44 protein-coding genes and 1 tRNA gene are annotated in these 47,980 nt (G+C 74.1%); 16 read left to right on the forward strand and 29 right to left on the reverse strand.

The window, feature by feature from the left end; genetic code table 11:
* Positions 1-55 precede the first annotated feature (55 nt).
* The gene (locus tag ABL57_RS02060) at positions 56-1,876 is read right to left on the reverse strand and encodes an immune inhibitor A domain-containing protein (RefSeq protein ID WP_053004690.1); all 1,821 of its coding nucleotides are present in this window, start codon (positions 1,874-1,876) and stop codon (positions 56-58) included.
* Positions 1,877-2,085: 209 nt separating this feature from the next.
* On the opposite strand from ABL57_RS02060, the gene ABL57_RS02065 reads away from it, so the two are divergent.
* Positions 2,086-2,352, forward strand: coding sequence for an exodeoxyribonuclease VII small subunit (locus tag ABL57_RS02065; RefSeq protein ID WP_047801819.1), 267 nt, complete (start codon positions 2,086-2,088; stop codon positions 2,350-2,352).
* A 75-nt stretch (positions 2,353-2,427) separates the two neighbouring features.
* Here the strand turns inward: ABL57_RS02065 and ABL57_RS02070 are convergent, their stop codons facing one another.
* The 4 genes from ABL57_RS02070 to ABL57_RS22150 are packed head-to-tail and all read right to left on the reverse strand — an operon-like array spanning position 2,428 to position 6,092.
* Positions 2,428-3,297 (reverse strand): PPK2 family polyphosphate kinase, encoded by an 870-nt coding sequence (locus ABL57_RS02070; RefSeq protein ID WP_047801785.1) that lies wholly within the window; start codon positions 3,295-3,297, stop codon positions 2,428-2,430.
* A gap of 34 nt (positions 3,298-3,331) precedes the next feature.
* The gene (locus ABL57_RS02075) at positions 3,332-4,549 is read right to left on the reverse strand and encodes a pyridoxal phosphate-dependent aminotransferase (protein WP_047801786.1); all 1,218 of its coding nucleotides are present in this window, start codon (positions 4,547-4,549) and stop codon (positions 3,332-3,334) included.
* 44 nt (positions 4,550-4,593) lie between these two features.
* Positions 4,594-5,622, reverse strand: coding sequence for a glycine betaine ABC transporter substrate-binding protein (locus ABL57_RS02080; protein WP_053004691.1), 1,029 nt, complete (start codon positions 5,620-5,622; stop codon positions 4,594-4,596).
* A complete protein-coding gene (locus ABL57_RS22150) occupies positions 5,619-6,092 on the reverse strand; it encodes an NUDIX hydrolase (protein ID WP_238985950.1) in 474 nt (157 codons plus the stop codon). Before ABL57_RS22150 ends, ABL57_RS02080 begins: the two co-directional genes overlap by 4 nt.
* 71 nt (positions 6,093-6,163) lie before the next feature.
* On the opposite strand from ABL57_RS22150, the gene ABL57_RS02090 reads away from it, so the two are divergent.
* Positions 6,164-7,198 carry a magnesium and cobalt transport protein CorA gene (locus ABL57_RS02090; RefSeq protein WP_047801821.1) on the forward strand — a complete coding sequence of 345 codons (1,035 nt, stop codon included), beginning with the start codon at positions 6,164-6,166 and terminating at the stop codon, positions 7,196-7,198.
* A 9-nt stretch (positions 7,199-7,207) separates the two neighbouring features.
* On the opposite strand, the gene ABL57_RS02095 is transcribed toward ABL57_RS02090, so the two are convergent.
* Positions 7,208-7,954, reverse strand: coding sequence for a DedA family protein (locus ABL57_RS02095; protein WP_053004692.1), 747 nt, complete (start codon positions 7,952-7,954; stop codon positions 7,208-7,210).
* Positions 7,955-8,083: 129 nt separating this feature from the next.
* Here ABL57_RS02095 and ABL57_RS02100 point away from each other — a divergent pair, with 129 nt between their 5' ends.
* Positions 8,084-9,076 carry a mechanosensitive ion channel family protein gene (locus ABL57_RS02100; protein WP_047801788.1) on the forward strand — a complete coding sequence of 331 codons (993 nt, stop codon included), beginning with the start codon at positions 8,084-8,086 and terminating at the stop codon, positions 9,074-9,076.
* Between the two features lie 56 nt (positions 9,077-9,132).
* On the opposite strand, the gene ABL57_RS02105 is transcribed toward ABL57_RS02100, so the two are convergent.
* Positions 9,133-10,014, reverse strand: coding sequence for a LysR family transcriptional regulator substrate-binding protein (locus ABL57_RS02105; protein WP_053004693.1), 882 nt, complete (start codon positions 10,012-10,014; stop codon positions 9,133-9,135).
* 120 nt (positions 10,015-10,134) lie between these two features.
* Between ABL57_RS02105 and ABL57_RS02110 the strand changes: the two genes are divergently transcribed.
* Positions 10,135-10,207: transfer RNA gene (locus ABL57_RS02110), tRNA-Ala, on the forward strand.
* A gap of 101 nt (positions 10,208-10,308) precedes the next feature.
* Here the strand turns inward: ABL57_RS02110 and ABL57_RS02115 are convergent.
* From ABL57_RS02115 to galU, 4 genes are all read right to left on the reverse strand, one after another.
* A complete protein-coding gene (locus ABL57_RS02115) occupies positions 10,309-12,054 on the reverse strand; it encodes a CYTH and CHAD domain-containing protein (RefSeq protein ID WP_047801789.1) in 1,746 nt (581 codons plus the stop codon).
* Between the two features lie 157 nt (positions 12,055-12,211).
* Positions 12,212-13,141 (reverse strand): hypothetical protein, encoded by a 930-nt coding sequence (locus tag ABL57_RS02120; RefSeq protein WP_203225540.1) that lies wholly within the window; start codon positions 13,139-13,141, stop codon positions 12,212-12,214.
* Positions 13,142-13,291: 150 nt separating this feature from the next.
* The gene (locus tag ABL57_RS02125; protein ID WP_047801790.1) at positions 13,292-13,924 is read right to left on the reverse strand and encodes a GNAT family N-acetyltransferase; all 633 of its coding nucleotides are present in this window, start codon (positions 13,922-13,924) and stop codon (positions 13,292-13,294) included.
* 14 nt (positions 13,925-13,938) lie between these two features.
* Positions 13,939-14,853: a UTP--glucose-1-phosphate uridylyltransferase GalU gene (gene galU / locus ABL57_RS02130; RefSeq protein ID WP_047801791.1), complete on the reverse strand. Its 915-nt coding sequence runs from the start codon at positions 14,851-14,853 to the stop codon at positions 13,939-13,941.
* Between the two features lie 139 nt (positions 14,854-14,992).
* On the opposite strand from galU, the gene ABL57_RS02135 reads away from it, so the two are divergent.
* From ABL57_RS02135 to ABL57_RS02145, 3 genes are all read left to right on the forward strand, one after another.
* Positions 14,993-15,628, forward strand: a complete 636-nt coding sequence (locus ABL57_RS02135) for a 5-formyltetrahydrofolate cyclo-ligase (RefSeq protein WP_047801792.1) — start codon at positions 14,993-14,995, stop codon at positions 15,626-15,628.
* A 63-nt stretch (positions 15,629-15,691) separates the two neighbouring features.
* Positions 15,692-16,021 carry an FmdB family zinc ribbon protein gene (locus tag ABL57_RS02140; RefSeq protein ID WP_047801793.1) on the forward strand — a complete coding sequence of 110 codons (330 nt, stop codon included), beginning with the start codon at positions 15,692-15,694 and terminating at the stop codon, positions 16,019-16,021.
* A 129-nt stretch (positions 16,022-16,150) separates the two neighbouring features.
* The gene (locus ABL57_RS02145; protein WP_047801794.1) at positions 16,151-16,870 is read left to right on the forward strand and encodes an SAF domain-containing protein; all 720 of its coding nucleotides are present in this window, start codon (positions 16,151-16,153) and stop codon (positions 16,868-16,870) included.
* Here the strand turns inward: ABL57_RS02145 and ABL57_RS02150 are convergent.
* From ABL57_RS02150 to groES, 11 genes are all read right to left on the reverse strand, one after another.
* A complete protein-coding gene (locus ABL57_RS02150; protein WP_047801795.1) occupies positions 16,839-17,114 on the reverse strand; it encodes a hypothetical protein in 276 nt (91 codons plus the stop codon). The genes ABL57_RS02145 and ABL57_RS02150 overlap by 32 nt on opposite strands.
* Positions 17,104-20,898: a hypothetical protein gene (locus ABL57_RS02155; RefSeq protein WP_047801796.1), complete on the reverse strand. Its 3,795-nt coding sequence runs from the start codon at positions 20,896-20,898 to the stop codon at positions 17,104-17,106. The genes ABL57_RS02150 and ABL57_RS02155 overlap by 11 nt, the downstream gene beginning before the upstream one ends.
* A 150-nt stretch (positions 20,899-21,048) precedes the next feature.
* Positions 21,049-22,656 carry a glutamine-hydrolyzing GMP synthase gene (gene guaA / locus ABL57_RS02160; protein WP_047801797.1) on the reverse strand — a complete coding sequence of 536 codons (1,608 nt, stop codon included), beginning with the start codon at positions 22,654-22,656 and terminating at the stop codon, positions 21,049-21,051.
* Between the two features lie 23 nt (positions 22,657-22,679).
* On the reverse strand, positions 22,680-23,258 hold the full coding sequence (locus tag ABL57_RS02165; protein WP_047801798.1) for a DUF3817 domain-containing protein: 579 nt from the start codon (positions 23,256-23,258) through the stop codon (positions 22,680-22,682).
* Positions 23,251-24,270 carry an SURF1 family protein gene (locus ABL57_RS23365; RefSeq protein ID WP_047801799.1) on the reverse strand — a complete coding sequence of 340 codons (1,020 nt, stop codon included), beginning with the start codon at positions 24,268-24,270 and terminating at the stop codon, positions 23,251-23,253. Before ABL57_RS23365 ends, ABL57_RS02165 begins: the two co-directional genes overlap by 8 nt.
* 112 nt (positions 24,271-24,382) lie before the next feature.
* Positions 24,383-25,504: a GuaB3 family IMP dehydrogenase-related protein gene (locus ABL57_RS02175; protein ID WP_047801800.1), complete on the reverse strand. Its 1,122-nt coding sequence runs from the start codon at positions 25,502-25,504 to the stop codon at positions 24,383-24,385.
* A gap of 34 nt (positions 25,505-25,538) precedes the next feature.
* A complete protein-coding gene (gene guaB / locus ABL57_RS02180) occupies positions 25,539-27,083 on the reverse strand; it encodes an IMP dehydrogenase (protein ID WP_047801801.1) in 1,545 nt (514 codons plus the stop codon).
* Positions 27,084-27,155: 72 nt separating this feature from the next.
* Entirely contained in the window at positions 27,156-27,422 is a 267-nt protein-coding gene (locus ABL57_RS02185) for a hypothetical protein (RefSeq protein WP_047801802.1), read from the reverse strand.
* Between the two features lie 320 nt (positions 27,423-27,742).
* Positions 27,743-29,821 (reverse strand): acyltransferase family protein, encoded by a 2,079-nt coding sequence (locus ABL57_RS02190; protein ID WP_047801803.1) that lies wholly within the window; start codon positions 29,819-29,821, stop codon positions 27,743-27,745.
* Between the two features lie 153 nt (positions 29,822-29,974).
* Positions 29,975-31,576 carry a chaperonin GroEL gene (gene groL, locus ABL57_RS02195; protein ID WP_047801804.1) on the reverse strand — a complete coding sequence of 534 codons (1,602 nt, stop codon included), beginning with the start codon at positions 31,574-31,576 and terminating at the stop codon, positions 29,975-29,977.
* Positions 31,577-31,723: 147 nt separating this feature from the next.
* Complete coding sequence (gene groES, locus ABL57_RS02200) at positions 31,724-32,020, reverse strand: co-chaperone GroES (protein WP_047801805.1); 297 nt, start codon at positions 32,018-32,020, stop codon at positions 31,724-31,726.
* Between the two features lie 439 nt (positions 32,021-32,459).
* On the opposite strand from groES, the gene ABL57_RS02205 reads away from it, so the two are divergent.
* From ABL57_RS02205 to ABL57_RS02235, 7 genes are all read left to right on the forward strand, one after another.
* Positions 32,460-33,449, forward strand: a complete 990-nt coding sequence (locus tag ABL57_RS02205) for a siderophore ABC transporter substrate-binding protein (RefSeq protein ID WP_047801806.1) — start codon at positions 32,460-32,462, stop codon at positions 33,447-33,449.
* 86 nt (positions 33,450-33,535) lie between these two features.
* Positions 33,536-34,534, forward strand: a complete 999-nt coding sequence (locus ABL57_RS02210; protein ID WP_047801807.1) for an ABC transporter permease — start codon at positions 33,536-33,538, stop codon at positions 34,532-34,534.
* A 10-nt stretch (positions 34,535-34,544) separates the two neighbouring features.
* Positions 34,545-35,594 (forward strand): iron chelate uptake ABC transporter family permease subunit, encoded by a 1,050-nt coding sequence (locus ABL57_RS02215; RefSeq protein WP_047801825.1) that lies wholly within the window; start codon positions 34,545-34,547, stop codon positions 35,592-35,594.
* A complete protein-coding gene (locus ABL57_RS02220; protein WP_047801808.1) occupies positions 35,591-36,346 on the forward strand; it encodes an ABC transporter ATP-binding protein in 756 nt (251 codons plus the stop codon). The genes ABL57_RS02215 and ABL57_RS02220 overlap by 4 nt, the downstream gene beginning before the upstream one ends.
* Before the next feature lie 52 nt (positions 36,347-36,398).
* Positions 36,399-37,670: a class I SAM-dependent methyltransferase gene (locus ABL57_RS02225; RefSeq protein ID WP_047801809.1), complete on the forward strand. Its 1,272-nt coding sequence runs from the start codon at positions 36,399-36,401 to the stop codon at positions 37,668-37,670.
* Positions 37,671-37,763: 93 nt separating this feature from the next.
* The gene (locus ABL57_RS02230) at positions 37,764-38,909 is read left to right on the forward strand and encodes a glutamate--cysteine ligase (RefSeq protein ID WP_047801810.1); all 1,146 of its coding nucleotides are present in this window, start codon (positions 37,764-37,766) and stop codon (positions 38,907-38,909) included.
* Between the two features lie 53 nt (positions 38,910-38,962).
* Complete coding sequence (locus ABL57_RS02235; RefSeq protein WP_047801811.1) at positions 38,963-39,940, forward strand: 2-hydroxyacid dehydrogenase; 978 nt, start codon at positions 38,963-38,965, stop codon at positions 39,938-39,940.
* Between the two features lie 15 nt (positions 39,941-39,955).
* Here ABL57_RS02235 and tsaD read toward each other — a convergent pair whose 3' ends face one another.
* The 6 genes from tsaD to ABL57_RS02265 all read right to left on the reverse strand — a co-directional run bounded on the left by tsaD (position 39,956) and on the right by ABL57_RS02265 (position 44,463).
* On the reverse strand, positions 39,956-41,053 hold the full coding sequence (gene tsaD / locus ABL57_RS02240; protein ID WP_047801812.1) for a tRNA (adenosine(37)-N6)-threonylcarbamoyltransferase complex transferase subunit TsaD: 1,098 nt from the start codon (positions 41,051-41,053) through the stop codon (positions 39,956-39,958).
* A complete protein-coding gene (gene rimI / locus ABL57_RS02245; RefSeq protein ID WP_047801826.1) occupies positions 41,050-41,541 on the reverse strand; it encodes a ribosomal protein S18-alanine N-acetyltransferase in 492 nt (163 codons plus the stop codon). Before rimI ends, tsaD begins: the two co-directional genes overlap by 4 nt.
* Before the next feature lie 38 nt (positions 41,542-41,579).
* On the reverse strand, positions 41,580-42,257 hold the full coding sequence (gene tsaB, locus ABL57_RS02250; RefSeq protein ID WP_047801813.1) for a tRNA (adenosine(37)-N6)-threonylcarbamoyltransferase complex dimerization subunit type 1 TsaB: 678 nt from the start codon (positions 42,255-42,257) through the stop codon (positions 41,580-41,582).
* Between the two features lie 9 nt (positions 42,258-42,266).
* Entirely contained in the window at positions 42,267-42,860 is a 594-nt protein-coding gene (gene tsaE / locus ABL57_RS02255) for a tRNA (adenosine(37)-N6)-threonylcarbamoyltransferase complex ATPase subunit type 1 TsaE (protein WP_047801814.1), read from the reverse strand.
* Positions 42,857-44,011 (reverse strand): alanine racemase, encoded by a 1,155-nt coding sequence (alr, locus tag ABL57_RS02260; RefSeq protein WP_047801827.1) that lies wholly within the window; start codon positions 44,009-44,011, stop codon positions 42,857-42,859. Before alr ends, tsaE begins: the two co-directional genes overlap by 4 nt.
* Positions 44,012-44,196: 185 nt before the next feature.
* Entirely contained in the window at positions 44,197-44,463 is a 267-nt protein-coding gene (locus ABL57_RS02265) for a DUF1905 domain-containing protein (protein ID WP_047801815.1), read from the reverse strand.
* Positions 44,464-44,526: 63 nt separating this feature from the next.
* Between ABL57_RS02265 and ABL57_RS02270 the strand changes: the two genes are divergently transcribed.
* Both ABL57_RS02270 and ABL57_RS02275 read left to right on the forward strand, forming a co-directional pair.
* The gene (locus tag ABL57_RS02270) at positions 44,527-45,813 is read left to right on the forward strand and encodes a glycosyltransferase (RefSeq protein WP_047801816.1); all 1,287 of its coding nucleotides are present in this window, start codon (positions 44,527-44,529) and stop codon (positions 45,811-45,813) included.
* A complete protein-coding gene (locus ABL57_RS02275; RefSeq protein ID WP_238985952.1) occupies positions 45,810-46,577 on the forward strand; it encodes a phosphatase in 768 nt (255 codons plus the stop codon). The genes ABL57_RS02270 and ABL57_RS02275 overlap by 4 nt, the downstream gene beginning before the upstream one ends.
* Positions 46,578-46,671: 94 nt before the next feature.
* Here ABL57_RS02275 and ABL57_RS02280 read toward each other — a convergent pair whose 3' ends face one another.
* Entirely contained in the window at positions 46,672-47,757 is a 1,086-nt protein-coding gene (locus tag ABL57_RS02280) for an inositol-3-phosphate synthase (RefSeq protein ID WP_047801817.1), read from the reverse strand.
* Between the last annotated feature and the right edge of the window lie 223 nt (positions 47,758-47,980).

The raw sequence follows: 47,980 nt of genomic DNA on the forward strand, positions 1-47,980 counted from the left end.
CGTGCCGCCCCGGCGGCTCCCCTTCGGGCGGGAGCGCCGGGCGGCGCGCGCCGGGTCAGCCGACGCGGACGGTCATCATGCCCTGGGAATTGCTCTGGACGACCTCGATCCGGGTCCCGGTGCCCGCCACGAGCACGCTGCCCTGCGGGTTGGCCGGGTCGTAGTAGGCCCCCGGGTCGGTGTCGTCGAAGACCGGCACCCCGGCACGCGCGGGCACCTCCAGGGTGGTCACGGCCCCGTTCGCCTCACGGTGCAGGCTGATCGGGTCCGTCGGCTCCTTCCCGAAGGTGGCGTCGAACCCCTGGATGCGGTTGCGCACCAGGGCGCCGTCCGACCAGACGAGGGCCTGCGGGTGGGCGTCCACCGGCAGGGCCAGCCCGGAGCCGGGGTGCTGGCGCGTGTTGTTGTTGCGCTGGGCCGTGTTCCAGTACGTGATGCTCAGCCCGTCCTGGTACGGGAAGTGCTCGACGGTGTCCGGCGCGGACTGCGCCCAGCCGAAGTTGTAGGGCCCGGTCCGCAGCGTCGCGTCGTAGCCGAGGTACTGGCGGTTCTCCGCGATGTAGTACCGGCCGTTGCCCTCGGCGTCCTCCGGCAGGGTCACGATCACCGCCTGCGGGGCCTTGGTGGCGTGGAAGGACGGGCCGATGCGGTGCGTCGAGCGCTCACCGGCGGTGGCCACCTCGTAGTCCAGCCAGCCCAGCTGCAGCTTCTCCCAGGCGCCCATGTGGTTCGGGGTGGTCCCGATGGTGCCGTCCCCGTGGCCCAGCCAGGACCCGGAGCTCATCAGCGTGGCGAACCCGGTGCCGTTCTCCCCGCCGCTGGTGTCGTAGAGGTCGGGCAGGCCGAGGTCGTGGGCGTACTCGTGAGCGAAGACGCCCAGTCCGCCGTTCTCCGGCTCGGTGGTGTAGTCGCGGATCCACAGCTCGGAGTCGCCGATCCGGACGCCGCCGAAGGGGTTGGCCTCCGGCCCGGTGGTCCCCCGGCCGGCCTGGCCGGCCGCCCAGCGGTGCGACCAGATGGCGGAGGAGTCGGCGCCGGCCTCCTCGCCCTCGCCGGCGTGGATGGCCTGGAAGTGGTCGATGTAGCCGTCCGCCTCGGCGAAGTCGCCGTCGCCGTCGTGGTCGTAGCGGTCCCACCGGTCGAAGCCGGACAGGTAGGCGTCGATCTCCTCGGCGGTCTTCCCCGCCTCGAGCTGCGCCGCGTACCAGGCGTCGGCGGTGTCCTGGATGAAGCGGGTCATGTCCGCCTGGCTCTCGGTCTCGCCGTAGCTGGCCGAGCTGTGGGGCACCGTGACCCAGTCGCTGACGTCGCCGTCGACCGTGTAGCGGCCGCTGGACATCTCCTCGTAGAGGGTCTTGAGGGACTCGCCCTCCCCGGCGAAGAACATGTCCAGGTAGTGCTCCCGGTCGAAGTCCTCCGTCCAGTAGGTGGAGTTGTCGGCGGCGCGGTCCGGCGCGGCGATGTCGTTGTGCACCGGCCCCGCGGGGGCGTCGGGGAAGCGCGGGTCGGCCTGGTCGCCGAACTCCACGAGGAAGGACAGGATCTGGTCGCTCTCCTGCAGGCCGTACTGGGCCCACTGGCCCGGCGCCACCTGCACCGAGCGGGAGCCCCCGCGGTCCTGGACGGGGGCCTTCTCGGAGACGACCAGCTCCACGGCCTGCTGGTTGCGCTCCCGGCGGGCCTCGGCGGCGCGGTCGGGGCGGTCGTCGGCCGCGGCGGCCGGTCCGTGCGCGCCCGGTGCGCCGCCCGCGAGGTGCGCGGAGGGGGCGCCGTCGGCCGGGGCGGCCGTCGCCGGGACGGGGGCGAGGACGACGGCGCCGGTGACGGCGAGTGCCGCGGCGCAGCGGGCGCCGCGGCGGGTGATGTCGAGTGTCAAGGGGGGCCTCGATTCATGTGCCACTGCAAATGCGAACGCTCCCGACGATAGGCCCGGACCGCCCGGTGGGATGCGCGACACACCCGCACGCCGGACGGGGACCGGTGCTCCGGGAGGACGCGGGCGCGGCCGGAGGTGGAAGAATGGGCGCAGCCGCGGACCGGACGAGGTCCGCCGCCCGCACCCACCCGCCGCAGAGAGGCCCCACCATGGCGAGCACCGACCGTCCCGCAGCAGCGCCCGACCTGTCCGACATCGCGGACATGGGCTACGAGCAGGCCCGTGAGGAGCTCGTGCAGGTGGTCTCCCGGCTCGAGGCCGGAGGGACCTCGCTCGAGGAGTCCCTGGCGCTGTGGGAGCGCGGGGAGGCCCTGGCCACGCGCTGCGAGCAGTGGCTGGACGGCGCCCGCGAGCGCCTCGACGCCGCCCGGGCCCGCCGCGCCGACGCCGAGGGCGACGACGACGCCCGCGGCTGACCCGTCCCGGCGCACCGGCCGGACAGGGCCGGCCGGCACACGCCGGGGCGGGGCCCCGGCGCAGCGGCGGGCTGCTCAGAGCTCGGCGAGCCGCCGGCGCATCTCCTCGACGTCGTACTGGGGCTCCGGCCAGTCCAGGCGCAGACCGGCCAGGGCGGAGATCAGCAGGTCCTGGACCACGGCCCGGGCGTACCACTTCCGGTCGGTGGGCACCACGTACCAGGGCGCGTGGTCGGCGTCGGTGGCGTCGATCGCCCGCTCGTAGGCCGCCATGTAGGTCTCCCACCGGCTGCGGGCCGCGAGGTCCGAGGGGTCGAACTTCCACTGCTTCGTCCGGTCGCCCAGACGGGCCGTGAGGTTGCGGCGCTGCTCGTCCCGGCCCAGGTGCAGGAAGACCTTGACGATGACGGTGCCGTCGTCGGCCAGTTCCTGCTCGAAGTTCCGGATCTCCGTGTAGCGCCGTTCCACCTGACGGTCCTCGAGGACGTCGTGGACCACGGGCACGAGCACGTCCTCGTAGTGGGAGCGGTCGAAGGCGCCGATCACCCCCGGGCGCGGCAGCTGCCGGCGGATGCGCTCGAGGAAGTGCTGGGACGCCTCCTCGGCCGTGGGCCGGCCGAAGCCGTGGGTGTGCACGCCGTGCGGGCTCAGCCGGCCGAGCACGTGCTGGATGACCCCGCCCTTGCCGGAGGTGTCCATGCCCTGGAGCACCAGCAGCACCCGGTGCCGGGCCCCGGTGGTGGCCTCGGCGTAGATCAGCCGCTGCAGTTCGGCGAGCTCGCCCTCGCGGGCGGCCCGCAGGGCCGTGCCCAGCTTCTTGGACCCGGAGAACCCGGGCGTGGAGCCGGTGTCCACGTCGGCCAGGGACAGTCCGGGCCGGGCGCGCAGCAGCGGCCGCACGTCCTGCTCGAAGCCGGTGCCGGTCCTGCGGTCGGCGACGCTCATGCTGGTCCTCCTGGGCTGCGGGGCGGACCGCCGTTCACTGGCGGTAGTTGCTGAGGAACTCCTCGATCCGGTCCAGGGCGGTGGCCAGCATCTCCACGGAGGGCAGGGTCACCAGCCGGAAGTGGTCGGGCTCGGGCCAGTTGAAGGCCCGGCCGTGGCTGACCAGGATCTTCTGCTCCTTGAGCAGGTCGAGGGCGAACTTCTCGTCGTCGACGATGTGGAACTTCTCCACGTCCAGCTTCGGGAACAGGTACAGCGCCCCGTCGGCCTGCCGGCAGGACACGCCGTCGATCTCGTTGAGCCGCCGGTGGGCGAGGTCGCGCTGGGCCTTCAGCCGGCCGCCGGGCAGGATCAGGTCGTTGATCGACTGGTAGCCGCCCAGGGCGGTCTGGATCGCGTGCTGGGCCGGGACGTTGGCGCACATCCGCATGTTGGCCAGCAGCTTGATGCCCTCGATGAAGCTCTCGGCCTTCCAGTTGGGGCCGGTGATCGCCAGCCACCCGGAGCGGTACCCGGCCACCCGGTAGGCCTTGGACAGCCCGGAGAACGTCAGGCAGAGGACGTCCTCCCCGGTGAGGCTCGCGGTGTTGATCATCTCCGCGTCCCCGTAGGTGATCTTCTCGTAGATCTCGTCGGCGAACAGGATCAGCTCGTGCTCGGCGGCGAGGTCCACGATCGACTGCAGCACCTCGCGCGAGTAGACCGCGCCGGTGGGGTTGTTGGGGTTGATCACCACGATGCCCCGGGTGTTCGGGGTGATCTTCGCCGCGAGGTCCTCCAGGTCGGGGTTCCAGTCGTTGTCCTCGTCGCAGCGGTAGTGCACCGGGGTGCCGCCGGACAGGGCCACGGAGGCGGTCCACAGCGGGTAGTCCGGGGACGGGATGAGGATCTCGTCGCCGGGGTTGCACAGCGCCTGCAGGGTCATGGTGATCAGCTCGGAGACGCCGTTGCCCAGGTACACGTCGTCGGTGTCCAGGTTCAGGATCCCGCGGGTCTGGTAGTACTGCACCACGGCGGTGCGCGCCGAGTAGATGCCGCGGGAGTCCGAGTAGCCCTGCGCGTTGGGCAGGTTCTTGATCATGTCCACGAGGATCGCGTCGGGTGCCTCGAAGCCGAAGGGCGCGGGGTTGCCGATGTTGAGCTTGAGGATCCGGTGGCCCTCCGCCTCCATGTGCTCCGCCTGCTCCAGCACGGGCCCGCGGATGTCGTAGAGGACGTTCTTGAGCTTGTCGGACTGCTTCACCACTGACATGCGGTCCACCTTACCCCCGGGCCGGTGGGCGCCCGGGGTGCCGCTCAGGTGTCGTCGCCGCCCTCGAGCCAGTACCGCGCGGCCTCCTCGGGGGTGTACGGATCGCGGGCGGTGGTCATCCGCGTCATCAGCACGAGGTCGTCGGTGTCGATCTGCGCGGAGACCTCGTCGACGACCTCCACGGCCGCGGCCGGCAGCTCCTCGTCTCCGACCGGGACCACGCGCTGGGGGACGAAGTTGTTGAGCGGGTCCGCGAGGACCACGAGGGCGTTGTCCTCGATCGCGGGCGAGGCCGTGAACAGGGCCGCGGCCTGGACCCGGTCGCCCAGCAGGGCGTCCACGAGCTCCTCCTGGTCGCCGAACGGCACGAAGCGCTCGGGGACGCACTCGTAGGCGTCCTCCAGTCCCTCCGGGCCGTAGGAGCGGCCCGCGAAGTCGAGGTCGGTGCCGATGGCGAGCTCGTCGCACACGGGCCCGAGGTCCTCGAGGTCTTCGAGCTCGTGCTCCACGGCGGTCGCCCGGGTGACCACGACCGCCACCGTGTTCTCCGCCGGCGCCGGCTCGAGGGCGCGCAGCCCCTTCGGCAGGACGTCGCGCACGCCGGAGAGCACGTCGTCGTCGTCCGCCCGCTCCTCGCCCAGGCCGAGCAGCTCGGAGAGGTCCTCGGCGAGCCCCCCGTCCTCGGGGGCGGGCGTGCGGCCGGGGCCGGCGGCGCCCGTGGGCGCCGGTGTCGCGGACCCGACCGGGGCCCGCCCGCGCAGATGCAGGTAGAGGTTGCCGGAGTAGTCGGCGACGAGGTCGGCGTCGCCGCGCTCCAGGGCCGCGAGATAGTCCGCGCGCTCGGTCCCCGTCTCGACCACGGTGGCGTCGAAGCCCGCCTCCCGCAGCCGCCCGGCGTAGACGTGGGCGAGCACGGCCGTCTGCCCGGTGGGTCCGGCCGCGATCCGGACGGGGCCCGCCGGGACGCCCGAGCCCGCGGCCGGGGAGACCGGCGCCGGGACCCCGGAGGTGCCGGCGCACCCGGTGAGGACGGTGAGGGCGAGCAGTCCGGCGGTCGTGCGGCGGCGCCTCACCGGTCCCGCCCCGCGGGCCTCGCGGCGGCCGGGGCGACGCCGGCCAGGTCCAGGCCCACCGTCACCAGGCTCACCAGCGGCAGCTGCGGGACCTCGGGCAGCGGGAACCAGCGCGCCTCGTCCGAGGAGCCGTCCACCTCGGCGGTGAGCGTCCCGCCCGTGATGTGCGCCCGGTAGATGACGCGCATCGCGTGGAAGGGGCGCCCGCGCCCGTCCAGGCGCTCCTCGGGCCCCATGTGCCGGCTGTGCACCCCGAGCAGCTCGTCGAGCTCCACGGTGTATCCCGTCTCCTCCGCGACCTCCCGCCGGGCGGTCTGCGCGGGCTGCTCCCCGATCTCCATGCCGCCTCCGGGCAGGCTCCACGCCCCCCGCAGCGTGGGGTGGCGGGGGTTCCAGTGGCTCAGCAGCACCGCCCCGTCCTCGACGATGACGGCGTAGGCACCCACCCGGGTGTCCATGGGGAAGCTCATGGACCCATTCTAGGAAGGCCCCACGGGAACCGACGACCGGCGGCGCGGCGGGCCCGGGGATAATGGGCCGCGTGAGCATCGTCGACAACGCCGTCTACCGGGACGGTCAGCGCGTCGCGTCGCCCGCGACGCTCGAGGAGACCTACCGGCTGCTCGCCCGGCTCCGGGCCGAGGACCCGAGGTGCGCGGACCCGGAGGGGCACTGCGTGCTGGCGTGGATCGGACTGCACAGCCCCTCGGAGGAGGAGCTCGACTCCCTCGCCCGGCACTTCGGGCTGCACGAGCTGGCCATGGAGGACGTGCGGCAGGCCGAGCAGCGGCCCAAGCTGGACCGCTACGGCCGCACCCTGTTCACGGTGCTGCGCCCGGCCGTCTACCAGGACGCCACCGAGACGGTCGACTTCGGGGAGATCCACGTCTTCACGGGCCCGGACTTCGTGATCACCGTCCGCCGGTCCGAGCACGGCCGGGTGGGACGGGTCCGCGCCCGGGTGGAGGCCGAGCCGCAGCTGCTCGCCACCGGCCCCGAGGCGGTGCTCTACGCCGTGCTCGACCAGACCGTGGACGACTACTACCCCGTCGTCCAGGGGCTGGAGAACGACATCGACGAGATCTCCGACGCCCTGTTCTCCGGCTCGGGCGACGGCCTGGTCTCCCAGCGGATCTACCAGCTCACCCGGGAGGTCAGCGCCTTCCACCGGGCGGTCGCCCCGCTGGAGACGGAGCTGCGGCAGTTCCTCGAGGAGCTCGACGGCGCGGACCTCGAGCTGCGGCACGGCCTGCGCGACGTCCTGGACCACCTGATCTACGTCAACAACAAGGTCGAGGGCTTCCAGTCCTCCCTCACCAACGCGCTGATGCTGGACTCCAGTCAGCTCGCCGCCCGGCAGAACGAGGCCGCGATCGAGCAGAACGAGCAGATGAAGCGCATCTCGTCGTGGGCGGCGATCCTCTTCGCGCCCTCGATCATCGGCTCCGTGTACGGGATGAACTTCCGGTTCATGCCCGAGCTGTCCTGGGTGTGGGGCTACCCCATGGCCCTGGCCCTGATGCTGGTGACCGGTGTGGTGCTCTACGTGGTGTTCAGGCTCAAGCGCTGGCTGTGAGCGCCGGGCTCAGGGCTCCCCGTGCTCACGCCGGGCGGCGTCGGACAGTCCCCGGCGGTTGCGCAGCACCCGCTTGACCACCCACCAGGCCACGAGCACGGCGACCGTCACGACCACCACGCGCGAGAAGATCCCGGCGTACTGCTCCGCGAGGTGCCAGTTCTCCCCCAGGTAGAACCCGGCGAGCACGAACACCGTGTTCCAGATCAGCGACCCCGCGGTGCTCAGCAGCACGAAGGCCAGGAAGGACATCCGTTCGACGCCGGCCGGGATGGAGATCAGCGACCGGAAGATCGGGATCATCCGTCCGAAGAACACCGCCGCCCGGCCGTGGCGCTCGAACCACGCCTCGGTGCGGTCCAGGTCGTGCAGGTCCACCAGCGGCATCCGGTCCACGATCACCCGCAGCCGCCGCCGGCCCAGGGCCGCGCCGATCCAGTACAGGGCGACCGCCCCGAGCACCGCGCCCAGGGTGGTCCAGAAGATCGCGCCGGCCAGCGAGAAGTTGCCCTGGCTGGCGGTGAACCCGGCCAGCGGGAGGATCACCTCCGAGGGCAGCGGCGGGAAGAGGTTCTCCAGCGCCACCAGCAGACCGGCGCCCGGGGCGCCGATGGTCTCCATCACCTGCACCGCCCAGTCCGCGACGCCCCCCAGTCCCTCGGCCGCGCCGCTCGCGGCGGCCAGGTCCGGAGCGGTGGGGAGCGCGGCAGCGGTGGGTGCGAGGGCGGCGGGCAGGACGGGGATGGCGGCAGTCATGGGTCCCCTCGGGGCTGGGCGGGGGCGGGCCGCGGTCGGCCCGCCGGATCGACCCCCATTGTGCCCGATGCTCCTCCGGGCCGGCTGGACGGCGCCCGGACCGGCGGGCGGGTTCGCTACGCTTCCCCCATGCTCCTCCCCATGTCGCCCTCCCTTCCCGACCTGAGCTGGCAGTTCTGGCTGGACAAGCCCCTGCGGATCCTGGTCGTCCTGCTCGGCGCGGCCCTGCTCGCCGCCGTGGCCCGGCTGCTCATCCGCCGGGTGTCCGGCGGCATCGCCCGCGGCACCCGTTCCAGGATCGTCCGCCGGCTCGACCGGGGCCGGCCGCGGTGGGTCGAGGACGCCGGGCTCGCGGGGGCCCGCCAGTCGCAGCGGGCCACGACCATCGGCTCCGTGCTCTCCTCCGTGGGCACCGTGCTGATCTGGGCGGTCGCGCTGCTGATGGTCCTCTCGGAGCTCGAGTACGACATCGGCCCCGTCCTGGCCAGCGCCGGGATCGCCGGCGTGGCCCTGAGCTTCGGGGCGCAGTCCCTGGTGAAGGACTACCTGTCCGGGATCTTCATCGTCGCCGAGGACCAGCTCGGGATCGGCGACGTCGTCGACCTCGGCGAGGCCAGCGGCACCGTGGAGTCCGTGGGGCTGCGGGTGACGCAGGTCCGGGACGTCAACGGCACCCTGTGGCACGTGCGCAACGGCGAGATCCTGCGCGTCGGCAACCAGTCCCAGGGCTGGGCGCGCTGCGTGCTGGACCTGCCGGTGCCCTACGACACGAACATCGAGCTGATGACCGAGCTCATCCTGCACGAGGCCACCCTGCTGCGGGACGACCCCAAGGTCGGGGAGTTCATCACCGAGGACCCGGAGGTGTGGGGGGTGGAGGCCGTCACCGGCGAGTCCGTGACCGTGCGCGTCGCCGTGCGCACCGTGCCCCTCAAGCAGTGGGACGTGGCCCGGGCGCTGCGGCTGCGGATGAAGAAGATGCTCGACCGCGAGGGCCTGCACGTGCCGCTGCTGAACCAGACGGTGATCCGGCAGGACGGGACGGCCCCCGGCCCGTCCGGAGCGCCCGAGACGGGACAGGTCCGGGCCGTCCGGCCCGGTGGGCCGGGATCGGGTGCCTGAGTTTCGTCACGACCAACGCGACCCCCGACCCGGCGGACACCGGGGTCCGCGCAGGGTCAGCGCCGACCCCGGCCGCCGGAGCGGCGCCCGCCCCTGACCTGCCCCTTGGCTCCTGCGGCGCGCCCGCCGCCGCCCCGGGCCGTGCCGCGCGACACCCGGCCGGCCCCGCGGGAGGACGTCGGCGTCCGCCCCTTGCCGCCCGCGGCCGCCCCGTCCTCACGGGCCGGCACCGCCGCCGCTCCGCGGGAGCTGTTGGGGCCGCGCCCGCGGACCACGCCCACGAAGTCCTGCACGAGCTCCTCCTGCTCCTCCGGCAGGTCCTGCGGCCACACGAGCAGCACGGGCACCGTGGCGGCGTCGGGCACCACACGGTGGACGAGGTCCTTGCGGTGGTGCAGCCGCGCCACCGACATCGGCACCACGACCAGGCCCAGCCCCGCGGCGACGAGCTCGATCGCGTCCCGGGCGTGGCGGATCGGCGGCAGCGGGGCGTCCGCGGCCGCCGCCTGCGGGGAGCGCAGCCGCTCCCGCTCGGGCAGGGTCGCCGGCTCCTGCAGCAGCACCTCGTCCACGAGCTCCGCGACGGGCACCTCGTCGAGCAGGGTCAGCTCGTGCTCGCGCGGGAGCACCACCACCTGCTGCTCGGCGTAGAGCTCCACGGCCCGGAACTGCCGGCGCAGGGTGGCGAGGTCCTCGGCCCCGGCCCTCGGGTGGGCGGGCAGCCGCACGAAGCAGGCGTGCGCGCGCCCCGTCGCGAGCTCCTCCCGCCACGCGTCCGTCTCCAGCGGGTGCTCGGCCAGGACCCGGCCGCGGTTGCGGTCCCGCCAGCGGAAGAACCACTTGCCCGGCATCACTCCGGGCACGAAGGCGACGGCGAGGTCGGCCGCCCTCCCGGCGTCGTCGTCGGTGGGGTGCAGGGGCCCGGGCGCGTCGTCCATGGCCGCCAATCTACCCACTGCCGTGCAGTCTCCCGACCACGGGGGCGGGAGGCCGGGCGGCACGCCGCTCCCCCGAGATGCGAAACCGGCGCCGGGTGTATAGGATGGAACGGTTGCTCCGGGGCTATAGCTCAGTTGGTAGAGCGTTTCGTTCGCAATGAAAAGGTCAGGGGTTCGATTCCCCTTAGCTCCACCGGATCAGGAGGCCCCCACCAGGCAGGACGCCAGGTGGGGGCCTCCGTCGTGTCCGGGCCGGCCGCGCCCCACGGGTGCCGCCGGCCCGGACCCCAGCCCTCAGGCGAGGTCCGCGCGCAGCTGCGACAGCAGCACTCCCACGACCTCGGAGCCGCCCTCCGCCCCGGCGTGCAGCCGGGACACCTCGGCGCCGTGCAGCAGGCCCACCGCGTAGCGGTCCTCCCCCGATCCCTGGAGGGCCTTCGCCCGGTCCGCGAGCCACCGCTCGACCACCGTGCTGTCCATCACCCGGCCGAGCGCGTCCTGGTAGTCCTCCGCGTCCCGGGCGGCCCGGCGCAGCGACTTCCCGGGGCGGAACCCGGCCCGGTCCAGGACGGCGTCCACGTAGCGCACCCGCTTCACGGCCTTGCGGACGTCGTGCAGGTGCTCGAGCCGCTGCTCCTGCGCCGTCTCCCCGGCCTCCTCCGCCGCGGCCCCCCGCTCGGCCACCCGGACCACCTTCCGCAGGGCCCGGTGCACCAGGGCGTCGGCGGCCTCCCGCGCCGAGAGCTCGGCGCACTCCTCGGTCAGCGGCGGCGCCGCCGCGAACTCCCCGACGTCCGCCAGCAGCTGCAGGTGCTCCCGGGAGGTGACGCGCCGGCGGACGGCGGCGGCGGCCCGCTGCGACTGCTCCTCCGCGGCGCGCTGCAGGACCTCCGCCGCGGCCGGGCCCACCCGGCCGTCCAGGGCCGCCACGCGCCCGGCGAGCAGCTCCGCGGTCACCTCGGCGTCCCGCGCGCCGGACAGCGCCCCGGCGAGCTCGCGCAGCCGCCCGTCCAGCTCCTGCGCGGTGTCCCCCGCGAAGAAGGGCCCGGCCGCGCGCAGCACGCTGCGCAGGGACCGCGAGGTCACCCGCATCTGGTGGACGGCGTCCGGGGCGTCCAGGCGGACCTTGAAGTCCCACAGCACCAGCTGCTCGGCCAGCCCGTCCAGCACCGTCCGGAGGACCTCCGGGCCCGTGCCCTTCGCCTTCCGCCCCTTCTTCCCTGTCTTCTTCCCTGTCTTCTTCCCTGTCTTATCGGTCTTCTTCTCGGTCTTCTGGCTTGCCTTCTGCCCGGTCTTCTGGCCCTTCTTGCCTTGCTTGCCCTTCTGGCCCGTGGCGTCCGTCCCCGTCGTCCGCCCGGGCCTCTCCCCCGGCGACGACGCCTCCTGCGCGGACCCGTCCGCCGCGGGTGCGCCGGCCCCGTCCTCGGCGCCGAGCGCCCGGGCGATCTTCGCCCGGGAGTTCGAGGGCCGGCCGCCCACTGCGAAGATCGCGGACTCAACCGCGTCGAAGATCTCCTGCTGCCGCTCCTCGGGGATCGACCCGTCGAGGAGCTCGACCTCCCACTCGGACCAGGAGCGCGCCGTGCCCGTGCGCTCGTCGACGGCCTCCACGACGTCGGCTGCGAGCTCGGCGACCTCGTCCCCACCGGCGTCGCTGACCGTCTGGACCTGCCGGACGGTGCGCAGGGTCGCGATCGGCCGCAGCGGCTCCCCGCCGGTGAGCCCGGCCAGCAGGTGGCGCACGGCCGCGGGCATCCGGTCCGGGGTCCGCAGCAGCGGGACCTGCCACTCCTGCCGGCCGGTGACCTCGGAGAACTTCACGTGCCACCCGTCGTCGGCGCCGCCCCGGCGGCGGCGCAGCGCCACGGACCGCCGGCCCAGTGCCATGTCCTCCGTGTCGTAGTAGACCGCCTCCATGCGGTGCTCCACGGCCTCGGCGGAGACCGTGTAGCCCGGCAGCCCGCTCCAGTCGACGCCGCTCTCGGCGCCCTCCGGCACCTCGTACTTGCGCTCGACCTCGCGGTGGGCGACGGCGGTCATGGGTCCTCCTCGGTCGGGGCGCCCGGCGGCCGGAGCCGGCGGGCGGCTGTTGTGACGATGATATCGGGACGACACGCACGGCCCACCGGACGGCTCCGCCGCCCGGTCGTCGACCGGGCGGCGGAGCGGGGTGCGGGCGGACAGCGGCGCGAGCGCCTCAGGCGCGGCGGCGCTTCAGGACGTCGTCGAGGTCGAGGGCGGCACGCCCGCGCTCCTCCCCCGTGCGCACCGCGTCCTTGAGGCTGCTGGAGCTGGAGGCGGGCTGCTCGGGCACCGGCAGCGGCTCCGGGGCGGGGCGCTCCACCACCGGCGCCTCCGCGTAGGTCGGCCGCGGCACCGGCACCGGCTCCCACGTCCGGCCGGGATCGGCGGACTCGCGCGCCACCCGCAGCGCCTCGGCCCGCAGCTCCTCCACGGTGAACGCCGGGGGGACCCGGGGCTGCTCGTGCTCGGCCGGGAGGTCGAGGTCCTCGGCGGGGTCGTCGTGGGCGGCGGGCAGCCGCTCACCGGGGAGCTGCTCGGCCGGGAACTGCTCGAGCGCCCCGTCCTCGTTGTCGAACAGGGCCACGTCCCCGCGGGGGGCGTGCGGGTCCACGGTCGCGGCCGGGACCGGGGCCGCCCCGCGGCGGGCGGCCCGGTCCTGCACGGCCAGGTAGCGCAGGGCGAGCACGGAGCCCACCGCGAGCAGGAGGAGGAACACGGGCCAGGGCCAGCTCACCGCGGCCGAGAAGGGCGCGACGACGGCGGTGAGCAGCGCGGCCAGGAGCGCGGTGCAGCCGGCCAGGAAGAGGCCGGCGCGGCCGCGCCGGACGCGCAGCGTCCCGGGGCGCCGGGCCGTGCCGGCCGACGGGGAGACGGTGTCGGTGGTCGCCATGGTGATCCTTCGTCGGCGGGACTCGGGGAAGGGAACCGCGGCCTGCGGAGGAGACTCTTCCGCGGCGGAGGCCGCACCGGCCGGGTCGGTGCCGGTGTCCTGGGCCTGCGCCGCGACGGATGCCCCGCGGCGGTGCTGCAGACGCGGCACGACCCAGTACAGGGAGAGCGCGCACACCACGGCCAGCACGGCCGAGCTGCTCACCCAGATCATGGTCGTGGTCCTGCCTCTGCGATCGCTCGGACGAGCGGGAAGGGAACCGCCGGCGCGCGGCGTGTCCCGGCCCGGGGGTCGGGCCGTGAGGCACAGCCTACTACCGGGGGGCGCCGCCTGTGGGTATCCCTGTGGACACGGCGGGCCCGGTCACTCCCACACGGCGGGCCGGTCCGAGGCGGTGAACCGCCGCACCAGCCCCTCGGGCACCTCCGGGGCGGTGATCGCGAAGCTGCGGTGGTCCGTCCACCGCCCGTCGATGTGCAGGAAGTCCTTGCGCAGGCCCTCGTCCCGGAACCCGAGCTTCTCGACCACCCGCAGGGACTTGGTGTTCTCCGGGCGGATGTTGATCTCCATCCGGTGCAGTCCCAGCCCCTGGAAGCAGTAGTCGGTGGCCATGGCCACCGCCATGGGCGCGACGCCGCGCCCCGCCTGCTCCCGGTCCACCCAGTAGCCCAGGCTCGCCGAGAGGAAGGATCCCCAGGAGATCCCGGAGACGGTGAGCTGGCCGACAAGGCCGAACTGCTCCGTCCCCGGGATCCGCTCCGTGATCACGAACGGGAGGGCCGTGCCCTGTCGCGCCTGCTGGTCGAGGGTCCGCACGAACTGCCCGAACGTGGGGGCGGCCCCGCCGGGGGCGGGGTTCGTCGCCTCCCAGGGATCGAGCCACTCGCGGTTGCGGGCGCGCACGACGTCCCACTCGCGGCGGTCCCCCCGGGCCAGGGGGCGCAGCCGGAGATCGCCCCAGGACACGACGACGGGCCACCGGAACTGTCCGGCCACGGCAGCGCGGCCTCTCAGCCGACCGGCAGCGACCGGGTGTAGTCCTTGAGCCACTCCCGCAGCTCCGGGCCCAGGTCCTCCCGCTCCGAAGCCAGGATGATGTTGGCCTTCAGGTAGCTGAGCTTGTCGCCGGTGTCGTAGCGGCGGCCCTTGAAGACCACCCCGTACACCCCGCCGCCGGCCCCGTCGCGCCCGGCCAGGGTCTGCAGCGCGTCGGTGAGCTGGATCTCCCCGCCGCGGCCCGGAGCGGTGTTCTCCAGCACCTCGAACACGTCCGGGTGCAGCACGTAGCGGCCGATGATGGCCAGGTTCGACGGCGCCTCCTCCGGGGCCGGCTTCTCCACCAGCCCGTTGATCCGCACGTACTCGTCGCCCTCCACCGCGCTCACGTCGGCGCAGCCGTAGGAGCTGATCTGCTCGGGCTCGACCTCCATCAGCGCCACCACGGAGCCGCCGGTGCGCTCCTGGACCTCGATCATCTGGGTCAGCAGGTCGTCGCGGGCGTCGATGAGGTCATCGCCCAGCAGCACCGCGAAGGGCTCGTCGCCCACGTGGATCTTGGCCCGCAGCACCGCGTGCCCCAGCCCCTTGGGATCGGCCTGGCGCAGGTAGTGGATCTCCCCCAGCTCCGAGGCGTGCTCGACCTCGCGCAGCAGGGCGGTCTTGCCGGACTCCTCCAGCTGGTGCTCCAGGGCCGGCACCCGGTCGAAGTGGTCCTCGAGAGCTCTCTTGGACCGGCCGGTGATCATCAGCACGTCCTGCAGACCGGCGTCCACGGCCTCCTGCACCACGTACTGGATGGCCGGGCGGTCCACGACCGGCAGCATCTCCTTGGGCATGGCCTTCGTCGCGGGCAGGAACCGGGTGCCGAGCCCGGCGGCGGGGATCACGGCCTTGCGGACCGCGCGGGGGTTGCTGTTTCCACTCATGGGCACAGGCTAACGGATCGACGACCGCAGCCGGTTGATCCCCACGCCGCCCGCGGCTACCCTCGCACCACCGGCCCGGACGGGCCGGTCGGTCCGGGACGCCGTCCCGGCCGGGCACCGGACAGGAGCGGACGCGACGATGACCGACCCGGGCACCCCGGCCGAGGCGAAGGCCCGTCTGCGCCGGGAGCTGCGCGCGACCCGCACCCGGCGGGCTCGCGCCGCACGCGAGCACGCCGCCGTGGGCTTCGAGCGGCACCTGGCCGAGCTGCTCGCCGGCAGCCCCCACCTCGACGTCGCGGCGTACCTGCCGATGCCGACCGAACCTCCCCTGGAGCCGGCCCTCGCCGCGGCGCACCGGCGCGGGCACCGGATCTGGGTGCCGGTGTGCGAGCCGGGCCGCCGGCTCGCCTGGGCGCACTGGACCCCGGACGCCCTGGTGCGCACCGGCGGCCTGGGCGGGCTGCGCGAACCCGTGGGCGCCCGCCACGGAGCCGAGGTGATGCGGTCGGTGGGCGTGCTGCTGGTGCCCGCGCTCGCGGTCGCCCACGACGGCGGACGGCTGGGCTTCGGCGGCGGCTACTACGACCGGTTCCTGGCGCAGCTGCCCCGCACGGCGCACCCCGAGCTGCGCACCGCGGTGTGCGTGTTCGCCGACGAGGTGCTGCCCGCCGGAGCGGTCCCCACGGAGCCGCTCGACGCCCCCGTGGGGCTCGCGCTCACGGAGGACGGGCCCGTGCGCCTGGGCGCCCGGACGGGTGCCGGCACACGGTAGAATCAGCACTCGACACCTTCGAGTGCCAGAGAGCGCACCCGGCGACCGTTTCCAGGAGGACCCATGCCCGTCTACGCCTACGCCTGCAAGGACTGCGGCCACGCGTTCGACATCCGCCAGTCGTTCAGCGAGGAGGCCCTGACCGCCTGCCCCGAGTGCGGCGGCGGCCTGCGCAAGAAGTTCAACACCGTGGGCGTGGTGTTCAAGGGCTCCGGCTTCTACCGCAACGACTCACGCTCGGACCGCTCCGGCACGAGCTCCTCGTCCGCCGCGTCCTCGCCGGCTCCCGCGGCGGCCGACGCCGCGCCCGCGGCCGCCGCCGCGTCCACCGCTTCCTCCGCCCCGGCCTCCACCGGGGCGTCCGCCTCCGGCACGGGCGGCTCCTCGGCCTGAGCCGACGCCCTCCCCCCTCCCGGCGTCCGCGCTCCACCGGCCGTACGGCCCCGCCCCGCCCCGCGGCCCCGTCCCCCGGCCCCCGTCCGGCCGTGCCCCGTGGACGGCCGGGACCGTAGCGTGCCGGCCATGAGTCCTCGTCCGCGCCCCGCCCGGCGCCGCTACCCGCTGTCCCTGCACCTGCGCTCGGCGCTGTCCCGGCGCCGCCGGCTCGCCGCGGCCGTCCTCGTCAGCCTCGCCCTGGGCCTGGTCGTCCTCCGGCTCGGCCCGCCCCGGGCCGGCACCGTGCCGGTCGTGACCGCCGCCGAGGCCCTGCCGGCGGGCACGGTGCTCGGACCGGAGCAGCTCGCGGTGGCCGCCTATCCGCGCGGACTGGTGCCCGAGGGCGCCGTCGCCGACCCGGCCGAGCTGGCCGGGCGCACCCTGGCGGGCGCCGCCGGCACGGGCCAGCCGCTGACCGGCTCCACCGTCGTCGGCCCCGGGCTGCTCACCGGCCGCCCGCCCGGGGCCACCGCGGTGACGCTGCGCATCGACGACCCGGCCGTCCTGCAGCACGTGCGCGCGGGGGACCACGTGGACGTCGTCGGCCTCTCCGACGACGCCCCCGCCGACGCCGACCTCCCCGACGAGCGACGGGTCCTGGGCCGGGCCCTGCCCGTGCTGTGGGTCCCCGACCCCGCGTCCGGTGCGGGCGGCGGACTGCTCGCCGCCTCGCCCGGTGAGGAGGCGGGCCTGCTGGTGGTGGGGGCCCCGCACGAGGACGCGGCCCGGCTGGCCGGTGCCGGGCCCAGCACCGTGGTGCTCGTGCCCGCGCCCGTCAGCCCCAGTGCGGAGGCCTCTGGGCCCTGAGCCAGTCCTCGTGCGCCTCGTCCGGGGATCCGTCCCCGGCCCCGGATGCCGGGTCGTCGAGGCCGGCCAGGCGCGGCTCCGGCCCGGAGGACGTGCCGCCGGTCGCCCGCCGGGACCGGCGCCGCACGGCGGGCCGGTCCGGGGCGGGCGACTCCTGGCCGGGCCGGTCCGGGGCGGGCGACTCCTGGCCGGGCCGGTCCGGGGCGGGATCGGCCGGGACCGGGGCCCCCGGCTCACCGGGCACGGGAGTCCCTCCCCGGACCGGTGGGCAGGCCGAGGTAGCGCCGGATCAGGTCGGCCACCGTGTCGGGATCGGTGAAGACCTCGAGCGTCCACAGGGTGAGGTAGTTCCAGCCGGTGCGCTCGAGCTGCTGCGGCCGCAGCCGCGAGCGCTCCCGCACGGACAGCGCCGCGGCCTCGGCGGAGCCGTCGGACTGCCCGGCCACGGGGATGCGCAGCGGACGGCCCTCGGCGCGGCTCCGGCCGTCGAGCACGGCGCCGGCCGACATCGACTCGGTGTCCGCCCAGGCCGCGAGGTCGACGACCCCGGCGTGGTGCAGCCGCACCGAGGCCCCGCCCTGCGCGAGCCGGCGGGCGAGGTCCACCACCAGGGCGTCCTCGTGGGTGCGGCGGGGGCTCTCCTCGGGCCCCGCGCCGGCGCCCAGGTGCATGGCGAGCACGCGGGCGAAGTCCCGGGCGCCGTGCTGGAGCCCCTTGGCCTCCACCTCCTCCGGGTGCAGCGAGGTCACGATCCGGGTGGTGTGCCGGGCCCGGGTCATGGCCAGCACGAACGCCTGCCTGCCGTGCCGCTCGGACAGCGCGCCGAGGTACGGCACGGTGCGGCCGTTGGCCGTCTTGCCGAAGCCCAGGGAGAAGATCACGGTGTCCCGGACGATCCCCGCCGCACGGTGCAGGTCGACCACCCGGAAGGACTCGGGGCCCGGGGCGAAGAACGCCGCGGTGCCCGGCTCCTCCCGCATCCGCCGCCGGACGGCCTCGGCGATCCGGGCGGCGTGCACCGCGCTGGCCGTCACCACGGCCAGCGAGCGGCGCGGGTGGCGGGCGGCGTGCTCGAACACCAGCTCGACGACCCGGCGGACCTCGGCGGCCGGCGCCTGGATGCCCTCGATCGCGGCGGTCAGGGCGCCCACGCCGTCGGGGACGTACTCCACGGAGAGCGCCGGTGCCGCGCCGGTGACGGATTCGCCGTGCGGCAGCCGGCGCAGCCGCCCGCCGTAGAACTGCTCGTCGAGGTAGCGGAAGACCCGCTCGTCCATCGACCGGTGCACGGTCCGCAGCGTCCGCTCCGGCACCACGCGGGAGAGGGCGTCGAAGGCGCTGTCCACCTCGACCACGGGGTGGGCACCCGGGACCGGCGCCGCGGTGGGCGCCACGGTGAAGGGCTGGGGCCGGCCCAGGTGCGGGTCGCCGAACGCGATCACCTGCCGGCAGCGGGTCAGCGCCGGCAGCACCGCCGCGAGCGGGGAGCTCTCGGCGTCGAGGACCACCACGGCGTCGAAGTCGTGCTCCTCGGGCAGCGCCGCCGAGAGGACGAGCGGGCTGGCCGTCCACACGGGCACCAGCGAGCCGATCAGCTCGCCGGCGGAGGCGCCGACCTCCTCCAGCGGCGCGGCGCCGGCGCGCAGCATCCGGCGCAGGGCGGCGCCGGCGCGCGGGGAGCGCCGCACGGTGCGCTGCCAGCGGTCGGCGAGCTCCCACAGCAGCCGGGCGGCGCCGGAGGCGATGTGCGCCGCGTCCGCGCGCCGGAACGTGGACTCCACGGTGCGCAGGGTGTGCCCCTCGGGCATCGCCAGGAAGTCGTCGGCGGTGATCATGGCCTCCAGGGTGGACTGCCACCAGGCCAGGTCGAACTCCCCGGGCACCTGCTCGGGCGCCACGGTGCGCCGCACCAGGTCGTCCACGAGCTCGCCGAGGCCCTGTGCGCGCAGCTCGTCGAGCAGGACCGTGCGCTCGGGCAGCATCTCGAGGTTGTCCTCGTCGTTGATGAGACCGTCCAGGGTCTCGCGCAGGCGGTCGATCGGCCGGGCGAGCAGGTCCTCGCCGGCCGGGGCGCCCTCGAGCGCGATCGCCAGGCCCTCCAGGTCCTCCACGAACCGGGCGTGCACGGCCGCGAGCTCCTCCACCCGCTCGGAGACCACGGGGTGCTTCGACGACGTGGCCCACTCCTGCCAGCGCTCCCGCTGCGACTGCACCCGCACGAGGGCGCTGTGCAGGTCGGACAGGTGGACGCCGTGCCGGATGTACTCCTTGGCGGCCTTGCGCAGCCGCGAGCGCTGCAGACCGGTCATCTCGATCCCGTGCTCGCGGCGCCAGGCGGAGCCGGCGGTGGCGGCGACCAGGTCCGTGACCGGCCGGTCGTAGATGTCCGGGGTGAACCGGGTCAGGGAGTCCTGGACCTCCTGGAGCAGCCGCAGCTGCCGCCCCCACTCCGGGACGGTCGTGCCGCCGCGCAGCCCGCTGGTGGCCAGGACGTGGCGCATCCCGGTCTCCAGCGTGGTCAGCTCGAGCAGCAGGGACTGGGCGAGGCGGTGGGCCTGGCGGGACTCGTCCTCGTTGACCAGCCGCGCCCCGCTCCACGGCCCGGCCAGGGTCCCGGTGTCGAAGGCCCCGAGCTCGGCGGCGCGCTCGAGGCGGGCCACCACGGCGTCCCGGTCCGCGACGGCGTCGAGCACCGAGCGCGGGAAGCGCACCGCGGTGGCCGGGGCCGGGCGGCGGGAGGTCAGCTCGGCGAGGGCCTGCACCGCCCGGTAGGGGGAGACGGACCAGCGCGGGCGCACGGTGTGCAGGGACCGCACGTGCTCGGCCAGCTGGTCGCGGCTGGTGCGCAGCGTCTCGTGCAGCTCGGCGAGGTCGGGGCGCTCGGCGCGCTCGTTGCGGGCGACCGCGCGGATGAGCTGCTGGGCCACGTCGGCGTCGCTGAGCTGGGAGGACAGCGGCAGCACCGCGGTGCCCAGACCGAGCCCGTCCATCCGGCGCCCGAAGGCGGCGAGGGTGGTGCGCCGCTCCCCCAGCACGAGGACGGTGCGCCCGGCGGCCACGAGGGTGCCCACGGCGTTCACGGCGGTGTCGAGCTGGCCCGTGCCGGGCGCGGCGGTGACCACGAAGGAGTGCCCCTGCGCCGCGAGGTCGAGGACCTCCTGCTGGGGGCCGTCGGCGTCGAGCAGCAGCAGCTCGCCGGCGGGGTCGCGCTCGTCCAGCGGGGGCGCGTCGTGGGAGATCTCCTGCACCTGGGGGATGCGCCCCACGGCGGCGGCCTTGAGCCGGGCGAGGTCCCGCACCACCGCGGTGCGCGCCACGACCGACAGGTCGGCGGGACGGTCGTGCAGGTCCGCGAACGTGGAGACGAGCAGCTTGTGCTCCACGTGCATCCCCGGCACCGCCCCGGCCAGGGTGCGCAGGGTCTCCAGTGCCGGGGCCGGGTCGAGCCGGCGGGTGCCGTAGGCGAGCCGGGCCAGTTCTCCCGAGGTGAGGTCCACGCCGTGGTCGGCCGCCAGCCGGCGGACCATGGCGGGGTTGAGCCGGGCGGGACCCACCAGCTGCAGCTCGAAGTCGTCGAGCTCGGGGCGCGGCCGGAGCGTGAGCGGGGCGAGCAGCACCGGGGCGATCCAGCGCCGCTGGCCCGCCCCGGTCGGGTCCGAGCCCTTGGGCCGGGCCAGCCAGGAGGCGGTGCCGGCGGCGAGGTACGCGGCGTCGAGCCCGTGGTTGACCGACAGCTCGTGGATCTTGGTGCGCAGGGAGCGCGCGGCCCGCACGGCCAGGCCGTAGGCCTGCGGGTCGTGCACGATCGTGGACAGGCGGGTGGGCCGGCCCATGAGCAGCTGCGCCTGGCCCGAGGAGTTCGCCTCGGTGAGGTCGATGCAGACGTTGTCGACCTGGTTGAAGTCCAGCAGGGTGTCCGGCCCGGTGTAGGCGTCCATCTGCCGGGTCCACGGCTGCAGCGAGACGCGCTCGGGCGGCGTCCCGGGGGTGTCCGACGTCCGGGGGGTGCGGTCGGATCCGATCGACATGGTTCTCCTCCTGCGCCGCGGCCCGCGGGCCCGGCGCGCACGGGCCGGGCGGTCCGCGCGGACCACCCGACCCCGGCTGCTCGTGTCTCGCCCGTGCGGGGGCCGGTCGTGCGGGCCTGCGCCCGTTCGACGGCTACTCCCGCTGGACGGCTACTCCCACTCGATGGTGCCCGGGGGCTTGGACGTGACGTCCAGCACCACCCGGTTGACGTCCTCGACCTCGTTGGTGATCCGGTTGGAGACGCGGGCCAGCAGGTCGTAGGGCAGGCGCGACCAGTCGGCGGTCATGGCGTCCTCGCTGGAGACCGGGCGCAGCACGATCGGGTGCCCGTAGGTGCGGCCGTCGCCCTGCACGCCCACCGAGCGGACGTCGGCCAGGAGCACGACCGGCATCTGCCAGACCTCGTCGTCGAGCCCGGCGCGGGTGAGCTCCTCGCGGGCGATGGCGTCCGCCCGGCGCAGCACCGCGAGATTGGCCTCGGTGACCTCCCCGATGATCCGGATGCCCAGGCCGGGGCCCGGGAAGGGCTGGCGGCCCACGATCTCGTGAGGCAGGCCCAGCTCCCGGCCCACGGCCCGCACCTCGTCCTTGAACAGGGTGCGCAGCGGCTCCACGAGCTCGAACTGCAGGTCCTCCGGCAGCCCGCCCACGTTGTGGTGGCTCTTGATGTTGGCGGCGCCCTCCCCGCCGCCGGACTCGACGACGTCGGGATAGAGGGTGCCCTGGACGAGGAAGCGCACGGGCTCGCCCTCCTGGGCGGCGGTGCGGGCGACGGCCTCCGCGGCGGCCTCGAAGGAGCGGATGAACTCCCGGCCGATGATCTTGCGCTTCTGCTCCGGGTCGGTGACGCCGGCCAGGGCGCCGAGGAAGCGCTCCTTCTCCTCGGCCACGTACAGGTTGACGCCCGTGGCGGCGACGAAGTCCTTCTCGACCTGCTCGGCCTCGCCCTCCCGGAGCAGGCCGTGGTCCACGAACACGCAGGTGAGCTGGTCGCCCACGGCGCGCTGGACCAGGGCGGCGGCCACGGCGGAGTCCACGCCGCCGGAGAGCCCGCAGATCACGGAGGCGGAGCCGACCTGCTCGCGGATCCGCTGGACGTGCTCCTCGATGATGTTGCCGGTGGACCAGGTCGGCTCCACGCGCGCGCCGTCGAACAGGAAGTGCTCCAGCACCTGCTGCCCGTGCACGGAGTGCTTGACCTCGGGGTGCCACTGCACCCCGTACAGCCGGCGGGTGTCGTCGGCGAACGCGGCCACCGGGGTGGTCTCGGTGGAGGCGAGGACCTCGAACCCGGCGGGCGCCTCGACCACGGAGTCGCCGTGGCTCATCCACACGGTCTGGGTGCCGGGCGAGCCCTCGAGGATGGAGGCACCGGGGCCGCCCACGGCGGTCGCGGTGGTCGCGCCGTACTCGCGGGCCCCGGTGTGCGCGACCGTGCCGCCGAGGGCCTGGGCCATGGCCTGGAAGCCGTAGCAGATGCCGAAGACGGGCACGCCGGCCTCGAAGAGGGCGGGGTCCTGCTGCGGGGCGTCCTCGGCGTAGACGGAGGACGGGCCGCCCGAGAGGATGATCGCCGCCGGCCGCTTGGCGAGGATCTGCTCGGTGGACCAGGTGTGCGGGACGATCTCGGAATAGACGTTGGCCTCGCGGACCCGGCGGGCGATCAGCTGCGCGTACTGCGCGCCGTAGTCGACCACCAGGACCGGGCGCTGCTCCAGCTCGGTACGGGTCTCAGGTGTTTCGGTCACGCCCTCCATCCTAGGCCAGGCGCAGGAGGGGCTCAGTACCGCTTGGCGGCCTTCGGGTTGGCGCGCAGCTCCGCGGTGGTCGAGGCGTGGATCTTGCGCTCCACCACGAAGGACAGGAACGGCACGACGCCGCCGAGGGCCATGACCACCAGCTGGGGGAAGGGCCAGCGCATGAGCGTCCAGACCCGGAAGCAGGAGACGAGGTAGACCACGTAGAACCAGCCGTGCACGATGAGGATCCACGTGGAGATGTTGACCCCGCCGGCGAGGTTCTCCAGCTCCAGGTCCTGCCAGCCCAGGGCCACCGTCTGCCCCGTGAGCTTGTCCGTGCCCCCGGCGATCAGGTCGTAGCCCAGCCCGTAGCGGGTGATCATCTCGGCCACGAGCAGCAGCAGGAACGTGCCGGAGATCCAGGCGCAGACCATGTAGAAGGTCAGCGCCCCCCGGATCTGCGCCTCGGTGCCGCCGAAGCGCCGGCGCGGCTGCAGGGCCGCCCGGCGCGGGACCCGGCCGGGTCCGCCGGATGCGGGCCGGGCGTCCTGCGGGAGCGAGACCCGCACCCCGTCGGTGCGCTCCTTCGGGGAGGGGGTCGGCTGGGTCGGTTCAGTCATGGTGGGCTCCGGTCCTGTCCTGGGTCCTGTCCTGGGTGTCGTCGGTCCTGCCGTGGGCGCCGGCGCCGCGGGCCCGGTCGCCGGGCCCGTCCTCGGGCCGGTGGCCGGGCTGGTCGTCGAACCAGTAGTACTCCCCCGCCTCGGGGTCGTAGTAGTAGTAGCGTCCGCTCGCCTCGTCGAGGTAGTACTCGCCCTCGAAGTAGAAGTACTCCTCCGGGTGCTGCTCGCGCAGCCACTCGTCGCGCACGAACCGCCACCAGATGTAGAGGGCGAAGCCGGCGAAGACCACCCACTCGACAGCGTAGAAGAGGTTGAGCAGGTTCACGGACTCGTCCGTGGGCTGCTGGTCGATCTCCAGCTCGGACAGCTGCGGGCTCAGCAGCGCCGGGTCCGGGGCGAGCGTCCCGTCCGCGCGGAGCTGGAAGGGCGCGGAGGCGGGGTTCTCGGCGAAGGCCGCCACGAACCCGGCGTAGAGCGGGGCGTCCCAGAGGTTGGTGAGCTGGGCGGGGGAGACCGTGCCCACCTGGCCCTCCGGCAGGTCCTCGCCGGGCACCGGGCCCTCGGCGGGCAGGTAGCGCCCGACGACGCCGACCCGGCCCTCGGGCTCCGCCGGCACGGCCGCGGGATCGGCGGTCCAGCCGCGGGCCACGGCCACGGTGAGCTCGCCGGCGGCGTCCGGCCACCGGCCCGCGCTGTCGGCCACGGTCAGGGCCGAGACGACCCAGTAGCCCTCGGACCCGTCCTGCAGCCGGCCGGGGACCAGGAGCGTGGAGCCGTCCTGGTAGTCCCCGGTGACCGTGATCAGCTGGTCGGCCTGCGCCGCGGTGACGGCAGTGCCGGCCTCGGCGGCCTCGGCGAGCGGGACGGCCACGTCCTTGGCGGGGTCCGCCACGGTGCGGGCCTGCTCGCTGGACTCCAGCTGCCACTGGCTGAGCAGCACGAAGCCCACGGCCAGCCCGAGGCTCACGAGCAGCGTGAGGATCGATCGGGGGCGCAGGGCGGTCGTGAGCACCCGTCAAGGCTAGTGCGCCTTCCTGGACGTTCGCCAATCCCCGCCCGCCCGTCCGGGACGTCGGCGCGGGCCCCGGTGCCGGGGCCCGCGCGGATCCCGGCGCGGGCGGGGCTCAGCCGCGGATGACCACCTCGGCGCGCTGGAACTCCTTGAGCTCCAGGTACCCGGTGGTGGCCATCGACCGGCGCAGCGCCCCCACGAGGTTGGAGGTGCCGTCCACGTGCCGGGAGGGGCCGAAGAGCACCTCCTGCAGCGGCCCGACCGTGCCCACCCGGGTGCGCAGCCCGCGCGGGAGCTGCCCGTGGTGCGCCTCCGCGCCCCAGTGCCAGCCCTGCCCCGGGGCCTCGGCCGTGCGGGCCAGGGCGGTGCCCAGCATCACGGCGTCGGCGCCCATCGCGAGGGCCTTGACGATGTCCCCGGAGACCCCCACGCCGCCGTCTGCGATGACGTGGACGTAGCGGCCGCCGGACTCGTCGAGGTAGTCCCGGCGGGCGGCGGCGACGTCGGAGATCGCCGTGGCCATGGCCGCGTGGATGCCCAGGGTGTTCTGGATCCGCATGGACGCGCCGCCGCCGAAGCCCACGAGCACCCCGGCGGCGCCCGTGCGCATGAGGTGCAGGGCGGGGGTGTAGCCGGCCGCGCCGCCCACGATGACCGGGACGTCGAGGTCGTAGATGAACTTCTTGAGGTCCAGGGGCTCCTGGTTGCGGGAGACGTGCTCCGCGGAGACCGTGGTCCCGCGGATCACGAAGACGTCCACCCCGGCGTCCAGGACGGTCCGGTAGTGCTCCACGGTGCGCTGCGGGGTGAGCGAGCCCGCCACGATCACTCCGGCCTCCCGGATCTGGGCGAGCCGGGCGGTGATCAGCTCGGGCTGCACCGGGGCCTCGTAGAGCTCCTGCATCCGGCGGGTCGCGGCCGGGGCGTCGTCGCCGGAGAGGTCCGCGATCTCGTCGAGCACCGGCTGCGGGTCCTCGTAGCGGGTCCACAGCCCCTCGAGGTCCAGCACGCCCAGTCCCCCGGCGCGGCCGAGGGCGATGGCCGTCTCCGGGGACGTGGCCGAGTCCATCGGTGCACCCAGGAAGGGGATCGAGAACCGGTAGGCGTCGATCTGCCAGTCCGTGGAGACGTCCCGGGGGTCGCGGGTGCGGCGGGAGGGGACGAGGGCGATCTCGTCGAGGGAGAAGGTGCGGCGGGCGCGTTTGGAGCGGCCGATCTCGATGTCGTAGCTCATGGTGTCCTTTCCGAACGGTGCAGCGGACCGCCGCTCAGCGCTGGTAGTTGGGTGCTTCGACGGTCATGGTGATGTCGTGCGGGTGGGACTCCTTGAGCCCGGCGGGGGTGATGCGCACGAACCGGCCCTTGTGCTTGAGCTCCTCCAGGCTGTGGGCGCCCACGTAGAACATGGTCTGGCGCAGGCCGCCGTCGAGCTGGTGCACCACGGCCGAGAGCGGGCCCCGGTAGGGCACCTGGCCCTCGATGCCCTCGGGGATGAGCTTCTCGTCGCTGGAGACGTCGGCCTGGAAGTAGCGGTCCTTCGAGTAGGAGGACTTCTTGCCGCGGGACTGCATGGCGCCCAGCGAGCCCATCCCCCGGTAGGTCTTGAACTGCTTGCCGTTGACGAAGATCAGCTCGCCCGGGGACTCGTCGCAGCCGGCGAGCAGGGAGCCGACCATCACGGAGTCCGCGCCGGCCACGAGGGCCTTGCCGATGTCCCCGGAGTACTGCAGGCCGCCGTCGGCGATCAGGGGCACGCCCGCCGGGATCGCGGCCTTGGCCGCCTCGTTGACGGCGGTCACCTGGGGCACCCCCACGCCGGCGATGATGCGGGTCGTGCAGATCGAGCCGGGGCCCACGCCGACTTTCACGGCGTCCGCGCCGGCGTCCACGATGGCCTGCGCGCCGTGCCGGGTGGCGGCCTGGCCGCCGATCACGTCCACGTGGGCGGCGGCGGGCTCCGCCTTGAGCCGGGCGACCATGTCGAGCACGCCCTGGGAGTGACCGTTGGCGGTGTCGATGAACAGCGCGTCCACCCCGGCCTCCACGAGGGCCATGGCGCGCTCGAAGCCGTCGCCGAAGAAGCCGACGGCGGCGCCGACGCGCAGGCGTCCCTCGTCGTCCTTCGTGGCGTGCGGGTACTGCTCGGCCTTGGTGAAGTCCTTGATGGTGATCAGGCCGGTGAGCCGGCCGGCGCCGTCGACGAGCGGGAGCTTCTCGATCTTGTTCGAGGCCAGCAGGGCGTGGGCGGCGTCCTTGGCCATCCCCACCTTGCCGGTGATCAGGGGCATGGGCGTCATGATCTCGTGCACCCGGCGCTTCGGGAAGTCGCTCTCCGGCAGGTAGCGGGTGTCCCGGTTGGTGATGATGCCCAGCAGCTTCTGCTCCGCGTCCACGACCGGCAGCCCGGAGACCCGGTAGTAGCCGCAGAGCCGGTCGAGCTCCTCGAGGGTCGCGTCCGGGGAGATGGTCACGGGGTCGGTGATCATGCCCGACTCGCTGCGCTTGACCCGGTCCACGTGCTCCGCCTGGTCCTCGATCGAGAGGTTGCGGTGGATCACGCCGAGACCGCCCTGGCGGGCCATCGCGATGGCCATCGGGGACTCGGTGACGGTGTCCATGGCGGCGGACAGCAACGGCACCTCCAGGGTGATGCGCCGGGACAGGCGGGTGCGCGTCGAGGCCTCCGAGGGGATGACGTCCGTGTTGCCGGGCAGCAGCAGGACGTCGTCGTAGGTCAGCCCGGTGAACCCGAACGGGTCCTCGGACAGGGCGGTGGGGACGGCGGTATCCGACACGGTGGGGCCTTTCAGCATCGAGGGAATCCCGACCATTCTACGGGCCCGCCGCCGCGCCGGACCCGGCCGGCGGCCGGGCTGTGCCCGGTCTCACGCCGCGGCGCCGGCGGCGACTCCGTCGGCGGCCGGGGACAGCAGCCGCTCTAACGCGTGCAGCCAGTACCGCCCGACCGCCAGCGGCCGGCTCGACACCAGCTTGCGCACGCAGGACAGGGTGAGGAAGAACGCCGAGATCAGCAGGAACACGTCCACCCCGCCGGAGACCCGCCCGAGGAACACGTGGTAGAGCACCACCAGCAGCACCGCCACGAACCGCAGCCCCTGCACCTCCGGGCGGAACCCCGCGTAGCGGGCCACCCCTCCACCGGGACCGCGCCTCCGCTGCGCGAGGTCCCGGTGGACGGTTGCGGAGCAGCGCCGTGCACGGTGGCCCCTGAGGCGCCTCCAAGGGCACCCACCCCGGCGCGGCCTCGGTGCGACACCGGGATGGGGGAACGAGGGGAGAGAGAACGATGGTGAAGCCGAGGGGCGGGGGAGAACGGGAGACGGGGCTGAGGCGCCCGTCGCGCCGCTGTCCCACGACCGGCGCCGCGCGGGGCACCTTCCCGGCTCGACGACATGTGCAGTATCCCTGGGCAACTCCCGCGACGCGTCCCGGCGCCGCGGCGGGGTGGTGCTCAGGGCACGAAGCCGGCCCTGCTCACGGCATCGTCCCACTCCTCCCGGAACGGGGCGATGGCCGTCCGGGCATAGACGTCGGTGACGTGGTTGCTGTCCCGATACACCCAGACGTTCCCCACCGCCGGAGGACAGTACCCCTCAGGACAGATCACGTCCGTCATGTCCAGGGAACCGAAACGTGGGATGTCCCGCTCCAGCTGCACGGCAGGACTCTCTGCCGGTCCGAGGGCACGGTCGAGCGGCCGGCCGCAGGAGAGGTCGTCCGCACCGGCCTGCAGGGCGCACTGGGTCTGGTCGGTGGGCCACCGCGGGTTGTCCCGAATCCCCAGCACCGTGATGCCCCGACCCGTCCAGTACTCGGTCTCCGCCCTGTAGCCGGTCATCAGTTCTTCATCGCCCTCGCCGATCCAGTCATAGGTGGCCTGGGTCAGCAGGATGTCGGGCGGGTTGTCCTCCACGAAAGTCCGTGTGCTCTCGTACCACTCCGCGCACTCCGCCTGGGGATTGGGGTGCTCCTCGGTGAAGAAACATCCGGGACGCGGAAAGGTGATGAGTGTCCAGTCCCGTTCCGCGGCCAGGATTTCGAGCGCGGGGATCCACTGCTCGACGTGGGAATTGCCGACGGCATAGACCACGGCACCTGCAGCATCGGAGTTCCGCACCACGTGGCAGCCGCTCGGGACAGGGTAGTGCCGGGTCCACTCCTCGGGACATCTCTCCCCCACGTCCTGCGGTCTCTCCGCCATCTCTTCGGCCAGCGGTAGCGTGGGCGCCTCCGGGTCGCCGCGGAACTCGAAGCCCGGCTGCAGCACGGCCGCCCCGGGGTTGTTGCGGGCGGCCTCCTCGGCGAGCACCGCGGCGCGCCGGGCGTCGGCCTGATGCCAGGCAAGCACGGGCACGGCCACCAGGGCGAGGCTCACGGCCACGGACACCGCCAGCCGCCGCTTGGACCGCTCCGGCCACGCCCAGCGCTGGAACGGGCGCTCCACCAGCTTCGTGGCCAGCACCGCGAGGACCAGGGAGACGAGGATGATCACCGCTCCCGACCGCGGCCCGGCCATGGGCCGGTCCCGCAGCACGAGGTAGGTGATGAGCAGGGGCCAGTGGATGAGGTACAGGGCGTAGGAGGCGTCCCCCAGCCGCACCAGCGGCTTCGAGGCCAGGACCCGGTCCAGCCCGAACGGGGAGCCCGAGCGCCCGGCCACGATGATGGCCGCCGCCGAGGCCAGCGGCCACAGGGCGATCCACCCCGGGAACGCCCCCTGCACATCCACCAGCACCCCCACCGAGACCATGCTCACCAGCCCCGCCCAGCCCAGCACCACCCGCACACCGCGCGAGGGCCGCAGGTACGGCAGGGCCAGGGCCAGCAGGGAGCCGAGGGCGAACTCCCACAACCGGGTGCGGGTGTCGAAGTAGGCGAAGGCCTGCTGGGTGGCGGTGGAGTGCACCGACCACGCCAGCGAGGCTGCGAAGATCAGCCCGAACATGCCCGCCAGCACCGGCACCGGCCGCCACCCCCGCCACCGGATCAGCAGCCACGCCGCCCCGAAGACCAGCGGCCACAGCAGGAACACCTGTCCCTGCACGGACAGCGACCAGAAGTGCTGGAACGGGGAGGCGGTGGAGTGGTCAGCGGCGTAGTAGTCCACCGCGTTCAGCGCCAGCGCCCAGTTCTCCACGTAGAACACCGAGGCCAGCCCCTCGGCCCGCCACCGGGCCACGTCGGCGTCGGGGTAGACGGCGGCCACCAGGACGAGGGTGCCCAGGATGGTGAGCACGGCCAGGGGCAGCAGCCGTTTGAACACGTGCAGCCAGTACCGCCCGATCGCCAGGGGCCGGCCGGCCTCCAGCTTGCGCACGAAGGACAGGGTGAGGAAGAAGGCGGAGATCAGCAGGAACACGTCCACCCCGCCGGAGACCCGCCCGAGGAACACGTGGTAGAGCACCACCAGCAGCACCGCCACGAACCGCAGCCCCTGCACCTCCGGGCGGAACCCGGAGTACCGGGCCACCCGCCCGACCGTGGACGCCCCGGCGCCGGGGGTCGCCTCATGCTCGCGAAGGCTGGTCATGGGCATCTCCTGGGAACACCGTGCCGCCATGGGGGGTGCGGCCGTGGTCGGGTGGACCCCCGCACTCTACCGGAGGCGGCCGGGCACGGGCGGCAACGGCGGACGGACCCGCCCCGCGGGAGCGGGACGGGTCCGTCGGGCGGGCGGTGCGGGTCAGTGCTGGTGGCCGTGCCCCGCGTCCTCGGCGGGCTTGTCCGCCACGAGGGTCTCCGTGGTGAGCACGAGCGCCGCGATGGACGCGGCGTTCTGCAGCGCCGAGCGGGTGACCTTGACCGGGTCGATGATGCCGGCCGCGACCATGTCGACGTACTCGCCGGCGGCGGCGTCGTAGCCGTGGCCGGGCTCCAGGTCGGCCACGCGGGAGACGACCACGGCGCCGTCCTGGCCGGCGTTCTGCGCGATCCAGTACAGCGGCTGGCGCAGCGCGCGGCGCACGATGCCGAGCGCGGTCGCCGCGTCGCCGGTGAGCCCGAGGTCGGACTCGTCGAGGACCTTCGCCGCGTGCACCAGGGCGGTGCCGCCGCCGGAGACGATGCCCTGCTCGAGGGCCGCGCGGGTCGAGGACACGGCGTCCTCGATGCGGTGCTTGCGCTCCTTGGCCTCGACCTCGGTGGCCGCGCCGACCTTGATCACGGAGACCCCGCCGGCGAGGCGGGCGAGCCGCTCCTGGAGCTTCTCCCGGTCCCACTCGGAGTCGGTGCGCTCCACCTCGGCGCGGATCGTGGCGACGCGCTCCTGGATCTGCTCCGGGGTCCCGCCACCGTCGACCACCGTGGTGGTGTTCTTGGTCACCGTGACGCGGCGGGCCGTGCCCAGCTGCTCCAGGGTCACCTGGTCGAGGCTGATGCCGAGCTCGGAGGTGATGAACTCGCCGCCGGTGAGCACCGCGAGGTCCTGCAGGATCGCCTTGCGGCGGTCGCCGAACCCGGGGGCCTTGAGCGCCACGACGTCGAGGGTGCCGCGCAGCTTGTTGACCACCAGGGTGGACAGGGCCTCGCCCTCGACGTCCTCCGCGATGATGGTCAGCGGCTTCTTGGCCTGGAGGACCTTCTCCAGCACCGGCATGAGCTCCTGCACGGAGGAGATCTTGCCCTGGTACAGCAGCACCAGGGAGTTCTCCATGACCGCTTCCTGGCGCTCGGCGTCGGTCACGAAGGACGGGGAGAGGTAGCCCTTGTCGAACTGCATGCCCTCGGTGACCTCGAGCTCCACCTCGGTGCTGGAGCCGTCCTCGACGGTGATGACACCGTCCTTGCCGACCGTCTCGAAGGCCTGGGCGATGAGCTCCCCGATGGTGGGGTCCTGGGCGGAGATGGTCGCCACGTGGGCGACGTTGACGCCCTCGACCGGGCGGGCGTTGTCCAGCAGGCGCTGCGCGACGGCCTCGACGGCCTTCTCGATGCCGCGCTTGAGGCTCAGGGGGTCCGCCCCGGCGGCCACGTTGCGCAGGCCCTCCTTGACGAGCGCCTGGGCCAGCACGGTGGCGGTGGTGGTGCCGTCGCCGGCGACGTCGTTGGTCTTGGTCGCCACCTCCTTGGCGAGCTGCGCGCCGAGGTTCTCGTAGGGCTCGTCGAGCTCGACCTCGCGGGCGATGGTCACGCCGTCGTTGGTGATCGTGGGGGCGCCCCACTTCTTGTCGAGCACCACGTTGCGCCCGCGGGGGCCGAGGGTGACCTTGACGGTGTCGGCGAGCTTGTTGACGCCGTTCTCGAGGGACTTGCGGGCGGCATCGTCGAATGCCAGCTGCTTGGCCATGGGCGAAGAGCTCCTTCTGGGTGGCTGGTGGTCCAGCGGGGTTCGGGAATTCGGGGACGACGAAGGGTGCCCGCCGCGGGCCCGCCGGGAAAGCGGGGCGCGCGGCGGGCACCCTTCGTCAGGACTGCGCGGTCTGCTGCGCCGGCTCTACTTCTCGACGACGGCGAGGACGTCGCGGGCCGGGAGCACCAGGTACTCCTCGCCGTTGTACTTGACCTCGGTCCCGCCGTACTTGGAGAAGATCACGACGTCGCCCTCCTTGACGTCGACCGGGATGCGGTTGCCGGAGTCGTCGACACGGCCGGGGCCCACGGCCAGGACCTTGCCCTCCTGGGGCTTCTCCTTGGCGGTGTCCGGGATGACGAGACCGGAAGCGGTGGTCTGCTCAGCGGCGAGCGGCTGAACGACGATGCGATCCTCGAGGGGCTTGATGGAGACCGACACGATCTCTCCTTCTCTGTAGGCGTGGAAAGCGGTGGGCGACCGCGGGCAGGGCCCGCCGTCGTGCTTCGGGCCGGTTGGCGCACCAACCGTCGTCGCGGTGCCGATCGATCGCCTGGCCCTTAGCACCCTCACCCGGAGAGTGCCAAGGCCGACTATAGAAGTCGCCTAGCAGTCGGTCAAGGCGAGTGCCAGCGCGGTGGAGCGGCCGGTCCCATACCGGTCGAATTAGGGCACGCCGATGTTCTCCAATGATTTGCCTCACCCGCCCGGAACACTCTAGGTTGAGCGGTAAGGCAAGCCTTACCTCGGCCGAGAACCGGTGCCGCCCCGACGTCCCGTGCACTGCACCGGGACGTCGCCACGTGCGGCGCCCCGCCGTGCGCCCCGCCGGGGGCGGCACGACGGGACCCGCACCCGAATCCCCGCACGAAGGACCACCATGAACCGCACCCAGTACCCGGCCGCCGTCCTGGCCGCCGTCAGCGCCCTCGCCCTCACCGCCTGCGGTGGATCCCAGGGCGGCGAGACGGCGTCCGCGGAGTCCTCCACCGCCTCCACGGTCGAGGTCGAGGACAACTACGGCACCCAGACCGTGAGCGCCCCGCCGGCGTCCGTGGTCGCCACCGACAACCGGACCTTCGAGACGCTGGCGGACTGGGGCATCGAGCTGGTGGCCGCCCCGCGCGCCCTCATGCCGGACACCATCGCCTACGCCGACGACGAGTCCGTCACCGACCTCGGCAACCACCGCGAGCCCGACCTCGAGGCCGTCGTCGCGGCGGACCCCGACCTCATCGTCAACGGTCAGCGCTTCGCGGACTACCGCGACGACTTCGCCGACCTCGTGCCGGACGCCGGCATCGTGGAGCTCGACCCCCGGGAGGACCAGCCCTTCGACGAGGAGCTGAAGCGGCAGACCTCGGTGCTGGGCGAGATCTTCGACCGGAGCGCGGAGGCCGAGGAGATCAACGGCGCCTTCGACGCGGCGATGCAGCGAGTCGTCGAGGAGTACCAGCCCGGGGACACGGTCATGGCCGTCACCGTCTCCGGCGGCGAGATCGGCTACATCGCCCCGGAGGTGGGGCGGACCCTGGGTCCGCTGTTCGAGATCTTCGACTTCGCCCCGGCCCTCGAGGTCGATGGGGCCACCGACGACCACCAGGGCGACGACATCTCGGTCGAGGCGATCGCGGACGCGAACCCCGACTGGATCCTCGTGATGGACCGTGACGCGGCCGTCAGCCCCGACGACGCCGAGTACACGCCGGCGCAGGAGGTCGTCGAGAACGCCGAAGCGCTGCGCAACGTCACCGCGGTGCGGGAGGACAACGTGGTGTACATGCCCAAGGACACGTACACCAACGAGGGCATCCAGACCTACACGGAGTTCTTCAACACCCTGGCCGACGCCATGGGCGAGCAGAACTGACCGACCGTGCGGACGACGGTGGTGGGGCCTCCGACGGCGGACACCACCACCGTCCCGCGCCGGGCACGAGGCCGGAGGAGAGGCTCATGACGACGACCACACCGGGACCCCCGGCCGGGAACGGCCCGGGGAGCAAGGGCGCGCTGTTCGACCGGAAGCTGCTCGCCGGCGCGCTGGGGGTCCTCGCGCTGCTGGCCGTGTCCCTCCTCACGGGGGTCTACGACGTGTTCGGCGCCGAGGGCGGCGGCGAGATGTTCGCCATCACCCGCGTCCCCCGCACCGTGGCCCTGGTGCTCGCCGGCGCCGCCATGGCGATGTCCGGGCTGGTGATGCAGCTGCTCACGCAGAACCGCTTCGTGGAGCCCACCACGACGGGCACCACCGAGTGGGCGGGGCTCGGCCTGCTCGTGGTCACGCTGCTGGTCCCCACGGCGAGCCTCCTCACCCGGATGGTCGGCGCCGTGGCCGCGGCCTTTCTCGGGACCATGATCTTCTTCCTCTTCCTGCGTCGGGTGTCCCTGCGCTCCTCGCTCATCGTCCCCATCGTCGGGATCATGCTGGGCGCGGTGGTCGGTTCCGTCTCGACGTTCCTGGCGCTGCAGACCGACATGCTGCAGAACCTGGGCGTCTGGTTCGCCGGCAGCTTCACCTCGGTCCTGCGGGGCCAGTACGAAGTGCTGTGGATCGTGCTGCTGGTCGTCGTCGCGGTGTTCCTCGTGGCGGACCGGCTCACCGTCGCCGGGCTCGGCGAGGACATCGCCACCAACGTCGGCCTGAACTACCACCGGACCGTCCTGCTCGGCACCGGGCTGATCGCGGTGGCCACCGGCGTGGTGACCGTCGTCGTCGGCAACCTGCCGTTCCTGGGCCTCATCGTCCCCAACATCGTCTCGATGGTCCGCGGCGACGACCTGCGCAGCAACCTGCCGTGGGTCTGCCTGCTGGGCATCGCCGTCGTGACGGTGTGCGACCTGATCGGGAGGATCGTCATCATGCCCTTCGAGATCCCGGTGTCCGTGATCCTCGGGATCGTCGGCGCCGTCGTGTTCGTCCACCTCCTCCTCAGGCAGCGTCGACGTGTCTGAGGCCGTGATCATGACACCCGCGACGACACCGGCCACAACACGGACGGCCCCCGCCGGCCGGCGCGGCGCCGGCGCCTTCCCCACGCCGCAGGCCCGGCGGCGGTACTGGGCGGTCGTGGCCGTGCTGGCCCTGGCGTCAGCGGGCTTCGCCTTCGGCCTGCTCGCCTGGGGCAACCCGATGCCGGTGGGCTCGGACGGCTTCTGGCGGATCGCGGAGCGCCGGGTCACCAGCGTCGTGATCATGGCGGTCGTGGCCTTCTGCCAGGCGATGGCCACCGTGGGATTCCAGACGGCCACGAACAACCGCATCATCACCCCGTCGATCATGGGCTTCGAGTCCCTCTACGTGGCGATCCAGACCTCCACGGTGTACGTCCTGGGCGCCGCCGGGATCCTCGTCCTGCAGGGCGTGCCGCAGTTCCTGCTGCAGGTCGCCCTCATGGTGGCTCTCTCCCTCACCCTCTACGGATGGCTGCTCTCCGGCCGGTACGGGAACCTGCAGGTCATGCTGCTCGTGGGCATCATCATCGGGGGCGGGCTCGGGTCGGTCTCGACGTTCATGCAGCGCCTGCTCTCCCCCAGCGACTTCGACGTGCTCTCCGCGCGGCTGTTCGGCTCCGTGACGAACGCCCACGCCGACTACCTTCCGGTGGCCATCCCCCTGTGCGCGCTGGCCGGCGGCGCCCTGTGGCTGAGCTGTGCCCGCCTCAACGTGGTCGCCCTCGGGCGGGACGTGTGCCTGAACCTGGGCCTGCGGCACCGGACCGAGGTCATGCGCACGCTCTTCCTCGTCTCCGTGCTGATGGCGGTCTCCACGGCGCTGGTCGGCCCCATGACGTTCCTGGGCTTCCTGGTGGCCACGCTCGCCTACCAGTTCGCCGACACCTACGACCACCGCCGCGTCTTCCCCGTGGCGGTCCTCACCGGGTTCCTCGTCCTCACGGGCGCCTACTTCGTGCTCCAGCACGTGTTCTACGCCCAGGGCGTGGTCTCGATCATCATCGAGCTGGTCGGCGGCTCCGTCTTCCTCTACGTCATCCTCCGAAAGGGCCGGCTGTGATCACCCTCACCAACGTGCGCAAGGACTACGGGAGCGAGGTCACCATCGGCCCCGTGGACCTGGAGATCCCCTCGGGCGGGATGACCGCCCTGGTCGGCCCCAACGGCGCGGGCAAGTCCACGCTCCTGACCATGATCGGGCGGCTGCTCGGCCTCGACGCCGGCACCATCGACATCGCCGGCTACGACGTGGCCCGCACCAAGTCCAAGGACCTCGCCCGGATCGTGTCCGTCCTGCGCCAGGAGAACCACTACGTCACCCGCCTCACGGTGCGGCAGCTGGTCGGCTTCGGGCGCTTCCCGCACAGCCACGGCCGGCTGACCACGGTGGACGAGGAGGTCGTCAGCACCTACATCGACTTCCTCGGGCTGCGGCCGCTGGAGCACCGCTACCTCGACCAGCTCTCGGGCGGGCAGCGCCAGCGCGCCTACGTGGCCATGGTGCTGGCCCAGGAGACCGACCACGTGCTGCTGGACGAGCCCCTGAACAACCTGGACATGCGCCACGCCGTGTCGATGATGCAGCACCTGCGGCGGGCCTGCGACGAGATGGGCCGCACCATCCTGATCGTCCTGCACGACATCAACTTCGCCAGCCACTACGCCGACCGGATCTGCGCCGTGAAGGACGGCCGGGTCGCCGAGTTCGGCGAGCCGCGGGAGATCATGGACGACGCCGTCCTCAGCCGCGTCTTCGAGACCCCGGTGACCGTCATCGACGGCCCGCGGGGCCGCCTCGCCGCGTTCTACTGACCGGCCGGTGCCCGGGCGCCGGGCCCGGTCCGGGGCCGGATAGGGTGGCCCCATGCGCGACGAGGCGACCGACATCGCACCCCTGCTCACCGACGAGGGGCGCCGGCTGCTCGCGCAGATCGGCCCCTACGACGCCGACGACGCCCTCGCGGCCGCGACCCGGCTGCGGGCCCAGGGGCACGACGCCGAGCTCGTCTCCGCGGTGCTCACCCAGGCGAGGCTGCGCACGCGGGCGAGCGCGAAGTTCGGGGACTTCGCCGAGCAGATGCTGTTCACCCGGGCCGGCCTCGAGCAGGCCACCCGGCTGCGCGTGGCCGCCCTGCACGCCCGCCGCTTCGCCGACGCCGGCCTCGCCCACGTGGCGGACCTCGGCTGCGGCATCGGCGCCGACGCCCTCGCCCTGGCCTCCCTGGACCGGCGGGTCACCGCGGTGGAGCTGGACGAGACCACGGCCGCGGTGGCCCTGCTCAACCTCCGCCCCTTCCCCGAGGCCACGGTGCTGCACGCCGACGCCGCGTCCCTGGACCTGGACGCACTGCCCGGCGGGCCGCCGGACGGGGTCTGGCTGGACCCGGCCCGGCGCGAGACGTCGTCGTCCGGGACCCGCCGGATCTTCGACCCCGAGGCGTTCTCCCCGCCGCTGTCCTTCGTCGAGGCGCTCGCCGCGCGGGGACTGCCCGTGGGCGTGAAGCTGGGCCCCGGCATCCCCCACGAGGCGGTGCCGGCCGGGTGCGAGGCGCAGTGGGTGTCCGACCGCGGGGACGTGGTCGAGGCCGTGCTGTGGTTCAACGCCGTGGCCCGGCCCGGGGTCCGGCGGGCGGCCCTCGTCCTCTCCGAGCACGGGTCCACGGAGCTCACCAGCCCGGAGGACCTCGACCCCGCCCACGCGGACGCGGTCGTGGGCCCGGTGGGGTCGTACCTGTACGAGCCGGACGGCGCGGTGATCCGCGCGGGCCTCGTCACCGACCTCGCCCGCCGGCTGGGCGCGCGGCTGATCCACCCGCGGATCGCCTACCTGAGCTCCGACGAGCTGGTCCGCACCCCCCTGGCCCGCGCCTACCGGGTGCGGGAGGTGCTCCCGCACACCGTCAAGGTGCTGAAGCGCTGGGTGCGGGAACACGAGGTCGGCACCCTCGAGATCAAGAAGCGGGGCACCGACGTCACGCCCGAGCAGCTGCGCCGCCAGCTCGCGCCGAAGGGCCCCGGCCGGGCCACCCTCGTGCTGACCCGCACGGGCCCGGCGCCGGTCCCGGACGGCGGGCCGGGGAGCGGGGCCCGCGCCGGGGAGCGGCGCGTCGTGCTCGTCGTCGAAACCGTAGACTGAGGGCTCCGCGGGCGAACGGCCCCGCACCCGACCGGGCGCGTCGGCCCGCACCCCGCGGGCCGACGCGCCCGCAGAGCACGGAGGACCTGCCGCGTGGAGATCTCGTTCGCCCGCTCCGACCAGTCGACGCTGGGCGTCGAGTGGGAAATCGCCCTGGTGGACGGCACCACGGGCGATCTCGTGCCCCGCGGCCGGGAGACGCTCGAGGCGGTCCTGGAGGCCCGTCCCGAGTGGGGCACCGACGGCGACCACCCGCAGCTCACCGGGGAGTTCCTGCTCAACACCGTCGAGATGGTCACCGGGGTGTGCCGCGACGTGGCCCACTCCACCGAGCAGCTGGCGTCCATGATGGACGAGATCCGCACGGTCACCGCCCCGCACGGCCTCGAGATCTTCGCCGCCGGCACCCACCCCTTCGCGCGCTGGCAGGACCAGCAGGTCACCGACAAGCAGCGCTACCACAAGCTCGTGGACCGGACCCAGTACTGGGGCCGGCAGATGGTCATCTACGGGGTGCACGTGCACGTGGGCCTGGACGCGCGGGCCAAGGCCCTGCCGGTGCTCGACGGGCTGCTGACCTACTACCCGCACCTGCTGGCCCTGTCCTCGAACTCCCCCTTCTGGGCCGGGGAGGACACCGGCTACGCGTCGCAGCGCTCCATGATCTTCCAGCAGCTCTCCACCGCCGGGCTGCCCCACCACTTCCCCTCCTGGGACGCCTACGAGCAGTGCATCGAGGACATGGTCTCCACCGGGATCATCGATGAGCTCAGCGAGGCGCGCTGGGACGTGCGCCCCGTGCCGCGGCTGGGCACCGACGAGGTGCGGTTCTGCGACGGGCTCTCGACCCTGTGGGAGGTCGGGGCGCTCACCGCCCTCACCCAGTGCCTCGCGGAGTCCCTGTCCCGCGACGTCGAGGACGGCCGGGAGCCGGCCCGGCTGCGGCCGTGGCACATCCAGGAGAACAAGTGGCGGGCCGCCCGCTACGGCCTGGACGCCGAGGTGATCACCGGCCCGCACAACACCGAGCGGGACCTGCGCGAGGACCTGATCGGCCTGCTCGACCGGCTCGAGCCCGTCGCCGCACGGCTGGGCTGCGCGCAGGAGCTCTCCGACGTGGAGCGGATCCTGCGGGAGGGCGCCGGCTACCAGCGCCAGCGGGCCGTGGCCCGCGCCCACGGAGGCGACCTGCGCGCGGTCGCCCTCGACATCGTGCGCCGCACCCGCGAGAACGACTGACCGTCCCGTCCGGCCGAGCCCGCACGGGCTCCCGTCCCCCACAGGTGGCAGACATGACCGAACAGACCCGACCGGGCGGCCCCGTGCCGCGGGGCCCCGTCCTGCAGATCGGCGCCCTGCACCCCCTGGTGGAGGACACCCTCACCGCCGAGCACTCGGCGCTGCGCCTGCCCGCGGATCCCGGCGACCGGGAGGACTTCCTGGACCGGCACGCCGGGGAGGTGCGCGTGGCGGTGTGCTCCGGGCGCACCGGCGTGGACCGGGAGCTGATGGGCCGCCTGCCCCGCCTCGAGGCCGTCGTGCACTTCGGCGTCGGCTACGACGGGACGGACGCCGCCGGGGCCGCCGCGCGCGGGATCCGGATGAGCAACACCCCCGACGTGCTCACCGACGCCGTGGCGGACACCGCCCTGGCCCTCTACCTCGACGTGCTGCGCCGGTTCTCGGCCGCCGACCGCTTCGTGCGCCGCGGGGCGTGGGAGACGACCGGCAACTACCCGCTGACCGTGCACGCCTCCGGCCGCCGCGTCGGGATCCTCGGCCTCGGCCGGATCGGCCGGGCCGTCGCCCACCGCCTCACCGCGCTCGGCTGCGAGATCCACTACCACAACCGCCGGCCGGTCCCCGGCGTCGAGCACCGCTACCACGGCTCCCCCGCGGAGCTCGCCGCGGCCGTCGACGCCCTGGTGGTCGCCGTGCCCGGAGGCCCGGACTCCGCCGCGCTGGTCGACGCCGCGGTCCTGGACGCCCTCGGCCCGCACGGCTTCCTGGTCAACGTCGCCCGCGGCGCGGTCGTGGACGAGACCGCGCTCGTCGCCGCCCTGGAGGAGGGACGGCTGGCCGGGGCCGGTCTCGACGTGTACCGGGCCGAGCCGCACGTGCCCGCCGCGCTGCGCCGGCTCGAGAACGTGGTGCTGCTGCCGCACGTGGGCAGCGCCACGGTGCAGACGCGCCGGGCGATGGCCGAGCTGACCCTGCGCAACCTGCGCAGCTGGCTCGCCGACGGCACCCTGGTCACGCCCGTGGACTGACGGGCGCGGCCCGGCTCAGACGGAGACGGTGGTCACGGGCAGGGAGGAGTCGGCGGCGAAGCCCAGGCCCGAGGGCTCACGGCCCTCGGCCACGACCCGGGCGGCGAGGGCCGCGACCATCGCCCCGTTGTCGGTGCACAGGGAGAGCTTGGGGACCACCAGCTCGATCCCGTGCGCGGCGCAGCGCTCGGCGGTGAGCTCCCGCAGCCGCGAGTTGGCGGCCACTCCCCCGCCCAGCAGCAGCGTGCCGAGCCCCTGCTCGGTGCACGCGAGGACCGCCTTGCGCGTGACGACGTCGGCCACGGCCTCCTGGAAGGACGCGGCGACGTCCGCGACCGGCACCGCCCGGCCCTCGGCCTCGTGCGCCTCGACCACGCGCGCCACCGCCGTCTTCAGCCCGGAGAAGGAGAAGTCGTAGCGGTGCGGGCCGGGCCGCTCGGCCGAGCCCAGGTACTTGCCCGCGGTCAGTCCGCGCGGGAAGCGGAAGGCCGTGGGGTCCCCGGACCGGGCGGCGGCGTCGATGGCCGGGCCGCCCGGGTACGCCAGCCCCAGGACCCGGGCCACCTTGTCGTAGGCCTCGCCGGCCGCGTCGTCGATCGTGCCCCCGAGCAGCCGCACGTCCCGGGAGAGGTCGTCGACGGCGAGGATCTCGGTGTGCCCGCCGGAGACCAGCAGCGCGCCGAGGTCCCGGGGCAGGCCGTCGTCGAAGCCGCCCCGGAAGCCCTCGATCCCCGAGTCCTCCAGCACGCCCACGCCGACGTGGGCCACGAGGTGGTTGACGGCGTACAGGGGCTTGCCGGTGGCCACGGCGAGCGCTTTCGCGGCGGCGACGCCCACCATCAGCGCCCCGGCCAGGCCCGGCCCGGAGGTCACGGCCAGGGCGTCGAGCTCGGCCAGGCCCACACCGGCCCGGTCCAGGGCCTCGCGCAGGGTGGGCACGAGGGCGTCGAGGTGGGCCCGGGAGGCGATCTCGGGGATCACGCCGCCGAAGCGCGCGTGCTCGTCCATCGAGGAGGACACGACGTTGGCGAGCAGGGTGCGCCCGCGCACGATCCCGACGCCGGTCTCGTCGCAGGAGGACTCGATGCCCAGCACCAGCGGTCCGTCGGTCATCGGTCGTCCTCCGTGGGGTGGGTCGGGCTCGGGGCGCCCGGGCGCGGGGCGCTCGGGGGCTCCGGGGCGGTGAGGTCCACGCGCATGATCAGCGCGTTGGTGCCGTCCCGGTAGTAGCGGGGCCGGGTGTGGATGTGCTCGTAGCCGAACCGGCGGTAGAGCCGCTGGGCGCGGGGGTTGTCGGCGCGGACCTCGAGCAGCACCTCGGTGGCGCCGAGCTCGCGGGCCTGCCCGTGCAGGGTGCGCAGCAGCGCCGAGCCGATCCCGCGGCCCTCGTGCTCGGGCAGCACCGCGATGGTCTGGACGTCGCCGACCGGGCGGATGCACATCAGTCCTGCGTAGCCGACGATCCGGTCGTCCTGCTCGGCCACCCAGTACCAGCACACGGGCTGGGCCAGCTCGGCGGAGAACATCTCCAGCGGCCAGGCGTCGGCCGGGAAGAGGTCCTGCTCCAGGGCGTGCACCACGGGGACGTCCTGGGCGGTCATCCGGCGCAGGGTCCAGGACGGCTGCGGGGCGGCGGCGCTCACGCGAGGGCCTTCTTCCGGGGGCCGGGGACCTTCGCGTCGGACTCGCGCAGGTACAGGGGGGTCGTGTCCGGGCCCGGTCCCTCGCCGCGGGCGCGCAGGCGCAGCGCGGCGAGACCCAGCGAGGACGCCGTGGGCTGGGCCCCGGCGAACGCGGGCACGGGCAGCGCCAGCCGCTCCGCCCAGATCCCCGCGCCGCGGCCGTAGGCCGGCAGCGCCGGGAGCTGCTCCGCGGCGGCGACCCCCGGTCCGGCGACCCGCCGCGGGCCGTCGGGGTCGAGGGCGTAGCGGGCCCAGTAGACCTCCTTGCGGCGGGCGTCGGTGAGCACGAGGAACTCCTCGTGGCCGGCCGCCCGGGCGTGCTCGGCGGCGTCCTGCGCCAGGGCCTCCAGGCTCATCAGTCCGTGCAGCGGCAGGTCCCAGGCGAAGGCGAGCGCCCGGGCGGTCGCGATCCCGGCCCGCAGCCCGGTGAAGGGGCCGGGTCCGGTGCCCACGAGCACGCCGTCGAGCCCGGCGCCGGTCAGGCCGTGCCCGTCCAGCAGGTCACGGACGGCGGGGGCCAGCACCTCGGCGTGGGAGCGGGTGTCGGGGCTGACGAAGGAGCCGGCGATCTCGCCCGCCCCGGTCACGAGCGCGGCGGAGGCGACGGCGGAGGAGTCCAGGCACAGGAGAAGCACCCGGCCATTCTAGTGCCCGCGCGCGGAGCTCTCCCCGGGCGGCTCCAGCGGCGGGGGCCCGCCCGCCCAGCGCGGGCCGATCCCCGTCAGCGTGATCCGGCGGGGCTCGGCGTCCTCCTCCTCCGTCCCGTCCGCCGCCGCGTCCTCCTGCCCGGGCTCGCCCGTGGCACCGCCGGCGGGCGCGGCGCCCACCGCGCGCTCGAGCACGATCTCCAGGCGGGAGTCGGCGAGGTGCTCGACCTTCCCGGCGCCCCACTCCACCACGGTGACGGCCGAGTCCACGGTGTCCTCGAGGTCGATGTCGTCGACCTCCCCCGCGCTGTCCAGCCGGTAGGCGTCGACGTGCACCAGGTCCGGGCCGCCGGGGCGGGGCCCGTCCGGGACGTTGGGGTGGCGCCGCACCAGCACGAACGTGGGCGAGATGATGCCGGGGCGCACCCCCAGACCCCGGCCCAGCCCCTGGGTGAAGGTGGTCTTGCCCGCACCGAGCTCGCCGGTGAGGACCAGCAGGTCCCCGGCGCGCAGCCGGGCGCCGAGCCGCTCGGCCAGGGCCTGGGTCCGCTCCGGGCGGTCCACGGTCAGGCTCAGGGTCCACTCGCTCATGCCCGCTCCTCCCCGTCGCTCGCCGCGCCGTCCACGTGCACCCGGGGCACGCGGGGCGAGACGCGGGTGACGATCTCGTAGTTGATGGTGCCGGCGGCGTCCGCCCAGGCCGACGCGGAGGGGTCGTCCCCGGCCCCGAACAGCACGGCGTCCGCGCCCAGCAGCCCGTGCTCGGGCGCGGACAGGCCGGGGGCGCCCAGGTCCACGACCAGCTGGTCCATCGCGACCCGGCCGACCTCCGGATAGGTGCGCCCCTGGATGCGCACCGGCCCGCCGGTCCCGGAGCGCGGCACGCCGTCGGCGTAGCCCAGCGGGATCAGCGCGAGGGTGGTCGGCCGCTCGGTCACGTAGCCCAGCCCGTAGGAGACGCCCTGCCCGGCGGGGACCTCCTTGACCGCGCTGACGGTGCTCCGCAGGGTCATGGCCGGCACCAGGCCGAGCTGCCGCGGGGTGCGGTCGGGGAGCGGGGAGAGCCCGTAGAGGCAGACGCCCACGCGGACCATGTCCAGGAGCATGTCCTCCGGGCGTTCGAGGCCGGCGGCCTGCAGCAGGCCCGGGGAGTTCGCGGCGTGCCGCAGCGCGGGCCGCAGCCCGGCGGCCCGCGCCGTGTCCACGGCCGCACGGAAGCGCTCGAGCTGCTCCCGGGTCTCGGGCCGGGAGGGCTCGTCGGCCACGGCGAGGTGGGTGAACACGCCGGTGACCCGCACGAGACCCTCGGCCTCGGCCTGCGCGGCGAGGCGCACGAGCTCGGGCCACCGTTCGGCCGTCGCGCCGTTGCGGCCCAGCCCGGTGTCGATCTTGAGATGGATCCGCGCCGGCCGGCCGAGCTCCCGGGCTGCCTCGGCGACCGGGCCGAGCTCCCACCCGCTGACGCCGAGCGCGACGTCCTGGGCGAGGGCGGCACGGAAGTCCGTGTCCACGGTGTGCAGCCACGCGAGCACCGGGGCGGTGATCCCCGCGGCGCGCAGGGCGAGGGCCTCGGCGACGTGGGCGACGCCCAGGGCGTGCGCGCCGGCCTCCAGGGCGGCGCGGGCCACGGGCACGGCCCCGTGGCCGTAGGCGTCCGCCTTGACCACGGCCATCAGCCGCGCGGGCCCGGCCAGGTCCCGGATCCTGCGCACGTTGGCGCGGACCGCGGCGAGATCGACCACGGCGCTGCGCTCGGGCCGGACCCCACCGGAGAAGGTCCCGGAACGGTCCCCGGGAAAACTCCCGGAGAGGTCCCCGGGAGAGGTCCGGGAGAGGGCACCGGGGGCGGCGGCGCCGGGCGGAGGGAACGGGACGGGCTCAGCACGGTTCACGGGTCCCATTCTCGCACCCGGGCGACCGCCCCCGCTCAGAGCCGGGAGGCGTCCACGACGACCTCGACGCTCACCACGTCCCCGTCGTCCTTGTCCCCGCGCACGCGCGCCGGCACGGCGAGCAGCCGGCCGGCCCGGGAGTCCCGCCGGACGCTGGTGGACCACGTCCTGCCGTCGACCGTGGCCGTCACCGGGACCCTGCCGAAGGGTCCGCGCACCTCGGGGGCGTGCTCCTCGGGCCCCGGCGCGAACACCCACGCGCCGGGGCCCGGATACCGCCGCAGGACCGCGTGGAAGACCATGGCCGGAGAGCACCTGCGGCGCCGACACGGGGCGGGGTCGGGGCCGGGGGCTACAGTGGAGCCGTGTCCGACGCTCCGCTGCACGTCCTGCTGATCAGCCTGCACACCAGTCCCCTCGAGCAACCGGGGTCCGGCGATGCGGGCGGGATGAACGTCTACGTGCGTCAGCTCGCCGGGGCGCTGGTGGACGCCGGGCACACCGTGGACATGGCCACCCTGGACCGGGACCCCGGCGCGCCGCGCACCGCGGGGATGCGGGCGTCCCGCATCCGCGCGGGTCTGCGGCTGCTCACGATCTCGCTGCCCGGGGCGGCCGGCGCCGTGAAGGAGGACCTGCCGGGACTGACCGGCGCCTTCGCCGAGGTGCTCCGCGCCGAGGCCCCCCGCCCGGACGTGGTGCACGCCCACTACTGGCTCTCCGGGGCCGTGGGCCGGGAGCTCGCCGACGAATGGCGCGTGCCCCTCGTGCTGACCCTGCACACCACGGCCCTGGGCAAGAACCTGCGGACCCGGGCCGACGAGGGTCTGGAGCCCGCCGCCCGCGCCGAGGCGGAGGCGGAGCTGATCGCACGGGCCGAGGCCACCGTGGTCAACACCCGCACCGAGGCCCTGCAGATGGTCGAGCTCTACGACGCCGATCCGGCGCGGCTGACCGTGATCACGCCCGGGGTCGACCTCTCCGCCTTCTCCCCGCCGGAGCCCGGCGGGAGCCGTCGGCACGGGCCCCGGCCCGGCTCCCCGGGCCGCCCGCTGCGGGTGCTCTTCGCCGGCCGGCTGCAGGCCCTCAAGGGCCCGCACGTGCTGGTGGACGCGCTCGCCCGGATCCGCGCGGACGCCCCCGGCGTGCCGGTCGAGCTGGAGATCGTGGGCGTGGGCACCCGCCGGTTCACGGCCGGGCTGCAGCAGCAGGTGCACGAGCTCGGGCTGGCGGACGCGGTGGGCTTCGCCCCGGCCCTGCCGGCCCCGCAGCTGGCGGAGCGGATGCGCCGCGCCGACGTGGTCGCCGTGCCCTCCTCCTCCGAGACGTTCGGCCTCGTGGCGCTGGAGGCCCAGGCCTGCGGCACGCCGGTGCTCGCCACGGACGTGGACGGGCTGCGCACCGCCGTGCTGGACGGGGTCACCGGGCGGCTGGTCCCCGACCGCGACCCCGCGTCGTGGGCGCACGCCCTCCTCGGGCTCGGTCGCGACCCGGAGACCCTGGCGCGCATGGGCGCCGCGGCGGCCCGCCGCGCCCGGGAGCACTCCTGGGAGCGCACCGCCCTGGCCACGGCCGAGGTCTACGCCCGGGTCCGGGACCGCGTGCGGGTACGCCACGGTAGCCGCCGGCGCGTGCCTACACTCGAACGGTGACGACTTCGTTCCTTCCCCCCGCCGACCTCGCCCGCCACCTCGACCGCCACCGTCTCACCGGAGCGGTGGCCACGCCCCGGGAGGCGAACCTGCGCAACATCCAGGGCTTCCTCGACGGCGACCAGCACCAGCACATGGGCGTGGTCCGCACCCGGGACTGGACCTACGACGAGGTCTTCGCGCTCATGCGTGACCGGGTCGGCATCTCGCCCGACCGGTCCCACGTCGAGGGCCAGGACACGATCTCCGCCGAGCTCGCCGTCGCCGCGCTGGAGCGCTACGCGCGCGTGCTCGGGGAGGTGGTCGCCGCCGGCGGGCGCGTGCTCTTCGCCACGGGGCACCCGGCCGGCCTGTTCCCCGTCTACGCGCAGCTGGCCCGCGTGGCCCGCCGGGCGGGCGCCCACGTCGTCCGGGTCCCGGACGGCTTCGCCTTCGAGGACGGCGACGTGCGCCAGATCGAGCACGTGGTGATGGTCGAGCAGTACGGGGGCCTGCGGCACACCCACTTCCCCGGGCCGATGTCCCTGACCCTGGAGAAGCTGCGCCGCGACGGGCAGAACCCGCCGGACCTGGTGGTCGCCGACCACGGCCTCGCCGGGGCGGCCGGCTCGCACGTGATTCCCGACGGCGCGGCGGACCCCGCGGACAATGTTGCGCAATGTGACCCACGTTGCACAGGGCAGGATGCCTGCCCGTTCCCCGGCTCTTTCCGGCGTCGAGGGCGCGAAGCCCACCGGCCCAGGAAGGCGGCGTCGACGGCATGAGCGGATCCACGCCGACGGAGCTCGAGGAGTACCTCATGTCACCGGTGCGGCGGTGCTCCGCGGGGTGATCCGCGGCCCCGGGTGGGGCGCTGCTTCAGCGTTCGAGGTCGCCGCGGATGAAGGCCTCCAGGTTCGCCCGGGCGGTGTCGTCGGCCTGCTGCTCGGGCGGGGACTTCATGAAGTACGCCGCCGCCGAGGTCAGCGGCCCGCCGATCCCGCGGTCCAGCCCGATCTTCGCCGCCCGGATCGCGTCGATGATCACCCCGGCCGAGTTCGGGGAGTCCCACACCTCCAGCTTGTACTCCAAGGAGATCGGGGCGTCCCCGAACCCGTGACCCTCCAGACGCACGAAGGCGAACTTCCGGTCGTTGAGCCACGGCACGTGGTCCGAGGGCCCGATGTGCACCTCCTCGGTGCCGAACTCCCGCACCACGTTGGAGGTCACCGCCTGGGTCTTGGAGATCTTCTTCGACTCCAACCGGGTGCGCTCGAGCATGTTCATGAAGTCCATGTTCCCGCCCACATTGAGCTGATACGTCCGGTCCAGCACGTACCCGCGGTCCTCGAAGAGCTTGGCCAGCACCCGGTGGGTGATCGTCGCCCCGATCTGGGACTTGATGTCATCGCCCACGATCGGCACCCCCGCGGCGGCGAACTTCTGCGCCCACTCCTCGGTGGAGGCGATGAACACCGGCAGCGCGTTGACGAAGGCCACCCCCGCGTCCAGGGCCGCCTGGGCGTAGAACCGGTCGGCGGCCTCCGAGCCCACCGGCAGATAGGACACCAGCACATCCACCTGCGCCTCCCGCAGCGCGGCGGCGACATCGACCGGCTCGGCCGCCGACTCCTGGATCATCTCCCGGTAATAGGCCCCCAACCCGTCCAGGGTCGGCCCGCGCTGGACGGTCACCCCGGTGTGCGGCACCGAGGCGAAGGCCAGCGTGTTGTTCCGCCCGGCGCCGATCGCCTCGCACAGATCCACCCCCACCTTCGCCGCGTCCACGTCGAAGGCGGCCACGAACTGCACATCGGAGACGTGATAGTCCCCGAACACCACGTGCATCAGCCCCGGCACGGTCTGCCCCGGGTCGGCATCGGCGTAGAAGTGCACGCCCTGGATCAAGGACGAGGCGCAGTTGCCGACACCGGCCACCGCCACTCGGATCGGATGATGAGACACGATTCTCCTTCGTCGTGGGGCCGGACGCAGCCGCCGTGGCGGGGTGCGGCCGACCCCTCGGGGGTGAGGGGTGAGGGGCGGGTGACGTGGTGGTCCCCGCTGGGGTGCCGGCACGGGTCGCGCCGGCACCCGGGCGTCAGGGGCAGCGGTCGATCCACTCCTGCAGGTGAGGGGCCTCGGCGCGGATGTGGTCGTCGTGGCTGTGGGTCACAAGGGCGGCTCG

It is taken from the genome of Kocuria sp. SM24M-10, assembly GCF_001027955.1.
Lineage (GTDB): Bacteria > Actinomycetota > Actinomycetes > Actinomycetales > Micrococcaceae > Kocuria > Kocuria oceani.

Excerpts from the sequence above, each read along its gene's own strand:
- ABL57_RS02065 (WP_047801819.1), top strand. The coding sequence starts at position 2,086 with ATGGCGAGCACCGACCGTCCCGCAGCAGCGCCCGACCTGTCCGACATC.
- ABL57_RS02070 (WP_047801785.1), bottom strand. The coding sequence starts at position 3,297 with ATGAGCGTCGCCGACCGCAGGACCGGCACCGGCTTCGAGCAGGACGTG.
- ABL57_RS02075 (WP_047801786.1), bottom strand. The coding sequence starts at position 4,549 with ATGTCAGTGGTGAAGCAGTCCGACAAGCTCAAGAACGTCCTCTACGAC.
- ABL57_RS22150 (WP_238985950.1), bottom strand. The coding sequence starts at position 6,092 with ATGAGCTTCCCCATGGACACCCGGGTGGGTGCCTACGCCGTCATCGTC.
- ABL57_RS02095 (WP_053004692.1), bottom strand. The coding sequence starts at position 7,954 with ATGACTGCCGCCATCCCCGTCCTGCCCGCCGCCCTCGCACCCACCGCT.
- ABL57_RS02100 (WP_047801788.1), top strand. The coding sequence starts at position 8,084 with ATGCTCCTCCCCATGTCGCCCTCCCTTCCCGACCTGAGCTGGCAGTTC.
- ABL57_RS02105 (WP_053004693.1), bottom strand. The coding sequence starts at position 10,014 with ATGGACGACGCGCCCGGGCCCCTGCACCCCACCGACGACGACGCCGGG.
- ABL57_RS02115 (WP_047801789.1), bottom strand. The coding sequence starts at position 12,054 with ATGACCGCCGTCGCCCACCGCGAGGTCGAGCGCAAGTACGAGGTGCCG.
- ABL57_RS02120 (WP_203225540.1), bottom strand. The coding sequence starts at position 13,141 with ATGATCTGGGTGAGCAGCTCGGCCGTGCTGGCCGTGGTGTGCGCGCTC.
- galU (WP_047801791.1), bottom strand. The coding sequence starts at position 14,853 with ATGAGTGGAAACAGCAACCCCCGCGCGGTCCGCAAGGCCGTGATCCCC.
- ABL57_RS02135 (WP_047801792.1), top strand. The coding sequence starts at position 14,993 with ATGACCGACCCGGGCACCCCGGCCGAGGCGAAGGCCCGTCTGCGCCGG.
- ABL57_RS02140 (WP_047801793.1), top strand. The coding sequence starts at position 15,692 with ATGCCCGTCTACGCCTACGCCTGCAAGGACTGCGGCCACGCGTTCGAC.
- ABL57_RS02145 (WP_047801794.1), top strand. The coding sequence starts at position 16,151 with ATGAGTCCTCGTCCGCGCCCCGCCCGGCGCCGCTACCCGCTGTCCCTG.
- ABL57_RS02155 (WP_047801796.1), bottom strand. The coding sequence starts at position 20,898 with ATGTCGATCGGATCCGACCGCACCCCCCGGACGTCGGACACCCCCGGG.
- guaA (WP_047801797.1), bottom strand. The coding sequence starts at position 22,656 with ATGGAGGGCGTGACCGAAACACCTGAGACCCGTACCGAGCTGGAGCAG.
- ABL57_RS02165 (WP_047801798.1), bottom strand. The coding sequence starts at position 23,258 with ATGACTGAACCGACCCAGCCGACCCCCTCCCCGAAGGAGCGCACCGAC.
- ABL57_RS02175 (WP_047801800.1), bottom strand. The coding sequence starts at position 25,504 with ATGAGCTACGACATCGAGATCGGCCGCTCCAAACGCGCCCGCCGCACC.
- guaB (WP_047801801.1), bottom strand. The coding sequence starts at position 27,083 with ATGCTGAAAGGCCCCACCGTGTCGGATACCGCCGTCCCCACCGCCCTG.
- ABL57_RS02190 (WP_047801803.1), bottom strand. The coding sequence starts at position 29,821 with ATGACCAGCCTTCGCGAGCATGAGGCGACCCCCGGCGCCGGGGCGTCC.
- groL (WP_047801804.1), bottom strand. The coding sequence starts at position 31,576 with ATGGCCAAGCAGCTGGCATTCGACGATGCCGCCCGCAAGTCCCTCGAG.
- ABL57_RS02205 (WP_047801806.1), top strand. The coding sequence starts at position 32,460 with ATGAACCGCACCCAGTACCCGGCCGCCGTCCTGGCCGCCGTCAGCGCC.
- ABL57_RS02210 (WP_047801807.1), top strand. The coding sequence starts at position 33,536 with ATGACGACGACCACACCGGGACCCCCGGCCGGGAACGGCCCGGGGAGC.
- ABL57_RS02215 (WP_047801825.1), top strand. The coding sequence starts at position 34,545 with ATGACACCCGCGACGACACCGGCCACAACACGGACGGCCCCCGCCGGC.
- ABL57_RS02225 (WP_047801809.1), top strand. The coding sequence starts at position 36,399 with ATGCGCGACGAGGCGACCGACATCGCACCCCTGCTCACCGACGAGGGG.
- ABL57_RS02235 (WP_047801811.1), top strand. The coding sequence starts at position 38,963 with ATGACCGAACAGACCCGACCGGGCGGCCCCGTGCCGCGGGGCCCCGTC.
- tsaD (WP_047801812.1), bottom strand. The coding sequence starts at position 41,053 with ATGACCGACGGACCGCTGGTGCTGGGCATCGAGTCCTCCTGCGACGAG.
- rimI (WP_047801826.1), bottom strand. The coding sequence starts at position 41,541 with ATGACCGCCCAGGACGTCCCCGTGGTGCACGCCCTGGAGCAGGACCTC.
- tsaE (WP_047801814.1), bottom strand. The coding sequence starts at position 42,860 with ATGAGCGAGTGGACCCTGAGCCTGACCGTGGACCGCCCGGAGCGGACC.
- ABL57_RS02265 (WP_047801815.1), bottom strand. The coding sequence starts at position 44,463 with ATGGTCTTCCACGCGGTCCTGCGGCGGTATCCGGGCCCCGGCGCGTGG.